The sequence below is a fragment of the Streptosporangium becharense genome, from assembly GCF_014204985.1.
Taxonomy (GTDB): domain Bacteria; phylum Actinomycetota; class Actinomycetes; order Streptosporangiales; family Streptosporangiaceae; genus Streptosporangium; species Streptosporangium becharense.
The window spans coordinates 2,295,286-2,352,956 of the sequence record NZ_JACHMP010000001.1 but is presented as its reverse complement, the minus strand read 5'-3'; the positions used below and the strand labels follow the sequence as shown (position 1 = coordinate 2,352,956).

The 57,671-nt window shown below is 71.6% G+C and carries 46 protein-coding genes (2 of these 46 only partly in view); 23 read left to right on the top strand and 23 right to left on the bottom strand.

The genetic code is table 11. The features are described 5' to 3' along the window. Window positions 1-471: the final stretch of a dual-specificity RNA methyltransferase RlmN gene (gene rlmN / locus F4562_RS10045; RefSeq protein WP_184539321.1), read on the top strand. Its footprint begins 654 nt before the window's first position; only the last 471 of its 1,125 coding nucleotides appear in the window; its start codon lies off the left edge, out of view; its stop codon occupies window positions 469-471. A 116-nt stretch (window positions 472-587) separates the two neighbouring features. Here the strand turns inward: rlmN and aspS are convergent, their stop codons facing one another. From aspS to F4562_RS10030, 3 genes are all read right to left on the bottom strand, one after another. Beyond that, complete coding sequence (gene aspS, locus F4562_RS10040) at window positions 588-1,874, bottom strand: aspartate--tRNA(Asn) ligase (protein WP_184539323.1); 1,287 nt, start codon at window positions 1,872-1,874, stop codon at window positions 588-590. Window positions 1,875-2,210: 336 nt separating this feature from the next. Next, a complete protein-coding gene (locus F4562_RS10035) occupies window positions 2,211-2,882 on the bottom strand; it encodes a hypothetical protein (RefSeq protein WP_184539325.1) in 672 nt (223 codons plus the stop codon). Next, window positions 2,879-3,622: an ABC transporter ATP-binding protein gene (locus F4562_RS10030; protein WP_184539327.1), complete on the bottom strand. Its 744-nt coding sequence runs from the start codon at window positions 3,620-3,622 to the stop codon at window positions 2,879-2,881. The genes F4562_RS10035 and F4562_RS10030 overlap by 4 nt, the downstream gene beginning before the upstream one ends. Window positions 3,623-3,765: 143 nt before the next feature. Here F4562_RS10030 and F4562_RS10025 point away from each other — a divergent pair, with 143 nt between their 5' ends. Further along, the gene (locus tag F4562_RS10025) at window positions 3,766-4,401 is read left to right on the top strand and encodes a DivIVA domain-containing protein (protein ID WP_184539329.1); all 636 of its coding nucleotides are present in this window, start codon (window positions 3,766-3,768) and stop codon (window positions 4,399-4,401) included. A gap of 212 nt (window positions 4,402-4,613) precedes the next feature. Here the strand turns inward: F4562_RS10025 and F4562_RS10020 are convergent, their stop codons facing one another. Further along, on the bottom strand, window positions 4,614-5,108 hold the full coding sequence (locus tag F4562_RS10020) for an Lrp/AsnC family transcriptional regulator (RefSeq protein WP_184539331.1): 495 nt from the start codon (window positions 5,106-5,108) through the stop codon (window positions 4,614-4,616). Window positions 5,109-5,301: 193 nt separating this feature from the next. Between F4562_RS10020 and F4562_RS10015 the strand changes: the two genes are divergently transcribed. From F4562_RS10015 to F4562_RS09970, 10 genes are all read left to right on the top strand, one after another. Continuing rightward, window positions 5,302-6,759 carry a gamma-aminobutyraldehyde dehydrogenase gene (locus F4562_RS10015; RefSeq protein ID WP_184539334.1) on the top strand — a complete coding sequence of 486 codons (1,458 nt, stop codon included), beginning with the start codon at window positions 5,302-5,304 and terminating at the stop codon, window positions 6,757-6,759. A 25-nt stretch (window positions 6,760-6,784) separates the two neighbouring features. Continuing rightward, window positions 6,785-7,930: an ABC transporter ATP-binding protein gene (locus F4562_RS10010; RefSeq protein ID WP_184539336.1), complete on the top strand. Its 1,146-nt coding sequence runs from the start codon at window positions 6,785-6,787 to the stop codon at window positions 7,928-7,930. A gap of 8 nt (window positions 7,931-7,938) precedes the next feature. Beyond that, window positions 7,939-9,180, top strand: coding sequence for an ABC transporter substrate-binding protein (locus F4562_RS10005; RefSeq protein WP_184539338.1), 1,242 nt, complete (start codon window positions 7,939-7,941; stop codon window positions 9,178-9,180). Window positions 9,181-9,220: 40 nt separating this feature from the next. After that, window positions 9,221-10,072 carry an ABC transporter permease gene (locus tag F4562_RS10000; RefSeq protein WP_184539340.1) on the top strand — a complete coding sequence of 284 codons (852 nt, stop codon included), beginning with the start codon at window positions 9,221-9,223 and terminating at the stop codon, window positions 10,070-10,072. Further along, window positions 10,069-10,899: an ABC transporter permease gene (locus tag F4562_RS09995; protein ID WP_184539342.1), complete on the top strand. Its 831-nt coding sequence runs from the start codon at window positions 10,069-10,071 to the stop codon at window positions 10,897-10,899. Before F4562_RS10000 ends, F4562_RS09995 begins: the two co-directional genes overlap by 4 nt. 178 nt (window positions 10,900-11,077) lie before the next feature. Further along, window positions 11,078-12,472, top strand: coding sequence for an NAD(P)/FAD-dependent oxidoreductase (locus tag F4562_RS09990; RefSeq protein WP_184539637.1), 1,395 nt, complete (start codon window positions 11,078-11,080; stop codon window positions 12,470-12,472). Window positions 12,473-12,651: 179 nt separating this feature from the next. Further along, entirely contained in the window at window positions 12,652-13,539 is an 888-nt protein-coding gene (locus F4562_RS09985; protein WP_184539344.1) for an alpha/beta hydrolase, read from the top strand. Window positions 13,540-13,781: 242 nt separating this feature from the next. Further along, window positions 13,782-14,924, top strand: coding sequence for a DUF418 domain-containing protein (locus tag F4562_RS09980; protein WP_311733863.1), 1,143 nt, complete (start codon window positions 13,782-13,784; stop codon window positions 14,922-14,924). Window positions 14,925-14,954: 30 nt separating this feature from the next. Then, on the top strand, window positions 14,955-15,263 hold the full coding sequence (locus tag F4562_RS09975) for a hypothetical protein (RefSeq protein ID WP_184539346.1): 309 nt from the start codon (window positions 14,955-14,957) through the stop codon (window positions 15,261-15,263). A gap of 96 nt (window positions 15,264-15,359) precedes the next feature. Further along, the gene (locus F4562_RS09970; RefSeq protein WP_184539348.1) at window positions 15,360-16,661 is read left to right on the top strand and encodes a cation:proton antiporter; all 1,302 of its coding nucleotides are present in this window, start codon (window positions 15,360-15,362) and stop codon (window positions 16,659-16,661) included. A gap of 19 nt (window positions 16,662-16,680) precedes the next feature. On the opposite strand, the gene F4562_RS09965 is transcribed toward F4562_RS09970, so the two are convergent. Together F4562_RS09965 and F4562_RS09960 are read right to left on the bottom strand one after the other, a co-directional pair. Then, on the bottom strand, window positions 16,681-18,594 hold the full coding sequence (locus F4562_RS09965) for a propionyl-CoA synthetase (RefSeq protein ID WP_184539350.1): 1,914 nt from the start codon (window positions 18,592-18,594) through the stop codon (window positions 16,681-16,683). Between the two features lie 20 nt (window positions 18,595-18,614). Then, window positions 18,615-19,601 carry a carbohydrate kinase family protein gene (locus tag F4562_RS09960; protein WP_184539352.1) on the bottom strand — a complete coding sequence of 329 codons (987 nt, stop codon included), beginning with the start codon at window positions 19,599-19,601 and terminating at the stop codon, window positions 18,615-18,617. Between the two features lie 176 nt (window positions 19,602-19,777). Between F4562_RS09960 and F4562_RS09955 the strand changes: the two genes are divergently transcribed. The 4 genes from F4562_RS09955 (at window position 19,778) to F4562_RS09940 (ending at window position 23,882) form a co-directional block, all read left to right on the top strand. Further along, complete coding sequence (locus tag F4562_RS09955; protein ID WP_184539354.1) at window positions 19,778-20,794, top strand: sugar ABC transporter substrate-binding protein; 1,017 nt, start codon at window positions 19,778-19,780, stop codon at window positions 20,792-20,794. Between the two features lie 5 nt (window positions 20,795-20,799). Then, a complete protein-coding gene (locus F4562_RS09950) occupies window positions 20,800-21,804 on the top strand; it encodes an ABC transporter permease (RefSeq protein WP_184539356.1) in 1,005 nt (334 codons plus the stop codon). After that, complete coding sequence (locus F4562_RS09945) at window positions 21,801-22,724, top strand: ATP-binding cassette domain-containing protein (protein WP_184854771.1); 924 nt, start codon at window positions 21,801-21,803, stop codon at window positions 22,722-22,724. The genes F4562_RS09950 and F4562_RS09945 overlap by 4 nt, the downstream gene beginning before the upstream one ends. Before the next feature lie 111 nt (window positions 22,725-22,835). Continuing rightward, on the top strand, window positions 22,836-23,882 hold the full coding sequence (locus F4562_RS09940) for a LacI family DNA-binding transcriptional regulator (protein WP_184539358.1): 1,047 nt from the start codon (window positions 22,836-22,838) through the stop codon (window positions 23,880-23,882). Between the two features lie 88 nt (window positions 23,883-23,970). On the opposite strand, the gene F4562_RS09935 is transcribed toward F4562_RS09940, so the two are convergent. Continuing rightward, window positions 23,971-26,742 (bottom strand): PEP/pyruvate-binding domain-containing protein, encoded by a 2,772-nt coding sequence (locus tag F4562_RS09935; protein ID WP_184539360.1) that lies wholly within the window; start codon window positions 26,740-26,742, stop codon window positions 23,971-23,973. Window positions 26,743-26,990: 248 nt separating this feature from the next. Here F4562_RS09935 and F4562_RS09930 point away from each other — a divergent pair, with 248 nt between their 5' ends. Further along, window positions 26,991-28,226: an NAD(P)/FAD-dependent oxidoreductase gene (locus F4562_RS09930; RefSeq protein WP_184539362.1), complete on the top strand. Its 1,236-nt coding sequence runs from the start codon at window positions 26,991-26,993 to the stop codon at window positions 28,224-28,226. 70 nt (window positions 28,227-28,296) lie between these two features. Here the strand turns inward: F4562_RS09930 and F4562_RS35765 are convergent, their stop codons facing one another. Both F4562_RS35765 and F4562_RS09920 read right to left on the bottom strand, forming a co-directional pair. After that, entirely contained in the window at window positions 28,297-29,586 is a 1,290-nt protein-coding gene (locus F4562_RS35765; protein WP_311733864.1) for a DUF418 domain-containing protein, read from the bottom strand. Window positions 29,587-30,693: 1,107 nt separating this feature from the next. Then, window positions 30,694-31,896 carry a LacI family DNA-binding transcriptional regulator gene (locus tag F4562_RS09920; protein WP_184539366.1) on the bottom strand — a complete coding sequence of 401 codons (1,203 nt, stop codon included), beginning with the start codon at window positions 31,894-31,896 and terminating at the stop codon, window positions 30,694-30,696. A gap of 144 nt (window positions 31,897-32,040) precedes the next feature. Between F4562_RS09920 and F4562_RS09915 the strand changes: the two genes are divergently transcribed. Then, window positions 32,041-33,180 carry an MFS transporter gene (locus tag F4562_RS09915; RefSeq protein WP_311733865.1) on the top strand — a complete coding sequence of 380 codons (1,140 nt, stop codon included), beginning with the start codon at window positions 32,041-32,043 and terminating at the stop codon, window positions 33,178-33,180. Between the two features lie 144 nt (window positions 33,181-33,324). Here the strand turns inward: F4562_RS09915 and F4562_RS09910 are convergent, their stop codons facing one another. The 6 genes from F4562_RS09910 to F4562_RS09885 form a co-directional block, all read right to left on the bottom strand. Further along, window positions 33,325-34,257 carry an acyl-ACP desaturase gene (locus tag F4562_RS09910; protein ID WP_184539369.1) on the bottom strand — a complete coding sequence of 311 codons (933 nt, stop codon included), beginning with the start codon at window positions 34,255-34,257 and terminating at the stop codon, window positions 33,325-33,327. Window positions 34,258-34,452: 195 nt separating this feature from the next. Further along, complete coding sequence (locus F4562_RS09905; protein ID WP_184539371.1) at window positions 34,453-35,121, bottom strand: DUF998 domain-containing protein; 669 nt, start codon at window positions 35,119-35,121, stop codon at window positions 34,453-34,455. Then, on the bottom strand, window positions 35,118-36,329 hold the full coding sequence (locus tag F4562_RS09900) for a glycosyltransferase (protein WP_184539373.1): 1,212 nt from the start codon (window positions 36,327-36,329) through the stop codon (window positions 35,118-35,120). Before F4562_RS09900 ends, F4562_RS09905 begins: the two co-directional genes overlap by 4 nt. A gap of 11 nt (window positions 36,330-36,340) precedes the next feature. Then, on the bottom strand, window positions 36,341-37,174 hold the full coding sequence (locus F4562_RS09895) for a DMT family transporter (RefSeq protein ID WP_184539375.1): 834 nt from the start codon (window positions 37,172-37,174) through the stop codon (window positions 36,341-36,343). Between the two features lie 588 nt (window positions 37,175-37,762). After that, window positions 37,763-38,398, bottom strand: a complete 636-nt coding sequence (locus F4562_RS09890) for a DedA family protein (protein ID WP_184539377.1) — start codon at window positions 38,396-38,398, stop codon at window positions 37,763-37,765. A gap of 375 nt (window positions 38,399-38,773) precedes the next feature. Continuing rightward, entirely contained in the window at window positions 38,774-39,247 is a 474-nt protein-coding gene (locus F4562_RS09885; RefSeq protein WP_184539379.1) for a TspO/MBR family protein, read from the bottom strand. 130 nt (window positions 39,248-39,377) lie between these two features. On the opposite strand from F4562_RS09885, the gene F4562_RS09880 reads away from it, so the two are divergent. Continuing rightward, a complete protein-coding gene (locus tag F4562_RS09880) occupies window positions 39,378-39,734 on the top strand; it encodes a luciferase domain-containing protein (protein ID WP_184539381.1) in 357 nt (118 codons plus the stop codon). Window positions 39,735-39,870: 136 nt separating this feature from the next. Here the strand turns inward: F4562_RS09880 and leuE are convergent, their stop codons facing one another. Then, window positions 39,871-40,524: a leucine efflux protein LeuE gene (gene leuE / locus F4562_RS09875; protein WP_184539383.1), complete on the bottom strand. Its 654-nt coding sequence runs from the start codon at window positions 40,522-40,524 to the stop codon at window positions 39,871-39,873. Window positions 40,525-40,789: 265 nt separating this feature from the next. Then, complete coding sequence (locus F4562_RS09870; RefSeq protein ID WP_184539385.1) at window positions 40,790-41,005, bottom strand: hypothetical protein; 216 nt, start codon at window positions 41,003-41,005, stop codon at window positions 40,790-40,792. An 868-nt stretch (window positions 41,006-41,873) separates the two neighbouring features. Here F4562_RS09870 and F4562_RS09865 point away from each other — a divergent pair. The 4 genes from F4562_RS09865 to F4562_RS09850 all read left to right on the top strand — a co-directional run bounded on the left by F4562_RS09865 (window position 41,874) and on the right by F4562_RS09850 (window position 47,891). After that, entirely contained in the window at window positions 41,874-43,433 is a 1,560-nt protein-coding gene (locus tag F4562_RS09865) for a cellulose binding domain-containing protein (RefSeq protein WP_184539387.1), read from the top strand. A gap of 105 nt (window positions 43,434-43,538) precedes the next feature. Continuing rightward, a complete protein-coding gene (locus tag F4562_RS09860) occupies window positions 43,539-45,218 on the top strand; it encodes a carbohydrate binding domain-containing protein (RefSeq protein ID WP_184539388.1) in 1,680 nt (559 codons plus the stop codon). A gap of 267 nt (window positions 45,219-45,485) precedes the next feature. Then, complete coding sequence (locus F4562_RS09855) at window positions 45,486-46,868, top strand: putative hexosyltransferase (RefSeq protein WP_246473399.1); 1,383 nt, start codon at window positions 45,486-45,488, stop codon at window positions 46,866-46,868. Between the two features lie 171 nt (window positions 46,869-47,039). Continuing rightward, window positions 47,040-47,891 carry a PhzF family protein gene (locus F4562_RS09850; protein ID WP_184539390.1) on the top strand — a complete coding sequence of 284 codons (852 nt, stop codon included), beginning with the start codon at window positions 47,040-47,042 and terminating at the stop codon, window positions 47,889-47,891. A 203-nt stretch (window positions 47,892-48,094) separates the two neighbouring features. Here the strand turns inward: F4562_RS09850 and narI are convergent, their stop codons facing one another. The 6 genes from narI to F4562_RS35760 form a co-directional block, all read right to left on the bottom strand. After that, complete coding sequence (narI, locus tag F4562_RS09845; RefSeq protein WP_311733866.1) at window positions 48,095-48,829, bottom strand: respiratory nitrate reductase subunit gamma; 735 nt, start codon at window positions 48,827-48,829, stop codon at window positions 48,095-48,097. Beyond that, on the bottom strand, window positions 48,826-49,452 hold the full coding sequence (gene narJ / locus F4562_RS09840) for a nitrate reductase molybdenum cofactor assembly chaperone (protein ID WP_184539392.1): 627 nt from the start codon (window positions 49,450-49,452) through the stop codon (window positions 48,826-48,828). Before narJ ends, narI begins: the two co-directional genes overlap by 4 nt. Continuing rightward, window positions 49,449-51,107 carry a nitrate reductase subunit beta gene (narH, locus tag F4562_RS09835; protein ID WP_184539394.1) on the bottom strand — a complete coding sequence of 553 codons (1,659 nt, stop codon included), beginning with the start codon at window positions 51,105-51,107 and terminating at the stop codon, window positions 49,449-49,451. The genes narJ and narH overlap by 4 nt, the downstream gene beginning before the upstream one ends. Window positions 51,108-51,194: 87 nt before the next feature. Beyond that, on the bottom strand, window positions 51,195-54,881 hold the full coding sequence (locus tag F4562_RS09830) for a nitrate reductase subunit alpha (RefSeq protein ID WP_184539396.1): 3,687 nt from the start codon (window positions 54,879-54,881) through the stop codon (window positions 51,195-51,197). Between the two features lie 370 nt (window positions 54,882-55,251). Beyond that, window positions 55,252-55,689 (bottom strand): hypothetical protein, encoded by a 438-nt coding sequence (locus tag F4562_RS09825; RefSeq protein ID WP_184539398.1) that lies wholly within the window; start codon window positions 55,687-55,689, stop codon window positions 55,252-55,254. Continuing rightward, on the bottom strand, window positions 55,686-57,671 hold the 3' portion of the coding sequence (locus F4562_RS35760) for a multicopper oxidase domain-containing protein (RefSeq protein ID WP_184539400.1). The gene runs 669 nt beyond the window's last position; the window shows 1,986 of its 2,655 coding nt (coding positions 670-2,655); its start codon lies off the right edge, out of view; it ends in the stop codon at window positions 55,686-55,688. The genes F4562_RS09825 and F4562_RS35760 overlap by 4 nt, the downstream gene beginning before the upstream one ends.

Genomic DNA, 57,671 nt, shown 5'->3' with positions numbered 1-57,671 from the left:
GCGCGCGGCATCACCGTCTCCACGGTCGGCCTGGTCCCCGCGATCGGCAAGCTCGCCGACGAGGGGCTGTCGGTGACGCTGGCGCTGTCGTTGCACGCCCCGGACGACGAGCTCCGTGACACCCTGGTGCCGATCAACACCCGGTGGAAGGTCGCCGAGGTCCTCGGCGCGGCCTGGGATTACGCCGCGAAGACCAAGCGCCGGGTCTCCATCGAGTATGCGCTGATCAAGGACATCAACGACCAGGAGTGGCGGGCGGACCTGCTCGGCAAGCTGGTCAGGAACAAGCTCGTGCACGTCAACCTGATCCCGCTCAATCCGACCCCGGGTTCGAAGTGGACCGCCTCCCGGCCGGAGGACGAGCGGGCCTTCGTCCGCCGGCTGGAGTTCCACGGTGTTCCGGTGACGGTCCGGGACACCCGGGGCCGTGAGATCGACGGTGCCTGCGGCCAGCTCGCCGCCGCCGAGTAGCCCGAGCAGCCTCCGCTCCGCCGGCACCCGACCCGCCCGGTGCAGAGCCCTACCCGGCACCCGGCCGCGACCGCCGCGCACCGGTTCTCCCCGGGTGCGCGGCGGTTCTCAGAACGTCATGGGCTGAGCCGGTGCAGGTCACGCGGGAACAGCGTGGTCTGCCGGATGTTGGCGGCGCCGGTCAGGCGGGAGGTCCAGCGTTCCAGCCCGATGGCGAAGCCGCCGTGCGGGGGCATGCCGTGGGCGAAGGCCGCCAGGTAGCCGGCGTACGCCTCCGGGTCGTCGCCCCGCGCGGTGAGCGCCGCCAGGTAGTCGGAGTGCCGGTGCAGACGCTGTCCGCCGGTCACCAGCTCCAGCCCCCGGAAGAGCAGGTCGAAGCTCCGGGAGAACTCCGGCCGCTCGGGGTCGGGGTGGGTGTAGAAGGGACGCTTGACCATCGGGTAGCCGGTGACGAACAAGAACTCCGAGCCGTGCTCACGCAGTGCCCACTCGCCCAGCCACCGCTCGTGGGCGGGAGCGAGGTCGGGTTCTCCGCGCGGGTCCTCCCCGGTCATCCGGGCCAGCAGTTCCTGCGCGTCGGCGAAGTGGATCGCCGGGATCTCCTCGGGTACCCGTGGCGGCTCCACTCCCAGCAGGGCCAGCGCGTCCCCGGCGCGTTCGGTCGCGGCGGCGTGCATGCCGGCCAGCGCGCGGGTGAGCACGGCCATCACGTCGCGGTGGTCGTCGATGAAGCCCAGCTCGGCGTCCAGGCTCGTGTACTGGGCCAGGTGTCGCGCGGTGTCGTGCGGTTCGGCCCGGAAGACCGGTCCGACCTCGTAGACCCGTTCGAAGACCCCGACCAGGGCCTGCTTGAAGAACTGCGGTGACTGGGCGAGGAAGGCGGGGCGGCCGAAATAGTCGATGCCGAAGACGTTCGCGCCGGACTCGGTGGCGGTGCCCACGATCTTCGGGGTCTGCGTCTCGGTGAAGCCCAGTTCGTCGAGCGCCGCCCGGAACCCGGCGACTCCGGCGGCAGCGATCTCGAACGGCGCCCGCAGCCGGGGGTGGCGCAACGCGACCGGGGCGTGGTCGAGGACGGTCGGCAGCGCGGCCGGGACGCCGGGCCGGTACAGGTCGAACGGCGGCGCTTCCACCGCCTCGGAGAGCACGCGCACGGCGGGGGAGGCCAGTTCGGCGCCGCCCGGCGCCTGCGGGTTCGCGACCACCGTGCCGGTGAGCTCGACGACGGTTTCCTCGGGGATCGCGACCGGCTCGTGGAGCACCGCCTGGGCGAGTCCGGAGCGGTCGCGAACGACGAGGAAGGAGACGGACTTCAGCTCGCGGCGGCGGTGCAGCCAGCCGGCGAGGCGGACGTGGTGGCCGATGTGCCGTGGCAGTTCGGCGGCGAGGATTCTGTGGATCATCACATTCCTTCAGGAGCATGAACTGATCCCTTGGGAGTGCGGGCGAGAAGGGAACTCGCGGTGCCACCGCACTTTCGCCGCCGCCGCTGCGGACGGGGTCCGTGGAGGCGGCGGCCTCGTTCTGGCCCGGTGACGGGGGCCGGCCGGCGGGGCATTGGGCCGGTCGGATCCGACGCGGCCGTTCCTCCCCGCGCTCGGGAGGGTCTTCGGCACGGGGGCGTGGGGCCGCCTTCACAGCTACCGGCGGCTCTCTGACCCGCGGGGTCCCCGGCTTACTCGTCTCCGTCGACGCGTTGCCACGATGGTAGCGGGCGTCGGCGACCCCGGTCGACCGGGTTACGGGCGGACGCGGCGCAGGCGTGCGTACAGGGCCGTGCCCGCGGCGGCCCAGAACAGCGCCGCCGCGGCCACGGCGGGCAGGGCCGCGTCGAGCGTGCCCGCGTTGGCGGCGCGCATCCAGGGCATGATCGGCACCGCGAAGGGGCCGGCGGGGGTGAGGCTGACCAGCAGCAGGGTCACGTAACCGCCGAACAGCGCCAGCATGGCGGCGGCGGGAGAGGGCAGGATCGGCCTGCTGGCGAGAGCACCCAGCGCGGTTCCGACGCTCAGGGCGAGCACGTGCAGCGTGGCGCCGCGGGCCAGGTCGCCGCCGGTCGGCATGGCGGCGAAGCCGTGCAGCAGCGGCATGACGACGGCGAACGCCGCCAGGCCGAGGTTGACGGTGAACGCGGCGAGCAGCCCGGCCCCGATCTCCCGGCCGGGCCGTCCGGCGGCCGTCATCGAGATCAGCCGTTGCGTCGGCGGCTCGGTGTCGAGCGTCCCGCGGGCGGCCCAGGCGAAGACGAGGATGAGCAGCCCGGCCGAGTCGGCGTAGGAGGGCAGTTCCTTGCCGGGCGGGACCAGCGTCGAGTAGAAGATCATCAGCATCGCGAGGAGCGCGATCACCGGCTGGAACAGCCGGTGGGATCTGGCGTAGGCGGCCAGCTTGAACCGCAGGAGATGGATCACGATGACCGCCTGGTGAGGTAGCCGTCGGCGCGGAGCTTCTGTTCCACCTCGTCGGCGTCGTCGGCGTCGACGATCACTTCGATGATCGTTTGCCGTGGCGCGCCACCGGGGGAGGCGTCCTCGCGGGGGGAGGGGAGACGCGCGCCGGGAGTGACCGTTCCGTCGTCGACGAGCCAGTGCTCCGCGCCGGGCAGGTCGCGGAGCTGGTTCTGGTGGTCACTGACCACGACCGTGCCGCCGGCCGAGGCGATCTCGTCGATGATGGCGGGGAGTGCGGTGCGGGTCTGCTCGTCGAGTCCGGCGAAGGGCTCGTCGAGGATCAGCAGCCCCGGCGGGACGAGCAGCGCCTGGATGAGCCCGATCTTCTGCGCGCTGCCCTTGGACAGGTCGCCCAGCGGTTTGTCGAGCAGGTGGGTCGCGCCGAGCCGCGCGGCCAGCTCCCCGATGACGGCGGGGGAAGCGCTGCGGATCCTGGACATGTGGGCCAGGTACGCGGTGACGGTGAACGGCTGGTCGACGGGGAAGACGTCGGGGGCGTAGCCCACGGCCGCGGGACGGTCGGCGATCGTGCCCCGGGTCGGGGGGACGATGCCCGCCAGCAGGCGCAGCAGGGTCGACTTGCCTGCCCCGTTGCGACCGGTGACCTCGACGACGGAACCGGGTTCGAGGGTGAGGCCGAGGTCTTGCAGGATCCAGGGGTCTCGGCGGGAGTACCGAAACGACACGGTGCGAAGTCGCATGATCCGGCCACCTTATCGCGGTACTCGCTTTTGATCGTTATGTCCTTTAAGAATGGAGGCGACCGGACGAGAGGTGAAAGGACGCGGGGTTGGACCGCTTTCCACGGGTTCTCGCGGTACGTGTGGGATATGACCCGGATCAGGTGGACAGCCTGATCCGCCGGATCGAGGGGACCCTCGGCCGGGGTTCCCCGGAGGGGGAGCCGGTCACCGCGGACGAGATCCGCGAGGCCCGGTTCCGCACGAGGCTGGGTGGCTACCACGAGATCGCGGTCGACTTCGCGCTGGAGGCGTTCATCGTGGCGATCGAGGCCCGGACCGCCGGGACGATCGTCGTGCCGGAGCCGCCGGAGCCGAAGAAGCCGCCTGAGGTGAGGAAGCCGCCGGGGCCGTCGGAGCCATCAGAGGCGTCTGAACCGCCGGAGTCGGAGAAGCCGCAGGAGTCGCCCGGGACACAGTCGGGGGTGCCGCAATTACCTGAGCCCCCGGAACCGGAGAGACCTGAGCCCTCGGAGCTGGAGGAACACGCCGTCCGCGTCGAGCGGGCGGCCTTCCGGCCGGGCAGGCTGGGCATGGGCTACGACGAGGACGAGGTCGACGCCTTCCTCGACCGGATCGTGGCCACCCTGCGGGGTACCGCCGACGTCCCCCTCACCGCGGCCGACGTGCGTCGGGCGAGGTTCGCCACCGTGCTTCTGAAGCCGGGCTACGCGGTCAACGAGGTCGACGACCTGCTCGCCGGCCTCGCGGGTGTGCTGGAGACCCATCTCGGCCGGTGAGGCCCGGTGGCGCGCCGCCGCGGACGGTGTCTCCTGGTCACCGGTGTCTCCCGGTCACCGGCGTCCTGGACGGTCGCCACGAGGCCCGGTGGCCGTATCCCTCTGGTGTCCCTCCGGTCTCCCTCCGGTGTCCCACCAGGGTTACGGAAGGCCGGCCCCGGAAGGGCCGCGAGGCCCGGAAACCCAGAGAGAAGGCCGGCCCTGAGGGAAGGTCAGCGGGTGCCCCAGGAGTAGGTCTGCTTGTGCAGCTTCAGGTAGACGAACGTCTCGGTGGCACGAACGGTGGGGATGGCGCGGATCTTGCCGAGGATCTCCAGCAGGTGGTGGTCGCTCTCGCAGACGACCTCGACCATGATGTCGAGGGACCCGGCGGTCAGCACCACATAGTCGATCTCCGCGATGGCCGACAGCTCGTCGGCGACCGTCTCCAGGTCGCCCTCGCACTTGATGCCGATCATGGCCTGACGGGGGAAGCCCAGGGTCAGCGGGTCGGTCACCGCGACGATCTGCATCACGCCCGCGTCGATCAGGCGTTGCACTCGCTGCCGGACGGCCGCCTCGGACAGGCCCACCGCCTTGCCGATGGCGGCGTACGGCTTACGCCCGTCCGCCTGCAGTTGCTCGATGATCTGCTTGGAGAGCTCGTCGAGCACGACGGGGCCTGGCCTTCCGTCGTTTTCACGGCGTACCTTGGGCGGCGTCGTCATCCGCGCTCCCTGGCGTCATGTTGCGGGGCTGTTGCCGCCATGTTGCGGCTCCGATGCGACATGCTGTCAGCAATCGGCCTTCTGTCAAGCGATTTCGTAGCAATTTGGTATCTTAACAACGAAATCCCTTGTCGTAGGGCGTTTACTCTGTAAGAGTCGCGAAGACTCAACCCCGATCCATAGGAGGTCGACGGTGACCACCCCGGTTGAGAACCCTGAACTCACCACCCTGCGAAACTACGTCAACGGCGAGCTCGTAGAGGCCAAGAGCGGTAGGTTCTCGGACATCATCGACCCCTGCACCGGAGAGGCCTACATCAAGGCTCCGATCTCCGGCCAGGAGGACGTCGACGCGGCCTACGCCGCCGCCGCCGCGGCTTTCGAGTCGTGGAGCCGGACCACGCCGGGCGAGCGCGCCAACCTGCTGCTGAAGGTCGCCGACGCGATCGAGGCCAGGGCGGAGGAGCTGAACGAGGCCGAGTGCCGCAACACCGGCAAGCCGCGCGCACGCATGGCCGAGGACGAGACCCCGGTCGCCGCCGACCACTTCCGCTTCTTCGCGGGCGCCGCGCGCACGCTGGAGGGGCCCACGTCGGGTGAGTTCCTGGCCGACCACACCTCCGTCATCAGGCACGAGCCGATCGGCGTCGTCGGTCAGGTGACCCCGTGGAACTACCCGATGATGATGGCGGTCTGGAAGATCGCCCCGGCGCTGGCCGCGGGGAACACCGTGGTGCTCAAGCCCTCCGACACCACCCCGGTCTCCACGGTCAAGCTGGCCGAGATCATGGGTGAGGTCCTGCCGAAGGGCGTCTTCAACGTCGTCGTCGGCGACCGCGAGACCGGTGCCCTGGTCGTCGGCCACCCGACCGCGCAGATGGTCGCCATCACCGGTTCAGTCGGCGCGGGCATGGCCGTGGCGAGGAGCGCCGCCGACGACCTCAAGCGGGTCCACCTGGAGCTGGGCGGCAAGGCCCCTGTCATCGTGTTCGACGACGTCAAGGACCTCAAGGCCGCCGCGGAGTCCATCGCCACCGCGGGCCTGTACAACGCCGGCCAGGACTGCACCGCGGCCTGCCGCGTGCTGGTCCACGAGGACGTCCACGACGAGTTCGTGGCCGCGCTCACCGAGGCCGCCGCCGCGACCGTCACCGGTGACCTCGACACCGAGGACGCCCTGTACGGCCCGCTCAACAACGCCGGCCAGCTGGCCCGCGTCTCGGAGTTCTTCGAGCGGGTCCCCGGTCACGCCAAGGTCCTGACCGGCGGCCAGCGGGTCGGTGACAAGGGCTACTTCTTCGCCCCCACCGTCGTCGACGGCCTCCAGCAGGACGACGAGATGGTGCAGAACGAGATCTTCGGCCCGGTCATCACCGTGCAGACCTTCTCCGACGAGGCCGACGCGGTGGCCAAGGCCAACGGTGTCCGGTACGGCCTGTCCGGGTCGGTGTGGACCTCCGACCACGGCCGGGCGATGCGGGTGTCCAACCGGCTCGACTTCGGTGTGGTGTGGGTGAACACCCACATCCCCTTCGTCTCGGAGATGCCGCACGGCGGCTTCAAGCACTCCGGGTACGGCAAGGACCTGTCCGTTTTCGGCTTGCACGACTACCTCCGCGTCAAGCACGTCATGCACTACATCGGCGAATAGCCGCGAACAGAGGGATAAGCCTGGGATGACCGATATTCAGGTGAGCGAGGTGGCGGCGGTCGCCGCCTCCGGCTCGCCCAACGTGCCCGCGATCGAACTTGACGGAGTCGTCAAGGAGTACCTCTCTCACGGTGAGGTCGTCCAGGCGGTCAAGGGAGTGACCCTGACGATCGCCGAGGGGGAGTTCTTCTCCCTCCTCGGCCCCTCCGGGTGCGGCAAGACCACGACCATGCGGATGATCGCCGGGTTCGAGGACCCGTCGCGGGGCAGCGTGCGGCTGCACGGCCAGGACGTCACGAACGTCCCCCCGAACAAGCGCGACGTCAACATGGTGTTCCAGTCGTACGCGCTGTTCCCCCACATGAGCGTCTGGGAGAACGTCGCCTTCGGCCTGCGGCGCAAGCAGGTCCCCGCCGCCGAGATCAAGCGCCGCGTCGGCGAGATGCTGGAGATCGTCGACCTCACCGGGCGGGAGAAGCGCAGACCCCGGGAGATGTCCGGCGGCCAGCAGCAGCGCGTGGCGCTGGCCCGGGCCCTGGTCAACCGGCCCCGGGCCCTGCTGCTCGACGAGCCGCTCGGTGCCCTGGACCTCAAGCTCCGCCAGGCCATGCAGATCGAGCTCAAGCGCATCCAGCGCGAGGTCGGCATCACCTTCGTCTACGTCACCCACGACCAGAGCGAGGCGCTCACCATGAGCGACCGCATCGCCGTCATGAACGACGGCCTGGTCGAGCAGCTCGCCCCGCCCCGGGAGATCTACGAGCGTCCGGCGACCACGTTCGTGGCGGGCTTCATCGGCACCTCCAACCTGCTCAACGGGACGATCGACAGCGTCGCCTCCGGACGCGCGCTGTTCAAGCTGGGGGAGGGCGACCACGTCCTCGTCGCGGGCGACTCCCACCGGGCCGGCGACCCGATCGCGGTCACGGTGCGACCCGAGAAGATCACGATCTCCACGGAGGAACCGGCCGGGGACGTCAGCGTCGTGCGCGGCACCGTCTCGGAGGTCGTCTACCTCGGCCTTTACAACAGCTACGCGGTCCGCCTGGCCGACGGAGCCGAGGTGACCGTGTTCCAGCAGAACGCGCTCGACAGCTCCACCACGGCGGAGCGCGGCGACACCGTGTGGCTGTCGTGGCAGCCGCAGCACTCGTACGCGATCGGAAGTTGAGTCCCGCTATGCACTACCGCACGAACCCCGCCCTCCTGCGTGGCATGACGCAGAGCCGCTCCGTCACCCGTCGTGACGCCCTGCGCCTGGCGGGACTGTCGGCCGCCGGGCTGGCCCTGTCCGCCTGCGGCGTCCAGGGCCAGAAGGTCGCCCCGCCGAAGCAGGACGCCGTCGCCGCGTACTGGGCGTCCAAGAAGAAGAACGGCACGCTCCGTTTCGCCAACTGGCCGCTGTACATCGACAAGGACGGCAAGAGGTACCCGTCGCTGGAGATGTTCACCGCCGACACCGGCATCCAGGTGAGCTACCAGGAGGCCATCCAGGACAACGGCACGTTCTTCGGCAAGGCCCAGCCGCTGCTCGCCGCGAACAACGACATCGGCTACGACCTGATGGTCATGACGAACGGCCTGCACCTCGGCAAGGCCATCGACCTGGGCTACCTCGTCCCGCTCGACCACTCCAAGCTGCCGAACTTCGCCGCCAACGCCGCGCCGAAGGTCAAGAACCCGACCTGGGACCCGAACAACACCTACACGATCCCCTGGACGATCGGCCTGACCGGCATCGCCTACAACCCCAAGTACGTCGATGAGGTCAAGAGCATGCAGGACCTCTGGAACCCGAAGTACAAGGGCAAGGTCGGCATGATGCTCGACGCCCAGGAGATCGGGAACTTCGGCATGTTCGCCCTGGGCATCGACCCCGACAAGTCGACCGAGGCCGACTGGAAGAAGGCCGGGGAGAAGCTCCAGCAGCAGCGCGACGCCGGGCTGGTGCGCAAGTACTACGAGAACGACTACGTCGACGCGCTCGCCCGGGGCGACATCTGGATCACCATGGCCTGGTCGGGTGACATCTTCCAGCAGGTGGCCGAGGGCAAGGACCTGCGGTTCGTGGTGCCTGAGGAAGGCGCCACGATCTGGACCGACAACATGTGCATCCCCAAGACCGCGCAGAACCCGGTGGACGCGCTGACGCTGATGGACTACGTCTACCAGCCGAAGATCGCCACCATGCTGGTGGAGTACATCAACTACATCACCCCGGTGCCCGCCACCAAGGACCTGGTCCTCGCCGACGCCGCCAAGGCGAGCGGCGACGACAAGAAGGCGCTGGAGCAGATCGCCAACAGCCCGATGATCTACCCCTCCGAGTCCGACATGGCCAAGCTGCGGTCGTACAAGGCGCTGAACGCGGCGGAGGAGAAGGTCTTCAAGGGCATCTTCCAGCCGATCACGCAGGGCTAGCCGATGACCGAGCGAATCGACCGGGAGGGGTGAGCCACCCGTGAAACGCCTCACCCCCTACCTGCTCATCCTGCCGGGCGGCCTGTGGCTGGCGATCTTCCTGGTGGTGCCGATGGTCTTCATGGCCTCGGTCTCCACCCAGGAGGGCGACACGGTCAACGGGTTCGTCCAGACGTTCAACTTCTCGATCTTCGGCGACGTCCTGACCCAGTACCAGACGCAGTTCCTGCGTTCGGTCGGGTACGGCCTGGCCGGGACGGCCATCGCCATCGCACTGGCCTATCCGGTGGCCTACTGGATCGCCTTCAAGGGCGGCCGGCGCAAGTCCACCTACCTGCTGCTGGTGCTGCTGCCGTTCTTCGTGTCGTTCGTGCTGCGCACCGTGTCGTGGAAGTTCCTGCTGGCCGACGACGGCATGGTGCTGGGGCCGCTGAAGTCGGCGGGCCTGCTGCCCGCCGACTTCCACGTGCTGCAGACCACGGTGGCGGTGATCGGCGGCCTGGTCTACAACTACCTGCCGTTCATGATCCTGCCGATCTACGTGGCGCTGGAGCGGGTCGACCCCCGCGTGATCGAGGCCGCCCAGGACCTGTACGCGTCCAGGCGCGGGGCGTTCACCAAGGTGGTGCTGCCGCTCTCGCTGCCCGGTGTCTTCGCCGGGGTGCTGATGACCTTCGTCCCGATGACCTCGGACTACGTCAACGCCAGCCTCCTGGGTGGTCCGGCGAACACGATGATCGGCAACATCATCCAGACCGCGTACCTGCAGAACAACGACTACCCGACCGCCGCCGCGCTGTCGTTCATGCTGATGGCCGCGATGCTGATCGGCATCTTCGCCTACGCCCGGGCGCTCGGTACCGAGAACGTGCTGGAGGCGGCGGCCCGATGAGCGCTCCCACCGTCTCCGCGCCGCAGACGACGGCGCGGCCCGCGAGCCGGCGCCGGCTCGGCGACCGGCTGCTCTGGATCTACGTCTGGCTGATCCTCGCCTGGCTGTTCCTGCCGATCGCCGTCATGATCGTGTTCGGCTTCAACGACACTCAGAGCAAGTCGAACGTGACCTGGCAGGGCTTCACCCTCAAGTGGTGGGGCCGGCTGGACGAGCACCCCCAGCTGACCGAGGCCGTGATCAACTCCCTGCAGGTCGCCGTGGTCTCCACACTGATCGTGACGGTGATCGGCACGCTCCTGGGCCTGGCCCTGGGCCGCTACAAGTTCCGCGGGCAGGGAGCCACCAACCTGGTGCTCTTCGCCGCGATCGCCTCGCCCGAGCTGGTCATGGGCGCCTCGCTGCTCTCGCTGTTCATCAGCGTCGCCGTGCAGACGGGTTTCGTGACCGTGGTCATCGCGCACGTGCTGTTCTCGCTGTCGTTCGTGGCGATCACCGTGCGGGCCCGGGTGGTCGGGCTCGACCCGTCGATCGAGGAGGCCGCCCGCGACCTGGGCGCCTCCACCTGGGTGACGTTCTGGCGGGTCACCTTCCCGATGATCCTGCCCGGCGTCGTCTCCGGTGCCCTGCTGGCCTTCGCGCTGTCCATCGACGACTTCGTGATCACCGAGTTCACCAGCGGCGCCGTCCACACGTTCCCGCTGTGGATCATGGGTGCCACCAGGAACGGGGTGCCGCCTCAGGTCAACATCATCGGAACCCTTATATTCGCGGTAGGCGTCGCGATCGCGGTCTTCAACGCGGTCAGCTCGCGCCGCCGCACCTAGCTGCCGTCAAGCCCCGTGCCGCCACCGGGCGGCACGGGGCTTCGGTGTACCCGGATCCCCGGCAGAGAACAGGGAGGCGAGATCGGATCCAGGCGGGGGGAACCCGCGCGTGGTCGTCACGACCACGCGATACACACCAAAAAACAGAACACCTGACTCACGTAGGGAAGTGAGATTTGTGGATCCGCTGAAGGCTCTTGCTGACGCGGAGCGCAAGCCGTACTGGCTCGACAGTCCGGCGAAACCCGAGCCGCTCGCGCGGCTCTTCGGCACCACGACCGCCGACCTCGCGGTGGTCGGCGGTGGCTTCTCGGGGCTGTGGACCGCCCTGATGGCCAAGGAGCGAGACCCCTCGCTCGACGTCGTCCTGGTCGAGGGACGGCAGATCGGCTGGGCCGCGTCCGGCCGCAACGGCGGCTTCGCGATGGCCTCGCTCACCCACGGCATGGCCAACGCGCTGGAGCGCTGGCCGGACGAGGTCGCGACCCTCGAACGCCTCGGCGTCGAGAACCTCGACGAGATCGGCGAGACCGTCGCCAGGTACGACATCGACTGCGGATACGAGCGCACCGGCGAGCTGCGCGTGGCCACCGAGCCGTGGCAGCTCGCGGAGATGAACGAGAGCCTGGAGATCGCCCGCGAGCTGGGCGTCCGCATCGACGTGCTCGACCGCGACCAGGTCCGGGCGGAGGTGAACTCGCCCACCTACGTCGGCGGACACTGGGACCGCGACGGCTGCGCCATGATCGATCCCGCCCGGCTGGCCTGGGGGCTCCGGCAGGCCTGCCTCTCCCTGGGCGTGCGCATCTACGAGCGCACGCCGGTCCGCACCATGAAGGACACCGGGACGACCCTCGACCTGCTCACCCCGCATGGAACCGTGCGGGCCGGGCGGGTCGCCCTCGGCACCGGCGTCTTCCAGCCGCTGCTGCGGCGGCTGAAGCACTTCCTCGTGCCGGTCTACGACTACGCGCTGATGACCGAGCCACTGTCGGCCGAGCAGCTGGCCGCCGTGGGCTGGCGCAACCGGCAGGGCGTCGGCGACTCGGCCAACCAGTTCCACTACTACCGGCTGACCGCCGACAACCGCATCCTCTGGGGCGGCTACGACGCGGTCTACTACAACGGCGGCAAGGTCAAGCCCGAGTACGACCAGCGCGACGAGACCTTCGTCAAGCTGGCCGAGCACTTCACGGCGACGTTCCCCCAGCTCTCCGGGCTGCGTTTCACCCACAGGTGGGGCGGCGTCATCGACACCTGCAGCCGCTTCAGCGCCTTCTTCGGCCACTCCCACGGCGGGCGTGTCGCCTACGCCGCGGGCTACACCGGCCTGGGCGTCGGCGCGACCCGCTTCGGGGCCAACGTCATGCTCGACCTGCTCGGCGGGGAACCGACCGAGCGGACCGAGCTGCGGATGGTCAAGGAGAAGCCGCTGCCCTTCCCGCCCGAGCCGGTCCGTTCGGCCGGGATCCAGATGACCCGCTGGTCGATCGCCCAGGCCGACCTCCACCAGGGCCGCCGCAACCTCTGGCTGCGCACCCTGGACCGGATGGGCCTGGGGTTCGACTCCTAGGCGGTTCCCGCTCTCCCGCCCCGCCGCGTGCGGCCGGGCGGGAGAGCGGGTCCGGCCGCGTGCGGTGTGCCTGCGATCCTCCCCGGCGTGTTCCCGGCCGGCCGCGCGCGCGGTGTGCTCCCGGTCTTCCGCGGCGGGTGCCTTCCGCGGTGCCGCGCGGGCCGTACACACTGGGGATCATGTCTGAGAAGGTGGAGTTCACCGCCGACGGGATCACCCTCGTCGGCGACCTGCGGATCCCGGCCTCGCCGGGGCCGCACCCGGCGCTCGTCCTCACCGGGCCGTTCACCGGCACCCGTGACCAGGTCACCGGTCGGTACGCCGCCCTGCTGACCGGTTCGGGATACGTGACGCTGGCCTTCGACCATCGCAACTGGGGTGAGTCGGGCGGCGAGCCGCGCAACCACGAGGACCCGCAGGGCAAGCTGAACGACCTGCGGGCCGCCGTCTCGCTGCTGCGCTCGCGTCCCGAGGTGGACGGCGATCGGATCGGCGCGGTCGGCATCGGCCTCGGCGGAGGGTACGCGCTCAAGTTCGCCGCGTTCGACCCGAGGGTCAGGGCGTTCGCGGGTGTCGCCGGGTCCTACAACAACCCCTACGACACGCGCGCCGGGATGTCACCCGACGGGTACCGGGACGCGCTCGTCTCCCTCACCGCGGCGCTGGAGCGCCAGGACCGGGGCGGGCCGGTCGAATACCTGCCCGCGGTGGCCGAGGAGGGCGAGGCGGCCATGCCGGGTGATGAGCCGTTCGCCTACTACGGCACCTCCCGGGGGGCCTCGGCGCTGTGGCGCAACGAGGTGACCCGCGCCTCGATCCGTGAGCTGCTCACCGTGGACACCATGACCGGCGCCGACTTCCTGTCGCCCAAGCCCGGTCTGATCGTGCACGGCGTCGTCGACCGCCTCTGCTCGCCCGAGGGTGCGGAGCTGGCCTACCGCCGGATGGACGAGCCGAAGAGGCTCCTCTGGCTGGACACCCGGCGCCACATCGACCTCTACGACACCGAGCCGCACGTCACCCGGGCGGTCGAGGCCGTCGCGGCGTTCCTCGGCGGGCATCTCTGAACCGCCCTCCCGATCCGGGAGCCCGATCCGGGAGCCCGGCGGCCGGCGGGGACGCCGTGCCTTCGGGGTGCCGCCGTGCCCTCCTGACGACGCCACGCTTTCGGGGTGCCGTGGTGTCTTTGGGATGACGCGGGGCGTGCCGCGCCACATGCCGGAGACCGAGCCGGTACATCGATCGGTGTAGGGCGATGATGGGCCCGCGTGAGGATGCCGCCCGCACGGCCGGACGAGATCGTTGATCTGTGACAACTCGCCGCATCAACGTGCTCGACGTGCTCAGGGGGGTCGCCATCATGGGCACCCTGGGCACGAACATCTGGATCTTCACCGATCCCGGCGGTCCGGCCGACGCGATGAGCGCACTCGGGCAGCCGGGGGTGCTGGAGACCTTCGTCCGTTCCCTCACCAACGGCAAGTTCCTGGCGCTGCTCACCCTGCTGTTCGGCGTCGGGCTGGAGCTGCAGTACCGCTCGGCCGCGCGCCGGGGCACGCCGTGGCCGGGCTGGTACCTGTGGCGGGCCGGGCTGCTCTTCGTCGAGGGCCTGATCCACTACCTGCTGATCTTCGAGTTCGACGTGCTCATGGGGTACGCGGTCACCTCGGTCGTCGTGGTGTACCTGATCGGTCGCAGCGACCGGGCGGTCAGGATCTGGATGGTCTCCGTCGGAGCGGCCTTCACCGGGGTGATCGCTCTGTTCACCGCCGCACTGGTCGCCGGCCAGGGCGGCCCGGTCGATCCGCAGGCGCCGTCCACCCTCTTCTCCGACGGCTCCTACCCGGAGCAGGTCGCCGCCCGGATCGAACTGTTCGGCTTCTACCGGCTGGAGGCGGTCCTCATCGTCCCGCTGGGCATCGTGCTGTTCCTGCTGGGCTCGCGGCTGATGCGGGCCGGGGTCTTCGAGGACTCGGAGGCAGGTGCCGCGCTCCGCCGCCGACTCATGGTCGCCGGGTTCGCCGTGGGCCTGCCGCTGAACCTGCTGACCGCCTTCGCCGGCCCCGGATGGTTCCTGGTCGACCGCTACCTGCTGCCGCCGCTGGTGGCGCTGGGCCTGCTCGGCCTCGTCGCGACCGTCACGCAGCGGCTGACCGGTGCTCCGGGGCCGCTCAGGCGGGGTCTGACCAATGTCGGCCGTACCGCGCTGAGCTGCTACGTCTTCCAGAACCTGGTCGCCTCGGTGCTCTGCTACGGGTGGGGGCTGGGGCTGGCCGCCAGGTTCGACGGATTGCGTCCATGGTGGGTTGTCGCGGCGTGGGCGGGTATATGCGTCCTGTTCATGGCGCTGTCCACCCTGTGGCTGCGGCGTTTCGAACGCGGGCCGATCGAGGCCGCCTGGCAGTGGGCGTACCAGGCGCCGCAGCAGACCGCCGAAAAGATGATAAAATAGTGAAAATTTCGCTGACAGTTAGGGACGGGTTTGTCGAGGAGGGCCACCGGGGCGGTCGCCGTCCTGCTACTGGCCCTGTTCACCGTCGTCTACGCCCCGCTGTCGGCGTCCGCGGACCGCACCGTCGCCCCCGATGCCGCGATCATGCTGGCCAGCGGCGTCGGGCTCTCCCCGGTGACCCCGCACCCGGCGACCTGCGACCTGTTCCCGCCGGGCCCCGGCCTCGCGCCGCCGGGCCGTCCGGGGCCGCTCGCACCCCCGCCGTCCCGGCCCTTCCCGGCGGCCCCCGCGCTCCTCGATGACAGCAGCCCCCGAGCACCTCCGTCAAGTGATCTTTAGCCAGACGACATCCGGAACCACTTGACGGAGGTTTTTCCATGTTTCACGAATGTTTCTTCGGCATGCCCGGAACCGGTCCCGGAGGAAGGGGACGGCATGGCACTGGGTGACGCCCTCGTCGCGCTCGGCGGCTCGTTCCTGGCCGCCGGGATCATCGCCAGGCTCGGCACCCGCGTCGGGCTGCCGACCATCCCGCTGTTCATGCTCGCGGGCATCATCTTCGGGCCGCACACGCCGGGTCTCGCCCTCGTGGAGAACCCGGCGGACCTGAAGGTCATCGCCGCGCTCGGCCTGATCTTCCTGCTGTTCTACCTCGGCCTGGAGTTCTCCCTGGACGACCTCGTCGAGGGCGGCAGGCGGATGGTGCTGGCGGGGGTCCTGTACATCCTGCTCAACGTGGGCGGTGGCCTGGCGTTCGGGTTCGCCGTCGGCTGGGGGACCAGGGAGGCGCTGGTACTGGCCGGTGTGATCGGCATCTCCTCCTCGGCGATCGTGACGAAGCTCCTGGTCGACCTGGGGCGCCTCGGCAACCCGGAGAGCCGCCTCATCCTGGGGATCATCGTCGTCGAGGACGTCTTCCTCGCGCTCTACCTGGCGGTGCTCCAGCCGGTCCTCAACGGCGCCGACAGCTTCGGCGAGGCGGCCCTGTCCTTCGGCCGGGCGTTCGCCTTCCTGATCGCGCTGACGGCCCTGGCCCGCTGGGGCACCCGGCTGGTCGGCCTGCTGGTCGACACGCGTGACGAGGAACTGCTGGTGGTGACGTTCACCGGCCTGGCGATCCTCACCGCCGGGGTCGCCGAGGAGCTCGGCGTCTCCGACGCCATCGGGGCCTTCATGATCGGCCTCATTCTGAGCTCCACCCGGGCCGCCCCGCGGATCCGCCAGCTCGTCCACCCGCTCAGGGACGCCTTCGCCGCGTTGTTCTTCTTCGCGTTCGGCCTGTCCATCGAGCCGGGCGACATGCTCTCGGTCGCCTGGCCGGTCGCGATCGCGGTGATGATCACCCTGCTGCTCAACGTCGTGGCCGGTGTGCTGGCCGCGAAACTCAACTCCTTCGGCAGGGCGGAGGCGGTCAACATCTCACTGACCGTGCTCTCACGCGGGGAGTTCGCCCTGGTCCTGGCGACCATGGCGCTGGCCGCCGGGCTCGACGGCAGGCTCGCCCCGTTCATCGCCGGGTACGTGCTGGTGCTCGCCCTGTTCGGCCCGCTGATCGCGAGCCGCTCGGAGCCGATCGCCCGTGCCCTCTCCGGCCGCACCGCCGAGGCGCGAAAGCGGGGGGAGGACACGGACACGGACACCGACGCGGCCGAGGCGGGCCCGGTGAGCCGGGCGACCGGCGGAAGCGGGCACGGACGTCCCGGCGCCGGCCCGGAGGGGACGGGCGGGACGTCCTGACCCCCTTCCGGAGGCGCGGTCACGGACGTCCCGGCCGGTCCGGGCCGTCCGCCGCGGCGGGGCGGCCGATGATGGGGCGTAGGACGTCCAGTACCGCCGCGTCCTCGATGGTCGAGGGGACGGCCTCGTCGAGACCTTCGGCGAGGCCGCGCATCGTCTTGCGCAGGATCTTGCCCGACCGGGTCTTCGGCAACGCCGGCACCACGTCCACCCTCCTGAGCGCCGCCACCGCACCGACCTGGTCGCGTACCGCCTGGACGAGCTCGGCCCGCACGGTCTCGGGGTCGGCGGCCACCCCGCTCTTCAGCACCACGAAACCGCGCGGGACCTGCCCCTTGAGCTCGTCGGCGACCCCGATCACCGCGCACTCGGCCACCGCCGGGTGCGCGGCGAGCACCGCTTCCATGGACCCGGTGGACAACCGGTGCCCGGCCACGTTGATCACGTCGTCGGTGCGGCCCATCACGAAGAGGTAGCCGTCCTCGTCGAGGTAACCGCCGTCGCCGGTCAGGTAGTAGCCGGGGAAGGCCGACAGGTAGGAGCGCACGTACCGCTCGTCGTCCCGCCAGAGGGTCGGGAGCGTGCCGGGCGGCAGCGGCAGTCGCAGGCAGATCGCCCCTTCCTCACCCGGCGAGCACTCCTCACCCGAGGAACGCAGCACGCGCACGTCGTAGCCGGGGACGGGCACGGTGGGGGAGCCCGGTTTGACCGGCATGGGGGCGAGGCCGCGCAGGTTCGCGGCGACGGGCCAGCCGGTCTCGGTCTGCCACCAGTGGTCGATGACCGGGACGCCCAGCTTCTCCGCGGCCCAGTGGTAGGTGTCGGGGTCCAGGCGCTCCCCGGCGAGGAAGAGCGTCCGCAGCGACGAGATGTCGTGCGCGCGGAGCAGGGACGCCTCCGGATCCACCTTCCTGATCGCCCGCAGCGCGGTCGGCGCGGTGAACAGCGCGTTCACCCGGTGCTCGGCGACCACCCGCCAGAACGCACCCGCGTCGGGGGTGCCGACCGGCTTGCCCTCGTACAGCACGGTGGTGGCCCCGCACAGCAGCGGGCCGTACACGATGTAGGAGTGGCCGACCACCCAGCCGACGTCGGAGGCCGCCCAGAACACGTCGCCGGGTCCGACGTCGTAGACGTTCGCCATGCTCCACAGCAGCGCCACCGCGTGCCCGCCGTTGTCCCGTACGACGCCCTTGGGCCGGCCGGTGGTCCCGCTGGTGTAGAGGATGTAGAGCGGGTCGGTCGCCTTCACCGGCACGCATCCGACCGGCTCGGCCCCGGCCCGCGCGTCCGCCCAGTCGACGTCCCTGCCGGGCACGAGTTCGGCGCGGGCCTGCTCCCGCTGGAGGATCACGCAGTGCGCCGGGCGGTGCCCGGCCAGCTCCAGCGCCGCGTCCAGCATGGGCTTGTACGGCACGACGCGGGACGGCTCGATGCCGCAGGAGGCCGACACGACGACCCTGGGTCGCGCGTCGTCGATCCGCGCGGCCAGTTCCCTGGCCGCGAAACCGCCGAACACCACCGAGTGCACCGCCCCCAGCCGCGCGCACGCCAGCATGGCGATCACCGCCTCGGGGATCATCGGCAGGTAGATCACCACCCGGTCGCCCTGCTCCACGCCGAGCGAGCGCAGCACCCCGGCGAAGGCGGCGACCTCCTCGCGCAGCTCGGCGTAGGTGTAGCTCCTGCCGGTGCCCGTCACGGGGCTGTCGTAGACCAGCGCGGGCCGGTCGCCGTGACCCGCCTGCACGTGCCGGTCGAGCGCGTTGTGGCAGGTGTTCAGCTCCCCGTCGGGGAACCAGCGGTAGAAGGGCGGGGCTCCGGCGTCGAGCACCCGGTGGGGTGCCCTGGTCCAGGTGACCGCCTCGGCGGCCGGTTCCCAGAAGCCCTCGGGGTCGGTGATGCTGCGGGCGAAGGCGTCAGCGTACGACATCAGGCCATCATGCTCCTCGGTCAGACGCCCGGTCGAGACGCCTCCCCGGCCGGCTCCCCGGCCGGCTCGCCGGCCAGGTCGCGTGCCCACGGCGGGTTGGCCCCGGCCACCGAGCAGGTGAGCGCGGCGACCCGGGCGGCGAAGGTGGCCGCCTCGGCGGCCTCGGCCAGGCCGAGGGAGTCGAGCCGCCCGCCGAGCAGGCCGCGGGTCCGCAGCCGGTGCAGCAGTCCCGCGGTGAAGGAGTCTCCGGCGCCCACGGTGTCGACGACGTCCACGGGCGGCGCGGGCACCGTCGTCCGCTCCCCGTCGACGGAGACGAGCGCACCCAGCGGGCCGCGGGTCACCACGATCAGGCGGGTCCCGGCCGCGTGCCAGGCGTCGCAGACCTGCCCGACGGGCTCGCCGGGGTGGATCTGCTCCAGGTCGTCGTCGCTCAGCTTGACGATGTCGGCCAGCGCGCACCACCGGGGCATCCGCTCCCGGTAGACGGCCATGGCGACGAGACCGGCCCGCACGTTCGGGTCGATCGAGATCGTGGCGCGGGCCGCGGTCGCCGCCAGCAGTTCCTCGACGTTGTCCGCTCCCGGCGCGCGGACCAGCGCCAGGGAGCCGGTGTGCAGGCAGGAGACGTCGCCGACCCGCTCCGCGGTCAGCTCCGCCGGGCTCCACGCCCAGTCGGCGGCACCCTCGGCGTGGAAGGAGTAGCGGGCCCGGCCGGCGTCGTCCAGGGTGGCCACCGCCAGGGTGCTCGGCTCGGCGGCGGCGACGCAGCCGGTCAGGTCGACCCCGGAGGCGGCGAGGTGGGTGCGGAACAGGGCACCGAAGGAGTCGTCCGACAGGCGTCCCAGGAACCGGGTGGGCGTGCCGAGACGGGCCAGCGCCACCGCGGTGTTGGCGGGGCCGCCGCCGGGCAGGACCCGCAGGGCCAGCTCGCCCGGCGGGGCGTCCGGTGTCACGAAGGCGTCGGCGACGCACTCGCCGAGCACGGCGACCGGGGAAGAGGACATGGGCCCGCCTTTCCGAGAGGCATCACAGCAGGCGATCCGGCGACGTTGCCGACTTATTACAGGTATAGGGCATTGACGTTTCCTCCGGCGGAGTTCATCATCCATGGCAGCGGATGTCAACGTTGACATGTGTCAACGTTGACATCTTTGGCCCCCCCACGGAACAGGGAGTACTCATGTCTCGTAGCCTTCGCAGTGGCGCACTGGCGGCCGGTGTCGCCGTCGCCGTGATCACCCTGGCGGCCTGTGGCGGGGAGGACACCGCGTCGAGCGGCGGCGGAGGTGGTGGCACATCCGCCGTCAAGGTGGGGCTCATCACCAAGACCGAGACCAATCCCTTCTTCGTGAAGATGAAGGAGGGGGCGGCGTCCGCGGCCAAGGCCAACGGCGCGGAGCTGATGACCGCCGCGGGCAAGTTCGACGGCGACAACGCCGGCCAGATCACCGCGATCGAGAACATGGTCGCGGCCGGGGTCAAGGGCATCCTCATCACGCCGAGCGACTCCAAGGCGATCGTCCCGGCCCTGGAGAAGGCACGCTCAGCCGGGGTGATGGTGATCGCCCTGGACAGCCCGACCGAGCCGCAGAGCGCCACCGACGCGCTGTTCGCGACCGACAACTTCAAGGCCGGTGAACTCATCGGCCAGTACGCCAAGGCCGCGATGGCCGGCAAGCCCGCGAAGATCGCGACCCTGGACCTCGCACCCGGTGTCGCGGTCGGCAAGCTCCGGCACGACGGGTTCCTCAAGGGGTTCGGCATCGCCGAGGGCGACCCGGCCGTCGTCTGCTCCCAGGACACCCAGGGCGACCAGTCCAAGGGGCAGACCGCCATGGAGAACTGCCTGCAGAAGGCGCCCGACATCAACGTCGTCTACACGATCAACGAGCCCGCCGCGCTCGGCGCCCACACCGCGCTGAAGGCCAGGGGCCGTGACAAGGACGTGCTCGTCGTCTCCGTGGACGGCGGGTGCACCGGGGTCAAGGCCATGCGGAGCGGGCAGATCGCCGCGACCTCCCAGCAGTACCCGCTGAAGATGGCCGAGGACGGCGTCAAGGCCGTGGTCACCTACGCCAAGGGCGGGTCCAAGGCCTCCGGTTACACCGACACCGGGGTCACGTTGATCACCGACAAGCCGGTCACCGGGGTGGAGTCCAAGGACGTCGCCTTCGGCCTGCAGAACTGCTGGGGCTGAGCGCCATGACCGCGACCATGACCCCCGCGCCGGCCAGGCCGCCCGTCAGTGAGCCGTCGGCCCTGCGCAGGGTACTCACCACACCGACCGTCGGCCCGCTGGTGGCGCTCCTGCTCGCCTGCGCCTTCTTCTCCTTCAACAGCGACCAGTTCCTGACCGGCGGCAACTTCTCACTGATCATCCAGCAGGTGATGGTGGTGGGCACCCTGGCCATCGGCCAGACGCTGATCATCCTCACCGCCGGGATCGACCTGTCGAACGGCGCGATCATGGCCTTCGGCGGCATCCTGATGGCCAAGCTGGCAGCCGACGGCGTCGTACCGCCGCTGGTCGCCGTGCTCCTGGGCCTGCTCGTCTGCGCCGGGTTCGGCGCGCTCAACGGGCTGCTGGTGACGACCATCCCGCTGCCGCCCTTCATCGTCACGCTGGGCATGCTCAACATCGTCTTCGCCCTGACCCACATCTACTCGCAGGACCAGACCGTGACCGGCCTGCCCGACCAGATGACCTTCCTCGGCGAGACCTTCCGGATAGGTGACACCAACGTCACCTACGGCTCCGTGGTGACCATCGGGCTGTTTCTGCTGTTCGCGTACCTGCTCAGCCAGACCGCCTGGGGAAAGCACGTCTACGCGCTGGGCAACAGCCCCGAGGTCGCCCGCCTCACCGGCATCCGCACCAACCGGCTCACCCTCGGCGTCTACGCGGTGGCCGGCCTGGTCTACGGCATCGCGGCGCTGCTGCTGGTCTCCCGGACCGGCGTCGGCGACCCGCAGGCGGGGCAGACCGACAACCTGGACAGCATCACGGCGGTCGTGCTGGGCGGCACCAGCCTGTTCGGCGGCCGGGGCACCGTGATCGGCACCCTCATCGGCGCCCTGATCGTGGGTGTCTTCCGCAACGGCCTGCAGTTGATGGGAGTGGCGTCCATCTACCAGACCCTGATCACCGGCGTGCTGGTCATCCTGGCCGTCACCGTCGACCAGCTCTCCCGTAGGAGGAACCGATGACCGACACCCCACGCGGCGGCCACCCGCTCGGCGGCGACCGGAGGCCGGGCGACCCGGTCGCCGCGGTCCCCGCGGCCCGCCTCCCGGAGGCCGAGACCCTCGTGGCCGGAACACCGGTCCTGCAGGCGCGCGGCCTGGTCAAGCGCTACGGTCACGTGACGGCCCTCGACGGCGTCGACCTCGACCTGATGGCCGGCGAGGTGCTCGCCGTGATCGGCGACAACGGCGCGGGCAAGTCCAGCCTCATCAAGGCGCTGACCGGCGCGCTCCAGCCGGACGAGGGGGAGATCCTGCTCGACGGGAGGCCGGTCCGCTTCCGCAACCCCCTCGACGCGCGCAGGCACGGCATCGAGACCGTCTATCAGGACCTCGCGGTCGCCGCGTCGATGGACATCGCCAGCAACATGTTCCTGGGCCGCGAGGTCCGCCGCCGCGGCCTGCTGGGCACGATCTTCCGGATGCTCGACAAGAAGCGGATGCGCGAGGAGTCGGCCCGGCACATGGCCGATCTGAAGATCGGCCTGCGTTCGCTGACCCAGGCGGTCGAGTCGCTCTCCGGCGGTCAGCGCCAGGGAGTCGCGGTGGCCAGGGCGGTGGCCTGGGCCCGGCACGTGGTGGTGATGGACGAGCCCACCGCCGCGCTGGGCGTCAAGGAGTCGGGGCAGGTGCTGGACATGATCCGCCGGGTCCGGGACAAGGGGCTGCCGGTCATCCTGATCAGCCACAACATGCCCCATGTCTTCGAGATCGCCGACCGGATCCACATCCAGCGGCTCGGCCGCAGGGTCGCCCAGATCAAGCCGGGGGACTTCAACATGGCCGAGGTCGTCGCGATCATGACCGGGGCCATGCGGCTGGACACCCAGGAGGGCACGGTCGTCACGGACCGGGACGCCGCCCGGGCCATCGGTCTCTCCTGACGCTTCACCGGCGTATCTTGGCGGACGGGCGTCATGGGTGAAGGCTTGACCGGGCCTTAGCCTGATGGTGACGCTCCGTCTCCCGGGAGCCGACGAGAAGAACGGTGGTCCATGTCCAAGGTTCGCCGCGCCACCATGACCGACGTGGCCAGAGAGGTCGGGGTCACCGCGAAGACGGTCTCCCGGGTGGTGAACGACGACGGCCCGGTGGCGGCGGAGACCCGGGAGCGTGTTCTGCAGGCCATGCGCAGGCTGGGTTTCCAGCCCAACCTCATGGCCCGGAACATGCGGGTGGGTGCCCGCGACTCCACGGTCGGGCTGGTCATCCCGGACATGGGCAACCCGTTCTTCGGAACGGTCGCCGGCGGGTTCGAGAGTGCGGTGCGCGCCCGCGGGCTCACCCTGATCGTCGGTTCCTCCGAGGAGGCCGCCGACCGCGAGCGCTCCCTCATCTCGACCTTCCTGGCCCGCAGGGTCGCCGCGCTCATCGTGGTTCCCTCGGCCGGCGGTGACCACCGCCACCTGCGCGAGGAGCGCGACGCCGGGCTGCCGCTCGTCTTCCTCGACCGGCCGGCCGCCGGGCTGCGGGCCGACTGCGTCGTCAGCGCCAACCGGGAGGGGGCCCGCGCGGGAGTCGCCCACCTGATCGCCGGCGGCCACCGCCGGGTCGCCTTCGTCGGTGACCGGCCCGCGCTCCACACCCGCAGGGAGCGCCTGCAGGGCTACCGCGACGCCCTGGACGAGGCCGGGATCCCCTTCGACCGGTCCCTGGTGGAGACCGGTCACGACCACGAGGCCGCCGCGGCGGCCGTCACCCGGCTGCTCGGCGCGCGCGATCCGGCGACCGCGGTCTTCGCCGCCAACAACTTCGCCGCCACCGGTGTCGTCCTCGGCCTGGCCCGGCTGGGCCGTCCGGACGTCGCCGTGGTCGGTTTCGACGATCTGCCGCTCGCCGAGGTGCTGCGGCCCGCCCTGACCGTGGTGGCCCAGGATCCGGCCGCCATCGGCCAGGCGGCGGCCAAGCTCGTGCTGGCCCGCCTCGACGGGGAACGCTCCAAAGCCCAGACGGTCGTCGTCCCGACCCGCCTGATCCCTCGCGGCTCCGGGGAACTGCCCCCGGCCGGGCGGCCCGGCGGGCACCGCGTCGCCACGACGTGACCGCGGGCTCCGGCCCCGACGGGCGGATCAGGTGGTTCCGGGGGCGATGGTGGTGCCGGAGGTCAGGTGGCGACGACGGTGCCGGAGGTCAGGTGGTGACGACGGTGCCGGAGGTGCCGTCCACGGTGATCTCCTGGCCGGTGGTGACGTGCTCGGTCGCCCCGGCGACCCCCACCACGGCGGGGATGCCGTACTCCCGGGCCACCACGGCGCCGTGTGAGTTGGCGCCGCCCATCTCCATCACCAGTCCGCCCGCGGTGAGGAACAGCGGAGTCCAGCCGGGGTCGGTGGAGGGGCAGACCAGGATCTCGCCGGGCTCCAGGTGTGCGCCGACCGGGTCGAGGACGACCCTGGCGGCGCCGGTCACGGTGCCCGCCGACGCCGGGGTCCCGGTCAGCGCGCCGTCCGGCGGCGTCTCCGCGGCGACGGCCTCCGGTTCGGTGCCGTCCGACAGCACCACCCGGGGGACACGCCTGCGCAGCAGCTCGCGTTCCAGCTCCGCGCGCCGCCGCGCCACGAGCTCTCGCGGCGCGGCCGGCAGACGTTCCGGGTCCGGGACGGTGAGGGCGGCCCTGACCTCGCGGAAGGTCAGGAGGAAGACGTCGTCGGCCGCGGGCAGCAGACCGCGGGCGGCCAGTTCGGCGCCGACGATCCGCAGCTCGGCCCGTACGGCGCCGAGAGCGGTCACCAGGTAGAACTTCGGCAGTTCGCGCAGCCCGGCCAGCGCACGGGCCCGGTGCAGGGCGAACCGGACGAACCGCCCGCGGAGCCCGCCCGCCCGCGCGCTCAGCGTCTCGATCATCGATGCCGCCTCGGCGGCACCCCTGGCGAACAGGACGTCCGGCGCCAGAGCCGGGTCCTCCAGACGCAGGTAGTTGGCGAGCACGCCGATGAGGTGGGTCGGGTCCTCCGACCAGCGCGGCAGCCCCAGGTCGATCTCGGCCACCGCCCTGACCCCGTAGTCGGCGAGGAACCCCGCCAGGCCCCGCTGGACGACCTCGGGCAGCGACCCGGCGTGGAAGCGCCCGGCCAGTTCGGCGGCCGGGGTGCCCAGCAGCAGCGCGGCGGCCCCGCGGTCTCCGCGGACGCGGGTGGCCAGCCGCCACAGCGCCAGATCCATCTCGGTGGTCACGTTGTGCGGCAACCCGCGCAGGACCGTCGGCAGCTCACCGGGCCTGGCCCGGTCACCCAGCGCCTTCGCGGCCAGGCCCAGCATCGCGAAGCCCGCCGCCGGCCCCGGGGCGACCGCCGGCAGCAGCGGTACGACCCGGCCGCCCAGCACCCGCTCGGCGTGGTCGAGGCGCTCCAGCGCAGTGGCGTCCCGCGGGGCGGCCAGCCGCTCCCGCAGGCCGGCGCCCGTCCGCTCGGCGTCCCGGCGCGCGGACGCGGGGCTGATCAGTGCCCGTACCGCGCGCTGCGGAAGCCGGAAGCGGCCCGCGACGGCGGCGGCCCGGCGCAGCGCCGGACGGACCGAACGCCGGGTGAGGCCGAACCGGGGGTCGCCGGACAGGCTCCGCAGCACCTTCGCCGACCTGGCCTCCATCACGTCGAGCAGGCGGGGGAGGATCGCGCGTCCCACCCGGCTGCGCATGATCCCCGTCACGTCGAGGAACAGCCGCCCGCCGGCCTCGGCGACGATCGGTGCCCCGGCGTGTCGGTCGGCCACCGGGGCTCCCAGCAGTTCGGCCACCGACGCGGACAGCAGCCGGAACGCCGACCGGCCCATGGGGGTGATCGGCCGGTAGAGCCCCTGGGCCACGCTGAAGCAGAAGTAGATCCGGGTGCCGCCGCCGGCCGGCGCCGGAGCCTCGGGCGATTCGGCGCGGTGGGGGATCGGATGGAGCGTGGTGATCGGACGGGCCTGGGTGAGCCAGAGGGTCCCGTCCGCGTCGAGGGCCCATTCGATGTCCTGGGGCTCCCCGTAGTGCCGCTCGACCCGCTCGCCGAGCTCGGCGAGCGCTCTGAGCCGCGCGTCGGTGAGGCAGACGTCCCCAGCGGCGCTTCCCGCGGCGCTTCCCGCGGCGCTTCCCGTCGCGCCTCCCGCCGTGCCCTCGGTGGTGCCCCCCGCGGCTGCTGTGGTGCCTCCCGCGGTCTCCACGTGTTCGACCCCGCCGCCCGGCAGGGAGCGCACCGCCAGGCGCTTGTCGCCCGGACGGCGTTCGGTGATCCGGCCGGTGGCGGTGTCGACCACGAAGTGGTCGGGGTTGACCGCCCCGGAGACCACCCCCTCACCGAGACCCGGGGCGGCGTCGACGACGGCCTCGCGACGCCGGCCGGTGACCGGGTTCGCGGTGAACATCACCCCCGCGATCTCCGCCTGGACCATCTCCTGGACGACCACCGCCAGGCGCACCGCGCGGTGGCCGATGCCGTTCGCCGCCCGGTAGGCGACGGCCCGGTCGGTCCAGAGCGAGGCCCAGCAGCGTCGTACCGCCTCCAGCACGGCGTCGGCGCCGATCACGTTCAGGTAGGTGTCCTGCTGGCCGGCGAAGCTGGCGTGCGGCAGGTCCTCGGCGGTCGCCGAGGAGCGGACTGCGACGGGGCCGCGCGCGATCCGGCGTACGGCCTCGGCGATGTCGTCCGGGACGGGGGCGGTGAGCACGATCTTCCGGGCCGCACCGGCCAGCTCCTTCAGCGTCCGCGTGTCACGGGCCGGTGTCACCTCCAGCGCGTCGAGCACGGCGTGGAGCCCGCCGGCCCGCGCGGTGACCCGGCGGTATGCCTCGGTGGTGACGCACACGCCGGGCGGGACGGGGAATCCGGCCGTGGTGAGCACCCCCAGGTTGGCGGCCTTGCCGCCGGCGAGGGGCAGCGCCTCCGCCCCGATCTCGTCGAGTCTGAGGACGATCGGTGTGGGCATGGCGGGGTCTCCTCGGCGCTTCACCGCTTCACCGCTTCCCGGGAAGCGCGGCGGCCGGACACGCGGGTTCGCCTTCCACGCCCGTCTCCGTGGCTCGCCGGGCGGCCCCCCACGGCCGTGACCGCTTCGTGTCCGCAACGGTAGGACGGGGTGCCCGTGAAGTCAACAAACGATGAAATAAACTCCGGGTCGAAAGGGGTCTCCCTTCCCTTCCTGGAACCGGTGCGGGAATTCGGATAGGAAGAGGTGTGACCACCGAGCAGACGTTCGTCATCGCCGGAGCGGGCCTCGCCGGGGCGAAGGCCGCGCAGACGCTGCGGGAGGAGGGCTTCGCGGGCCGGATCGTGCTCGTCGGCGCGGAAGCCGAACGCCCCTACGAGCGGCCCCCGCTCTCCAAGGGCTACCTGCTCGGCAAGGACGACCGGGCCAAGGTCTACGTCCACGACGAGGGCTGGTACGCCGGGAACTCCGTCGAGTTCCTGGGCGGGCGCCGCGTGACGGGCGCCGACCGGGCCGCGCGCGAGGTGGAGCTCGACGACGGCCGCCGGATCGGATACACCAAGCTGCTCCTGACCCCCGGCGCGTCCCCGCGCCGTCTCGACGTGCCCGGCGCGGACCTGGACGGCGTGTACTACCTGCGCACGCTCGGTGACGCCGAGCGCCTGCGCGAGGCCCTGCGCGGCGGAGGCCGGGTGGTCGTCGTGGGCGCCGGCTGGATCGGGCTGGAGACGGCGGCGGCCGCCCGGGAGTACGGCTGCGCGGTGACCGTCGTCGAGCCGCGGGCGGTTCCGCTGCAGGCCGCGCTCGGTCCGGAGATGGGCGCCTTCTTCGCCGACGTCCACCGGCAGCGGGGCGTCGACATGCGGCTCGGACGCGGGGTGACCGGATTCCTCGGCACCGGGCGTGTCCGGGCGGTGGCCACCGACGACGGCGGCGAGGTGACGGCCGACGTGGTGATCGTCGGCGTCGGTGTGATCCCCGACACCGAACTGGCCGAGCGGGCGGGCCTGGCCGTGGACAACGGGATCCTCGTCGACGCGTCGCTGCGCACCGACGACCCCGACGTCTACGCCGCCGGTGACGCCGCCAACGCCTTCCACCCGCTGTACGGCACCCGCATCCGGGTCGAGCACTGGGCCAACGCGCTGAACGGCGGCCCTGCGGCGGCCAGGTCCATGCTCGGCCGGGAGGTCGTCTACGATCGGCCGCCCTATTTCTTCAGCGACCAGTACGACGTGGGCATGGAGTTCTCCGGATGGTTCGCGCCGGGCGGGTACGACTCCGTCGTCGTGCGCGGGGATCTGCGGGCACGTGACTTCCACGCCTTCTGGCTCTCCGGCGGCCGGGTCGTGGCGGGGATGCACGTCAACCGGTGGGACGAGGGCATCGCGCCGGTCCAGGAGCTGATCCGCGGCGGTGCCCCCGCCGACCCGGGAAGGCTCGCCGATCCCGCGATCCCGCTCGCCGACCTCGCCGGGGGCTGACCGCCGGTGGCGGGTCGTCCGGGTGACCGCCGGTGACGGGAGCACCCCGCGCCAGGTGCCGGCCGGCGGGTCACCTCCGATACGTCAACCGGCGCAGCAGCGTCTCGGCGGGCCCCCGGTGGCGGCGGCGCTCCAGGAGGACGGCCGCGACCACGGTGATCGTCCAGACGCCCGCGGCGTAACCGGCCATGGAGGCGCTGTGCAGGCGGGCACCGAGCCCGAGGCCCCACGCGGCCAGCACCGGAGCGCAGAGCACCGACTGGGCGAGGTACGCCGACAGCGACCGCCTGCCCACCGCGGTCATCGCCGAGGCCATTCCTGAGGCCATTCCTGAGACCGTCGTCGCGGCCACCCGGCCGGGCCGTCGCCGCCGCCCGAGCCGGTGCCCGACCAGTCCGAACACCGCCACGTACCCCAGCCCGGCGGGCAGGCCGGTCACCGTCTGGGACATCCCGAAAACGAACATCGACTCCTCGGGGACGTCGAGCACTCCCATGACGGCCGCCGCGTGCGGCAGTCCGCCCAGCCAGCCGATCGCGACACCGGCGACGGCGACACGGCGCAGCAGCGGAAGATGCTCGCCCGGTCGCTCCATGATCCGATGCCGGGCCGCCCAGAAGCCGAGGACGACGGAGACGGGCAACGCCAGTCCGACCAGTCCCTGACCGACCACGACGACCGGCCAGAAGGTCAGGCGCTCCAGGGCCGCGGTGATCGGATCGCTCTCCGCGACGCTCGCCGTCCCGAGCGGCAGGTAGCCGGCGACCCGCGGAGGAGACTCCGCGGTCGCGGCCAGGCAGGCGCCCGCGACGCCGAGCAGGGCCGTCAGCACCAGGACGCCGGTGCCGATCGCGGCCCAGGTGAGCAGCACGCGGTCACCGCGGCGCAGGAACAGCCGCCCGAGGAGGAGGCCGGTCAGGCCGTAGGCGCCGAGGATGTCTCCCTGCCACAACAGGGCCGCGTGCGCGAACCCGAACAGCAGCAGCCACAGGTTGCGGCGGCGCAACAGCGCGAGCGCGGCCGTCTCCGGATGCCCGCCGGCCCGCTGGCGGGAGATCATCTGCACCATGCCGTAGCCGAACAGGAACGCGAACATCGGGTAGACGCGGAAGTCCACCGCGACGATGCCCACGATCTGGACGATCCGATCCGCCGCCGACCCTCCGGGCGGGTGGATCGTGCTGGCCCGGAGCTCCCGTCCCCACAGGTACCAGGGGGTGTTCGCCAGGGCGATGAGCAGAAGCATGAAACCACGGGCGAGGTCGGGTGCGAGTGCCCGCTCGCCGTCCTCGACCGGACCGCGGAACGCGGGGACGGCGCTCTCCGTGCCGTATCCGCCGAAGATGACGATCCTTTTCACGGCTCCCCGGCTCCATGTGCTCGTAGTCGCGCCTCCGGAACGTCCCGGTGGCGACGTCATGATTCAGACGGTGCGCGGGGCACCACGGCCCTCTTGACCCAAGGAACGCCAACCCGCCGGAAAGAATTTGGAGAACGCTGGAGACCGAGCCGGAAAACGTCACGCACCGGTCGACATGGTCGATGGCCACGCAGGTCGGCCTGTCACAGTCGACGCCCTCACGGATAAGGAGGTCCGGCGGATCAGTGGGCGTGCACAGGCCGGTCCAGGCGTCGGAGAAGGACATCCGCGCCTGGATCGACACCTGGGACAGGCCGACGTAGGCCGACCAACAATCAACCCGCGCATCCTAAAGGTTTCCACAGCTCCCCCATCCGGTACGTCCCGCCGGGTATCGTCGGCCCTGGCCGGTCGCCGGCCACCAGGCGACCCCCACGATGACCCTCGACGAGAGGGGGACGTCCGTGCACGGCAGGCGAATCGTCGCGTTCCTCGGCCCCGCGCTCCTCGCCGTCCTGGCCTTCGGATCGGCACAGGCGCCGGAGGCCGCGGCCGACCGGAGCCCCATACGGGCGCCGGGGGCCGTCGCCCCGCAGGAGGTGACGCCGACGGAGACGCTCCAGGCCAAGCCGCCCGGGAGGAAATGCTGGAGGGTGTCCGACAAGATCTGTTGCAAAGTGCGCGGCACCCGCCTCTGCAGGACTGTCGGGTTCCGCATCGAGGTCGACAGGAAACGCCTCCGCCGTCACGACAAGGACGACAGGGACCACTTCGGCAGGTCACACCTGCCGTGGCGTCCGTGCGGCGCTGGGGGCTCATGCAGAGCCCGGCAGAGAGACGACCGGTCATCGCGTTCCTGGAACGAACCTTCGCGGCATTCCGCAAGCGACCGGTCATCGCGTTCCTGGAACGACCGTTCTTCACGCTCCTGGGGCTTCTCGAACGACCGGCCGTGGCGTTCGTCGCCATAGGGCACCGGTTCACCTGGCGAGCGCCGTCTACGTGATCAACAGTGGGGGCTGCCCGATGCGCCGAGAGAGTTGCTGAGGGTGTGGAAGCGGACAGACCTCATCCGCGACCAGATGTGTCGACCCGCAGCGTTGTCGCCTAACGGCGCCGGCGGGTGGAGTCGCGCCTGACCAGGTGCCAGGCGACCTCGGTGTCCCGGTCTCCGGGAGCGGGGTGGCCCAGGGCGGCGCGGGCACAGCGGGCGCCCTGGTCGCGCAGTGACTGGGCGATCGTGGTGAGCCCCGCGGGGGCGGCCGCGTCGGTGTCGTCCCACCCGCTGAGGGTGAAGTCGGCCGGCGCGGCCAGGCCCAGGCGGGCGGCGGCGCGCAGCGTGCCCAGGGCCAGTTCGTCGCTCATCGCGGCGACGGCGTCGCAGGCGTGCGGGCCGGTGAGCAGTTCGGCCGCGAGTTCCTCGGCCTCGCGGGCGCTGTTGGTCGAGCAGACGGCCACCCGGACCTCCGGCCAGTCACCGCCGATCTCCGACCAGGCGTCGCGGAAGCCCCGCAGCCGCTGCCGGGTGACCCGGAACGTCGCGGTCTCCGGGTCGATCCCGGACACCGGTCCCCGCACCCCGGCCCCGAGAACCGAGAGGCGGGCGCTTTTCGGGATCGCCCCTCCGGACCCGGTCGCGTTCTCGTCCCGCGCCGCTCCTGCGGAATCGGAGGCTCCGGGACGGGGGGCAGGAGCGCCGAAGGTCACGGTGGAGACCCGCGCGCGGTCGAGGGGGAAGCTCAGTACCGCCGGGCGCCGGGCGCCGGCGAAGACCTCGCCCCCCGCGGCGCGGGCCGCGGCCCGGTCGTCGGCGGCCACGAAGGCGAGGCCGTCGCGGCGTGGGCCGCCGTGCACGGTCGCGGGGAGACCGGTGGCGGCGATGGCGTCGATGACGGGGTCGTCGTCCGCGGTCGTCCAGACGACGAAGGCGTCGACGGCGGCCTCGGTGACCCGGTCGACGTCGGCGGGGCCGCCGGTGACGGGAACGAGCGTCAGCGCCATGCCGTGGTCGGCACAGACCTGGGCCACGCCGGCCAGGAAGCGGCTGGCCTGCGGGTCGTCGAACGCGTACGTCAGGTGCTCCCCGAGGACGACGCCCAGGTTGCCGGTGCGGCCCCGGCGCAGTGACCGCGCGCCGGGGTGCGGTCCCGGGTAGCCCAGGCGTTCGGCGGCCTCGCGGACCTTGGCCCGCGTCTCGTCGGAGACACGGTCCGGCCTGCCGTAGGCGTACGAGACGGTCATCACGGATACTCCGGCCGCGCGGGCGACCTCGGTCATGGTCACCCGGCGCCGGGCCGTCCGTCCACTCATGGTCCGAGGATAGCTGTGTATCGATACACAGCTATCTTGTGTATCGTTACACACATGCTCATCGAGACCCGAGCCGTCCGCCCGCGTACGGCTTATGCGAGTTTTGCCGCTTTTGGCGCTTTCTGGGGTGTGTGGGGGGCCTCGGTGCCCGCGGTCCGAGCCCAGGCGGGGCTCACCGACGGAGAACTCGGCACGGCACTGCTGTTCGTGGGGGCCGGAGCGCTGCCCGCGATGCTCGCCACCGGCAGGGCGGTGGACCGCTGGGGGCTGCGGGTGACCGCGCTGCTGCTCGGAGCGCTGGGCGTCGTGGGAACCCTGGTCGCCGCCTTCGGACGCGACATCTGGAGCCTGTCTGCGGGTCTGGCGCTGCTCGGCGCCTCCTCCGGTGCGGCGGACGTGGCGATCAACGCGGCGGCGGGCTCGGCGGAACGGAACTCGGGCAGGCCGGTGATCACCCGGGCGCACGGCGTCTTCTCCGCCATGGTCGTGGCCGGCAGCCTCGCCACCGGACTGCTCTCCGGTCTCGGGCTGCCGCTCCTCGTGCCGTTCCTCCTGGTCGCGGTGGCCGCGGCCGGTGCCGCGCTCTCCGTCCTCGCCGACGGGCGGGCCGCAGCGGGTGTGACGGAGGACGGCGGGGGCGGAACGGGCACCGGGCGGGCCGTGCGGCTCCTGCCGCTGCTGGTGGTCGGCGGCCTCGGCGCGCTGGCCTTCGCGACGGAGAACGCCCACCAGAGCTGGGGGGCCGTCTACCTGGCCGACGTGGCCGACGCCGGTCCGGCGCTCGCCGCGGTCGGCCCGGCGGTCTTCGCCGGCGTCGTCGCCCTGACCCGCTTCGCGGCCGGTTCGATCGGCTCCCGGCACGCCGCGACGGTGCTCGTCGCGGGTTCCGTCACGGCCGCCGCCGGCACCGCGCTGGTCTCGGTCGCGACGGCCGTCCCGGCGGTGCTGACCGGACTGGCCCTGGCCGCGGCCGGCACCGCGGTGCTCTTCCCCACACTGGCCGGCGTCGTCGCCGCGCACGTCGACGACACCGCCCGCGGGAGGGCCACCTCGGTCGTGACCACCGTGGCCTACCTGGGGTTCCTCGCCGGTCCCGTCTACGTCGGACGCTGGGCCGACGCCACCGGCCTGCCCGGCGCGATGGTCGCGGTGGCGGCCCTGGCCGCGGTACTGGCCGCTCTGGCCTGGCCGGCGCTGCGGGCCGTCCACACCGGCCCGTCGTGGCACCTGGAAGCAGCCGGCGACGCCGGGCGTCCCGGGCAGGTCTCCGGCCGCCTCTCCTGAGGCCGGGACACGGCCCGCTCGCTCACGTGGGAAGGGGAGCCGGGCGGGTGCGCCGTCTCCCGCACCGTCCCCGGAACCGGCCGGGCCGATCGGCCGCCTCTGGAACCGGCCGGGCCGGTCGGCCGGCGACCGGGGAGGACCCGGTCAGGCCCGGCCCGCCTCGCGGGCACGGCGGGCCTCGCGGCGCTCGACGAAGCGCGAGGCGGTGACCTCCAGGCGGTCCATGAACTCGGCCAGCTCCTCACGGGACTTCTCGCCCTCGGGACCGAGCCCCTGGAGGTTGAACACGTCCCACTGGCGCAGCACCGGCTGCAGGACGTCGTCGATGTGCAGGCGCAGGTCGTAGATCCCGGCATGGGCGATGATCATCGCCTTGCGGGTGAAGCCCTCGATGCCGGTCCCGGGCATCTGGAAGGTGGTGACCACGTCGGTCACCGCGCGCATGGCCTGGTCGGGGGCGAGTTCGAAGGCCGCGCTCAGCAGGTTGCGGTAGAAGAGCATGTGCAGGTTCTCGTCGGCGGCGATCCTGGCGAGCAGGCGCTCGCAGTTGGGGTCCTGCGACGCCTTGCCGGTGTTGCGGTGCGAGATGCGGGTGGCCAACTCCTGGAAGGAGACGTAGGCCACCGAGTGCAGCACGCCTTCGTAGGAGTTGCTGAAGCCCTCGCCCATGTGGTTCATGCGGGCCCGCTCCAGCGCGACCGGATCGACCGCGCGGGTCACCGTGAGGTAGTCGCGCAGGGCGGTGCCGTGCCGGGCCTCCTCGGCGGTCCAGCGGTGCACCCAGGTGCCCCATGCAGCGTCCCGGCCGAAGGCGGTGGCGATCTCGTAGTGGTAGCTGGGGAGGTTGTCCTCGGTCAGCAGGTTCACGATGAGGGAGATCCGTGCCTCCTCCGGGATCTCCGAGTCGGTCTCGGACCACGCGTCGCCCTCGAAGATGCCGTCGTAGTTGCGGCCCTCCGACCACGGGACGTACTCGTGAGGGAACCACTCCTTGGCCATTTTCTCGTGCCTGTCCAGCTCACCGGCCACGACGGGCTCAAGCTCATGCAGCAGCTCGGTCTGACTGAACTCTCGCATACGGTCTCTCCCTCGAAGATACGGAACCGTAACCTACGTTAGCGTAGGTGTGGAGTGCGGTCGGTACGCAGGGTCCGCCGGATCCGCTGTTCACGGGCTCTACCCGGGGAAGCCTGCGGCACTCGTGCCTGCTCCCCGGGGCGTGGCCCGTACTGGGAAGATCACCGTCCGCGCCGTCCCCCCGGCCGGGGACCGTCACACCCGGGCCGAGGCACCCGAGCCGGACGGCCGGGGAACGAGGGCTCCGGTCACCGGGTGGCCGCCCTTCTCGCCCACCCGGCGGGCCGCGAGGAGGACCAGGGTGATGTCCGCGAGCACCAGCAACCGCTGGAACAGGCCGTGGTAGCCGGGATCTCCGACCAGGTCCGAGGCCGGCGACCCCGGGTGCGCCGCCAGGAAAGCGGCCAGGAGCATCACCGACGCGACGGCGACACCCGCCAGCGTCCGGTTCCCCGACCGGCGCGCGACCATCCACCCCGCGCACGGCAGGGCGGTGAAGACCACCGCGGCCGACCAGCGGTGGATCTCACCGCCGACGGAGGTGACCGCCGCTTCCGTGTCGGTGGGGAACGCAGCGGCCAGCAGCAGCCCCAGCGCGGCGGCGAGGAACAGCACCCTCGCCGCCGCGCCACGCGCCGGGTCCAGCCTGGACAGCAGGTAGGCGACCCAGACAGACCCCATGGCCAGCGCGATCATGCCGCAGGTCATCGCCCACGCGCTGCCGTCCAGCAGGGCGTACTCGCTGATCAGCCCGTTGACCGGGTCCACCGAGCCCGCGGCGGTCACGTGGACGCAGGCCAGCGCGGCCAGCGCGAGCACCGGCCCGGCCGCGCCAGGCCAGCGGGGGACCGGGCCGGCGCTCATCGCGCCACCTCCCGGTAGATCGCCTCGAACCGGGCGAGGGACGCCTGGTGGTCGTGGGTCAGCGCGATGCGGCGGCTCGCGGCGCCCATGGTGGTACGCAGCGCGGGCGAGGCGAGCAACCCGGACAGCCGGCGGGCCAGCTCCGGCACGTCACCCGGCCGGAACAGGTGCCCGTTCTCACCGGGCCGCACCAGGTGGGGAAGCGCCATCGCGTCGGCCGCGACGACCGGAAGCCCGCTGGCCATCGCCTCCAGCGTGGCGATGCTCTGCAGCTCCGCGACACCCGGCATGGCGAAGACGTCGGCGGCGGCGTAGACCCCGGGGAGGGCCTCGTCCGGCACGAACCCGAGGAAGACCACCCGGTCGCCGACGCCGATCCGGTGCGCCAGCCGCTCCAGCGCGCCTCGCTGCCCACCGGTGCCGACCAGGGCGAGCTGCGCGTCGGTGTCGTTGAGGACGTACGGCAACGCGCGGATGAGTTCGCCCAGCCGCTTCTCCTCGTCCAGCCGCCCGACGAACAGGATCGTGTCCCGATCGGGCAGGCCGGCGGCCTCGCGTGCCCACGCCCTGGGCCCGGTGCCCGGCCGGAACCTCGCAAGGTCGATGCCGCAGGAGACGGCCTCCACCGGCGGGCCGAAACCCTTGTCGGAGAGCAGCCCGGCCGCGATCCGGGTGGGAGTGGTCACCCGGTCCGCCCTGGAGAAGACGCGGTTGAAGTCCTTCCAGGCCAGCGCGCCTGCGCGGTCGCGGAGCCGGCCGGGGACGCGCGCGAACTGGAAGAGGTTGTCCGGCATGAAGTGGTTGGTCGCGACCACCGGGATGCCCGCGCGCCGGGAGGCGGCCACGGCCGCGCGGCCGACGACGAAGTGCCCCTGCACGTGGACGACGTCCGGGGCGATCGCCTCGATCAGCCGGTCCAGCCGGACCGGCAGCGACACCCGCATCGTCGGGTGGACCAGCACCGGAGCCGACCGCATCCGGTGCACCGTCACACCCTCCACGTGCTCGGTCCTGGCCGGCCCCTCGTCCGAGGCGCACACCACGTGGACCTCGTTGCCCCGGGAGGCCAGGCCGCAGGCCAGCCGGTGGGTGAAGTAGGCGGCGCCGTTGACGTCCGGAGGGTAGGTGTCGGTCCCGATCAGCACCCGGCGGGGCCGGGTCGCGGGGAGGGCGGGTGCGAGCTGGGGGGTGGACACGGACATGACCATCGGTGCTCCGTTCATCGGGTGATCGCGTCATGAGCGTTGGCGGACATCGGGCTGGTACGGGCCAGAGCGACGGTGCCGGCGGCGGTGAGCGCCGACGCGAGCAGAGCGGTGAGCATGCTCGCCGTGCCGGTCGGCAGGGGTTCACCGAGGAGGAGGGCGCCGAAGGCGACGGCGGTGAGGGGGTCGGCCACCTGGAGCGCGGCGAAGGCCACGCCGAAGTGGCCGACCGCATAGGCGCGCTGGAGCAGCGCCAGGGCGATCAGCGCGGGCATCGGGGCGGCGGGCAGCAACCAGGGTTCCCAGTCGCCCTCCACCAGGACACGGGTGAGCGTGGCGGTCGCGCCGTACAGCACACCCGCCCCCATCGCGAGCAGCCCGGCCCGGACGGCGGGCGAGGCGCCCCGGGCCGCTCCCCACAGCAGCAGGGCGACGGTGGCCGCCCCCGCGAGCAGGGTCACCGCCTCCGCGCCGCTCAGATGCGGATCGCCGGAATGCCCGGGCACCACCAGCACCAGGCCGATCAGCCCGATGGCGATCACCGCCGCGGCGGCGAGCTCTCCCGGCCGGGGCCTGCGGCGTTGCAGCATGGCGGCGCAGGGCAGGGCGAACAGGAGGCTGGCCACACCCATCGGCTGGACCACGGTGAGGGGGCCGTACCTCAACGCGACGATGTGCAGGACCGTGCCGGCCCCGATGGCGAGACCGCCGAGCAGCCAGCGCGGGCGGCGGGCGAGGTGCCTGAAGGTCACACGGGCCGTGCTCGCGGCCTCGAACTGCTGCAGCGCCGCGCCGACCGCGAAGAACAGGGATCCCAGCAACGCCAGGCCGGCTGCCAAGACAGTCATGCGCACTCCTCCCAAGCAGATGAAGACACGGCGAGATGGCCGAAACGCCTCGTGGAGGCGTCCGGTGAAGGTCTTCCGGTGAACCAGTGGCAGCGTCCCGCGCGGTGCGGCGACCGATCCATAGGGGTTCACCCTGACTTCGGGGTGATTTCCCCGAGGCCCGGATCGGGGCCCTCAGGCGCGGAGCCGCGCATCCCACCGGTGCGTACGGGGCGGGGAGGGCCGGGCGGCGCTGGCGTCGCGCGGGGTGGGATGCCGCAGTGCTCGGTGTCGGCATACGACGGTGCCGGCATACGACGGGGGCGGGATCCGGCGGGACGGGACGCCGGGAAGGCCGGCGGCGCACGGAGGCCGGTCGGCTGGGAAGGCCGAGTCGGATGCGCCGGCCGAGTCGGATGCGTCGGCCGGGTGGGAAGGCGGCCGGGTGGATGCGCCGGCCGGGTGGGAAGGCCGGTGCGTGGAGACCGGTCATGTGACGGGTGGTGCGCCGGTGTGCGGTGACCGGCGCGTCATGGTAGGGGCCGATGCGTCGCGGCGGGGACCGGGTGAGCGGTGCCCGCCGTGCGGTGCCGCCGGAGGCGGTGGAGGTCAGTCGCGCGTGGCGACCAACTCCGGCTCCGGCCGCCGCGCGACACGCCGGTGCCGCAGGTAGCGGACGACCTCGACCACCACGGTGATCGTCACGGCGATACCGAGACCCAGCAGCAGGCCCTTGATCGGGTCGTTCTCGAAGGCGGCGCCGCCCACATAACCGATCAGGCCCGAGTAGACCGCCCAGGACACGGCGGCGACCGCGTCGAACAGGGCGAACGAACGCCGGGGATGGGCGACCGCGCCCATGGTGAGGGTGCAGGCGGTCCGGCCGCCGGGAATGTAGCGGGCGACGACGAGGACCAGCCCGCCCCGCTCGGCCAGCGCCTGCTGGGCCCAGGCGAACGCCTTTCCGCTGCGCTTTCCGTTACGCAGCCGCTGGTTGGTGGTGCGGCCGATGGCGTAGGAGATGTGGTCGCCCACGAACGCGCCCAGCGCCGCCACGACGATGACCAGCGCCAGATCAGGTGCGCCGGTGGAGGCGGCGAACACCCCAGCGGTGATCACGGAGGTCTCGGCGGGCACCACCGGGAAGAACCCGTCCAGCATCGCCAGGGCGAAAAGCGCCAGGTAGACCCATGGGGATGCCATTACGTCGTGCAGGGCGTCAAGGATGGCCTGCGTCACAGCCATGCTCCAATCGAGGGGGTGGGAGACCTTTCGCACAGCACGCTGACGACTCGGTGATCTCCGGACATCAGGGAAGATCCCCGGTGTTTCCCGGCCATGTCCCTGAGACCCCTAGGGGAAGGCGGGGCCGTCGGGAGCGTGCACCGCCAATGGTAGGAACCGGGCATACCTTTCACATCGCACAAACGGTTCTTCGTGCCCCCGACTTTCGGTCGGGCGGTCTACTTCCTCCGGTGGAGCCGAATTCCCGGCACGCCGGTCGACCTCACGGCGCCGACGGTCCGTACGGCGACGGTGATCCGTACGGAGACGACGATCCCGGTCCGGGGGTCCTGGTCCGGAGGGCCCGGTCCGGGGGAGGAGACGGGACCGCCGGGCTCAGTTGAGTTGCCAGATGGCGAAGTTCAGCGACGCCGCGTAGGTGACCCAGAGCAGATAGGGCACCAGAAGCCAGGCGGCCGGGCGGCTGATCCGCCGGAACATCACGATCGTGGCGACGATCGAGAGCCAGAGCACGATGATCTCCGCGAACGCGAGGCCGTACTGGCCCGCCCCGAAGAACAGCGGCGTCCAGGCCGCGTTGAGAACGAGCTGGAGCGCGTAGACCCCCATCCCCGGGGTCCAGCCCCGCGCCGACCAGGCCAGCCAGCCGGACAGGGCGATCATGACGTAGAGGACCGTCCAGGCGGGCCCGAACAGCCACTGGGGCGGCGCCCAGGAGGGGCGCTCCAACGACAGGTACTCGCCGCCGGCGTCGAGGGCACTCAGCGAGCCCACCACCGCGACCACTACCAGCGCGGCGGCGAAGAAGGGCAGGGCCGCCCAGCGTTTCGGTTGTTGTGCGATGACCATGTGAACCTCCCTGCCCTTTTCTTCGGCCCACTACCGCCGGGCGGTTTCCCCGTGGGACGCGGCTGTCCGCGGGGTAACGGTTCGAGAACGGGAGCTTTCCCGATCCCGTCGGGTCCGGGACGATCGAGGTATGGCAGCGCGCGCGCACACGCCCAGCCGGCCGACCGAAGGTGTCGCGAACGTGGCGGCCCGCCTCATCGGCTGGCCTGATCTCGCGATGCGGCGGACCCGTCGCGGACTGGGCTTCCGGGCCGGCGGCCGGGAGATCGTCCGGATGTCCGGGGACGACACGGCGGAACTGCTGCTCACCGAACCGGTGATCGACCGCTGGGCCCGGCTGCTCACCGACTGCCACCGGGTCACCCCCGGCAGCGACGCCGGATGGGTGACCATGACCATCGACGGCAGGGCCGACGCCGAGTTGTTCCTGTCGCTGGTCAGCGTGGCGATCAAGGCCAACAAGCCGTCGCGGTGGCCGGTCTGGTGATCGACGCCGGCCGGTCGTCACGGCCGGCTCGGGCGGTGGCCCCGGTGCTCGGGCGGCTGCTTCGCCGCTCGGGCGGTGGCCCCGGTGATCGCCTCGGATCGGGCGGCTGCTCCGGTGATCGGTCCGGCGAGCGGGGTCAGCCGAGCGTGGCGGTGGCCAGCTTGGCGCCGAAGCCGATGAACAGCACGCCCACCCCGGTCCGCAGCGTGGCCGCCGTCCTGCGGCGGTCCCGGAACCGGGCGGCCAGGAACGTCCCACCGAAGATCAGCGTCGACAGGTAGAGCACGCTGAAGAGCTGGCAGATCGCCCCCAGGATCAGGAACGACAGGGCGGGCGCGCCGTAGGAGGGATCCACGAACTGGATGAAGAAGGAGATGAAGAACAGGATCGCCTTCGGGTTCATGAGGCTGATCACCAGGGCCTTGCGGAAAGGGCTCCCCGCATCCCGTTCCGGTGCGGGCTCCGCCTCCGCCCTCGTCTCCGGGGAACGCCACGACCGCCAGGCGCCCCGGAGCATCTGGAATCCGATCCACGCCAGGTAGGCCGCTCCGGCGTACTTGACGACGCCGAACAGCAGCGGCATCGACTGCAACAGGGACGCCGCGCCGGCCGCGGCGAGCACCATCAAGACGGTGTCGCCGAGGAAGACCCCCAGCGCCGCGCGGTATCCCTGCCCCACTCCGCGTTGCGCGGCGGTGCTCAGCACGTACAGCGAGTTCGGGCCGGGTAGCAGGATGATGAAGAAGGCGCCGACGACGTAGGTCCATATGTCGGTGATGCCGAAGAACATGGCGGTGCTCCTGGGGCGTTACGGGGGCATAACTACCGTACCGCCCAAAAGGTGCTTACCATCCGGACCTGTAGTGGCTTGCCCCTCCGAGTGGCGTCCGGCTGATCGCGCGTGACGCGACCCCCGGTGACCCGCGCTGTTCACGTGTGCCGTGGCCACGTCGAGATCGGTCTCTCGCGCGTCCGCGGCCGTCCGGAGACCCGCGCCCGAGCGGCCTCCGCGATCGGACTTGACCTCCGCGATCGGACCGCCCGGGGGAGGCGTCTCACCGCTGTCCCGGCCCCGGCTGGTCGGCGCGGTCTTCCGGGTGAACGTGCATGCACTCCCCGGTGCCCAGGCACATCCGGCACTCCTCGGTCACCCGGATGAAGACGATCTCTCCCGACTCCTGGATGTGCGGTTTCTCGGGCCTCCAGGTCCCGCTGCCGGAACACCAGCGGCAGGGCAGCTCGCAGTGATGCGCGCCGTCGGCTACCTGCATTTCCCGCTCCCGCCGCACACGTGGCAGTTCTCCGTGGATTTCACCCAGATCACCGACCCGTCTTCCTGCCTCCTCGGCCGGTCGTAAGTGATCTTTCCTGATCCGGCGCAGTGCCCGCAGTTCGGGACGGGTTTGCTCATGGGTCCTCCTCGCACCTGATGGACCGGCTGTCTGTGGACGCCCCTCGTCCGGGGCGTCGGTTCGGCGGGCACGGCCCCCGGCGGGCGCCTGCCGGGGGCCGCCGGGCCCTTCCCGAGGCCCGCCGGGCTCTTCCCGGAAGCCGCCGGGCCAGGCTCGGGCCGGCTGTCCGAAACCTCCGCGCCTCGGTTGTCGAAGCCATTTTTTGGGCCTTGTGAGAGTGGGCTGTCAAGGCTACGATCACGGCAACTCTTAGGAAAGTTTCCTAAAAGAAGGATCGCACGGAGGGCAAATGACCCATCCGCCTCCCCCTCTGACCTGACCGGACATCACGGAAAGCCGACGGCGCGGGTCGTCGCCGCTCGAAGTCTCGCGGTCCGGACGACTCGCCACCCGAGTTCCCCGCCTGTGAGAACGACCATGCGGAGTGCCATCCCGTAACTCTTCCTGACTCCGGATGAAAACCTTCCCCACGCCCGTCGCCCATCGCGGCGGCGGTCGTCGGAAAGGGCAGGATCTTCCGCCGGAGCCGGACGGTTCACGGCCCCCGCCCCACGGCTGAAGGCGCCCGCGCCGACACCTCACGCCCCGGACAGCCGGGTGACGACGGATCCGCCGTCACCGACCGGGTCACCTTATCCGACCCCGCAGGAGCCCGGAGGGCGGAACGCGGGATCACCACGTGCCCCTCCCGTACCACCTCACCACCCCCCCCACCCGAGGAAGAGCCATGAGATTTCGTCGAACGGCGATCGCGGTTCTGACCGCGCTCGGCATGTCAGTCGGCCTGTCACTGGTCGCCGCGCCCGCCCACGCGGCGACGCCCACCGCGGCCTTCACCAAGGTCTCCGACTGGGGAACCGGCTTCGAGGGCAAGTACACGATCACCAACGGCGGCACCACCACCATCAACGGCTGGTCGGTCGCCTTCGACCTGCCCTCCGGGGCCAACATCGGCTCGTTCTGGGACGCGACGATGAGCCGCAACGGGCAGCGCTTCACCTTCACCAACGCCGGCTGGAACGGCACACTGGCGCCCGGCGCGAGCGCCAGCTTCGGTTTCAACGGCAGCCCCGGCGGCGCCACCCCGTCCAACTGCACCCTCAACGGCGCGTCCTGCTCCGGCGGCAGCGGCCCCGGCACCCCGGGCGTCCCCGGTGCCCCGAACGTCACCGGCACCACCAACTCCTCGATCTCGCTGTCGTGGGGCGCCTCCAGCGGCACCGTCACCGGCTACCGCGTCTACGAGGGCGGCACGCAGCGCGCGCAGGTCGCGGGCACCAGCGCCACGATCGGCTCGCTCGGCACCTGCACCACGCACACCTACACCGTCAAGGCGTACAACGCCCAGGGCGAGTCGGCCGCCAGCGCTCCGGTCACCGCAACCACGACCGGCTGCACCAACCCCGACCCGGTCGGCAAGATGCCCGGCGCACCCTACCTCTACATGGGCTGGGGCAACCCGCCCAACCCGGCGACCGTCATGAGCGCCACCGGCGTGAAGTCCTTCACCATGGCCTTCATCCTCTCCAGCGGCGGCTGCACCCCGGCCTGGGACGGCAACCGGCCGCTGACCGGCGGCGCCGACCAGACCGCGATCAACCAGATCAAGGCGGCGGGCGGCAGCGTGCAGATTTCCTTCGGCGGCTGGCAGGGCAACAAGCTCGGCCCGAACTGCTCCACCCCGCAGGCGTTCGCCGGCGCCGTGCAGCAGGTCATCAACGCCGTCGGCCCCGCGGTCGTCGACTTCGACATCGAGAACACCGACGAGTTCGAGAACTACACCGTCCAGGACCGCATCCTGAACGGCCTGAAGATCGTCAAGCAGAGCAACCCGAACGTCAAGGTCGTCGTCACCTTCGGCACCACCACCACCGGCCCGAACGCCCACGGCGTCCGCCTGATCAACCGGGCCAAGGAACTGAACGTGCCGATCGACAACTACACGATCATGCCGTTCGACTTCGGCAGCTCCAACATCTACAACGACACCGTCAATGCCGCCGAGGGCCTGAAGAACGCGCTCAAGGCCGCCAACGGCTGGACCGACGCGCAGGCCTACGCCCGCATGGGCATCTCCGGCATGAACGGGCTGTCCGACCAGCAGGAGCTGACCACGGTCGCGACCTGGACCCAGATCCGCGACTGGGCCAAGTCCAAGGGACTGACCCGCCTCGCCTACTGGTCGGTCAACCGTGACCGTCCCTGCCCGGGAGGCGGCGTGGTCTCCCACTGCAGCGGCATAGCGCAGGCCGACTGGGACTTCACCAGGGTCACCGCCGGCTTCTGACCGCGACGGCCCGCACCCCGCTCCCGGGGTGCGGGCACACCCCCTCGCGCTCGCGGTTCCCGCGAGCCGCACGGCCTCCACCACCTCTGCGGGGTACCACGGCACATGAGACTCAGGAAGCTCGCGGCGGCGGCCGCCCTGGCGCTGGGCGGCACGACGCTCACCGTCTCCCCGGCCCACGCCGCGAACATCGTCACCAACCCCGGCTTCGAGAACGGGCTGAGCGGCTGGACCTGCTCGGCCTCCTCCGGCGCCACCACCGTCCCCACTCCGGCGCACGGCGGCGCCAAAGCCCTGCAGGCCACCCCGCAGGGCTCCGACCAGGCCCGCTGCCAGCAGACCGTCCGCGTCAGACCGTCCTCCTCCTACACCCTGTCGGCCTGGGTCCGCGGCTCCTACGTCTTCCTCGGCGCGACGGGCACCGGCGGGACCGACCCCAGCACGTGGGCCTCGTCCCCGGCGGCGTACACCCAGCTGACGCGCACCTTCACCACCGGTCCCGCCACCACCTCGGTGACGGTGTACGTCAGCGGCTGGTACGGCCAGGGCACCTACCAGGCCGACGACGTCGTCCTCGACGGACCGCCCGGCGGCGGTCCCGTGGACACGACCCCACCGACCGTCCCCGGCCACCCGGCCGTCGGCTCCCCGACGGCGACCTCGCTGACCCTGTCGTGGTCGGCCTCCACCGACGACTCCGGCACCGTGGCCCGCTACGAGATCTCCCGCGACGGCGGTGCCGCGACCGACGCGGGCACCGGGACCGGCCACACCGTGACCGGGCTCACGCCGGACACCTCCTACGCCTTCCGCGTCCGGGCCTGCGACGCCGCGGGCAACTGCTCCGCCTACACCTCCCCGGTGAGCGGCCGGACGAGCGGCACCGGCCCGCCGCCCGAAGGTGAGATCCACTACGCCCCCTACATCGACATCACCATGCCCACGCCGTCCCTGATCGGCGCCGAGGCGGCGACCGGGGTGAAGAACTACACCCTCGCCTTCGCCCTGGGCGACAGCAGCGGCTGCAACCCCACGTGGGGCGGCACCATCCCGATCGGCGACTCCCGGATCATCGGCGACGTCAGAGCGCTCCAGGCCCGGGGCGGTCAGGTGATCGTGGCGACCGGCGGCGCGATGGGACCGTACCTGGAGCACGTCTGCGGCACCTCCGCCGCGCTGCTGGCCGCTTATGAGAAGGTGCTCGACACGGTCGGCACCAACCACCTCGACGTCGACGTCGAGGCCACGATCGACGCGGCCAAGGTCAACACGGCGCTCAAGCGGCTCCAGGACGAGCGCGGCACCGCGATCAGCTACACGCTGCGCGTCCAGGGGCAGGACTATGGCGTCGACCCGTTCTCGCTGTCGATCCTCCAGGACGCCGCGTCCCGCGGCCTCGACGTGACGGTCAACCCGATGCTGATGAACTTCGGCTACACCGGCGACTGGGGCGAGGCGATGATCGCCGCCGCGCGGGCGACCCTCGCGCAGATGAAGACCGTCTGGCCCGCCAGGACCGACGCCCAGCTCAGGAAGCGGCTCGGCCTCACCCCGATGATCGGCAGGAACGACACCGGGATGACCACCACCCAGGCCGACGCCCGCAAGCTGCGCGACTGGGCCGGCGCCAACGGGATCGGCTTCATCGGGTTCTGGTCCGCCGGCCGTGACAACGGCGGGTGCCCCACCGGGCAGGTCTCGCCGACCTGCAGCGGGATTTTCCAGTCGGCCTGGGAGTTCACGAACATCTTCAAGGGCTTCACCGCCGCCCGGACCCGGCAGTGACCCGCGGGACCCGCGGGGCCCTCGGGTCCCGCGGGCCCCGGAGACGTCCTCGCGCCGGGCCTCCCCGGACGGCCTGAGCCGATGAGCCCCTCGCCGCCGGGGGAGACGGACCCCCGGCGGCGAGGCCCCTAGCGGCGAGGCCCCCAGCGGGGAATATGGCAAACCGTAATCAAGTAGACGCGATGCGTGCCGAAAGCTGAGAGACTGGTCTCGTTTTCGCGACCGAGTGGCTGGTTGGCCGCCGACTCCGGCAGGCTATTGACCGTCATGGACTACGCAATTCTCACGGGGTTCGTCCTCGTCACAGGTGTCGTGCTCGCGGTGGTGGCACAGTGGAAGGGCTGGCGGCCGTCGCTCCTCACCGTCCTCGCGGTCGGAGTCGCCTTCCGGGTGCTCATCATGACCACCTCGGCGATGGACACCTGGCAGCCGGTCGACTTCGTGGAGAGCTTCAAACCGGCCGGCGAGGCGATCCTGAACCGTGAGGATCCGGTCCTCGGCAGCGAGGGCGGCTGGCACTTCCTGCCCACCATCCCCTACGTCTACGGCCTGCTGCTCTGGCTGGGCATCCCGTGGGAGATCGGCGGGCGCCTGGTCACCGTGGTCGCCGACATCGCGCTGATCCCGCTGGTCGGCAAACTCGCCGGCGGCTCCACCGCCTCGCTGCGCGCCTTCCAGTACGCCTGCAACCCGCTGGCCATCCTCGTCGCCTCCGTCCACGGCCAGGTCGAGCCGGTCGCGCTGGTCTTCGGCGTCGCCGCGTTCGTCGTCGCCCGCGGCCCCGGCGACCCCGACCGGCCGGGCCTGACCACCGACGTGGAGAGGGTGGTGCGGCGGAGCCTCGCGCACCGCGGCCTCGCCGGCGCCGTCCGGCACGCCGTCGGTCCCGGCGGGGTGGTCCGCCGGACCCTCGCCCCGCGCGACGACCGGGAGGTCCTGCGCCGCGCTCTGTTCGCCGGTCTGCTGATGGGCCTGGCGCTGTGCGCCAAGAGTTGGCCGATCTGGTTGATCCCCGGCATGCTCCTGCTGCTGCCCACCGTCCGGGCCCGCGTCGTCGCGTTCGCGGCCACCGGCATCGCCCCGGTGTTCTTCCTGGTCACCCTGCCGGTCTTCGCCGGCACCTCGCTGGACCAGATCCCCGAGGTCATCAGGGTCATCCAGGACATCCGCCCGATCGTCGGCGAGTGGGGCTACAGCGCCATCTGGGTCGGGGGCGACTGGACCCTCCACCAGGGGCTCACCACGTTCGGCACCCGGTTGATCTACCTCACCCTGCTGGCGACCGCCTTCGTCTGGCGCAGGGCCGACCCGGTCGACCTGACCACGGCCATGCTGCTCGCCTTCATGGTCGTCACCCCGCGCCTCGGTGCCCAATACCTGATGTGGTTCATGCCGTTCCTGGTCGCCCGCCCCACCCGCTTCGCCTGGCCGGCCATCATCGGCGTCTCCCTGTGGGCCGGGTACGGCTACCTGTACATGACCCAGTTCGACACCAACACCTGGTGGTACCTGCACTCGATCTGGGCCCAGGTGTCCGTCGTGCTGCTGCCGGTCCTCGCACTCGCCATGCCCTGGTGGCGTCGCATCTCCCCGGCCTCCGCCGAGGGCGACCGGGCGCCCCGGCCCACCCCGGCACCCGCGTCCGTCTGAACCGGCCACGCGTCCCGCCCCGGTCCTCGTCCCACCCCGGCCTCGCGTCCCGTCCCGGCTCTGCGCCGGGCGGGCCGGGGCCGCTTCCGTGTCCCACGCCCCCGGATCGCCGGAGCGGGCGGAGGGTCGACCCTGGAGGCGGTGGGAAGCGACTGGTAGGTTCCAGGAAATATGACCGACAACGTGGAAATCCTGCGCTACACCGCCTTCACCCACGACCCCGAGGGGGGAAACCCCGCCGGGATCGTGCTGGACGCCGGGACGCTCTCCGACGACGAGATGCTCGCCCTCGCCGCGAAGGTCGGCTACTCCGAGACGGCCTTCCTGACCGCCCGCGACGACGAGCGGCGCGCCTTCCAGGTCCGTTACTTCGCGCCGTCGGCGGAGGTCGCGTTCTGCGGGCACGCCACGATCGCCACCGCGGTCGCCCTCGCCGAGCGTCTCGGCACCGGGCCGCTGCTCTTCGACACCCGGGCAGGGGAGATCGCCGTCGAGACCGAGATCGTCGACGACGTGCTCCGGGCCACGCTCACCAGCGTGCCCACCCGCTCCCGCCCGGCCGAGGAGAAGGCACTGGACGAGACGCTCGCCGCGCTCGGCTGGTCCCGCGACGACCTCGACCCGGCCTTCCCGCCGCACGTCGCCTTCGGCGGGAACGACCACCTGACGCTGGCCGCCGCCACGCGGGAGCGCCTGGCGGACCTGGACTACGACTTCGACCGGTTGAAGGCGCTGATGGAGCGCGAGGGCTGGACGACCGTCAACCTGTTCTGGCGGGAGAGCGACGAGCGGTTCCACGCGCGCAACCCGTTCCCGGTCGGGGGTGTCGTCGAGGATCCCGCCACCGGCGCCGCGGCCGCCGCCTTCGGCGGCTACCTGCGCACCCTGGGCCTGGGTTCCGCCGAGTTCACGGTCATCCAGGGGGTCGACATGGGACGGCCCAGCACGCTCACGGTGTCGATCGCCGCCCCGGACGGCCGCAGCCGGGTGAGCGGCGGAGCCGTGGTGATCCAGGACGCCTGACCGTGCGGTCACGGGCGTTCCGGGTGGGCCCGGGTGGGCCCGCCCTCCGGGCCCCGGCGTCCCGGCCCGGGAAACCGGTCCGGGACGCCGGTCCGGTGGCTCCCGGACCGGAAGCCCCGGAAAAACGGCCGACCGGCCGGTGTCCTGGCTTCACCGTGCCGGTCGGAGTGTTTCGGCTCATCGCGACGAGCCGGGCCCTCGGGTCACCGCGACGACGGCTCCCAGCCGCGCCGGGGAGCCCGGGAACCGGCCCGCTGCTCGTCCCTGCTCCGGTAGACGACGTAGGGCCGGGTCAGGTAGCCGACGGGCGCCGTGAGCATGTGCACCAGCCGGGTGAACGGCCAGATCGCGAAGAGCAGCAGCGCGCTGAGCGCGTGCAACTGGAACAGCAGCGGCGCCCCGGCCATCAGCGCCGGATCCGGCTGGAAGTAGAAGATCGACCGGAACCACGGCGAGATGGTGGTGCGGTAGTCGTAGCCGCCGCCGACGATGTTGGCGGCGACCGTCGCGGCCAGGCCGAGCACGATGGTCAGGGCCAGCACCGCGTACATGAGCTTGTCGTTGCGGGTGGTGGCGGTGAACACCGGGCCGACCGTGCGGCGCCGGTAGATCAGGATCGCGAGGCCGCCCAGGGTGGCGACACCGGCGATGGTGCCGAGCACGACCGCCGTGACGTGGTAGACCTCCTCGCTGACCCCCACCGCCTCGGTCCAGCTCTTGGGGATGACCAGCCCGCCGATGTGGCCGAGCAGGACGACCAGGATGCCGAAGTGGAACAGCGGGCTGCCGATGCGCAGCAGCCGCGACTCGTACATCTGCGACGAGCGGGTGGTCCAGCCGAACTTGTCGTAGCGGTAGCGCCACACGTGCCCGAGCACGAACACGGTGAGCGCCACGTACGGCGCCACCACCCACAGCACCACGTCCAGTGCGTTCACCGGGTCGCCTCCATGACCGCGTAGGGTTCCAGCCCGACCTCCTCAGCCGGCGGCCCCTGCGCCGCCAGCCGCAGCGCGGCCTCCTGGTCGCGCAGATCCGCCGGCGGGAGCGTGGCCAGCACCGCGGCCACGACGTCGGCGTACGGGGACCGCTCGGCCTGAAGCGCCTTGCGCAGCAGCTCCAGGCCGGGCCGGTTCTCCAGCAGCAGGCGCCTGGCCTCCCGTACGGCGCCGCGGGCCGACAGCTCGCACACCACCGCCAGGTGGTCGGGCAGCTCACCGTCGGTGAGCTCGAAGCCCGAGGAGCGGAAGGCGTGCTTGAACCGGAGCAGCGCCGCGCCGCGCTTACGCGTGTCGCCGTAGGCGTAGTAGGTCAGATACAGGCAGCAGCGCCGCTTGAAGTCGAACGTCGCCACGTAGTGCGCGGCCAGGTCGGCCCGCGCGGTGGCGGTCATGTGGCCGAGGAAGGCGGTCAGCCGCCTGCGGACCTCCCCGCCGGGAAGCGCGGCCACCGACTCGGCCAGGACCTGCCGGGCGTCGTACAGGGTGTCGTCGGGGTAACCGAGCAGCACCGAGGCCACCATGTGGGCGGTGCGCACCTCCCCGTCGCCGAGGTTCGTCATGACTCCTTCTTCCCGTTGTTCTTCGGGAACAGTCCGTCCGGGGTGCCCTTGCCGTCCCAGTTGAGGAGGTTGACCCGGCCGCGCAGCTCGTTGGCGTTGTCCACGTCGTCGCCGGCCTGCCGTTCCCGCAGCGCGTGGAAGTTCTCCACCGCGATCGGGGCGGGCTTGCCGGACGCCTCGCCGAACGGGCCGCCCATGCCGGGGCCGCCCTCGTAGTCGAGGCTGCACCCGGTCGCCAGCTCCTCCAGCTGCGCACCCTGCTCGGCGTGGGCCTTGGGGATGACGTAGCGCTCGGCGTAGGGGGCGATGGCCAGCAGCCGGTGCATCCCCTCGATCTGCTCGCCGGTCATGCCGACCGCCGTCGCGATCGACTCGTCGCGTTCCTGGCCGAGGTTGACGCGGCGCATGTAGGAGCGCATCGCGGCCAGGCGGCGCAGCACGGCGCGGACCGGCTCCGGGTCTCCGGCGGTGAACAGCTCGGCCAGGTAGCCGATCGGGATGCGCAGCGCGTCGATCGCGCCGAACAGGTTGCCGGCGTCCTCACCGTCGTGGCCGGTGCCGCTCAGCACGTCGACGACGGGCGACAGCGGCGGGATGTACCAGACCATCGGCATGGTGCGGTACTCGGGATGCAGCGGCAGCGCCACCCCGTAGTCGAAGATCAGCTGGTGGATGGGGGAGCGCCGCGCGGCCTCCAGCCAGTCCTCCGGGATGCCCGCCGCGCGGGCCTCGGCGATCACGGCCGGGTCGTGCGGGTCGAGCATCACGCTCTTCTGCGCCTCGTACAGCGCCTTCTCGTCGGCGACGGACGCGGCCTCGGCCACCCGGTCGGCGTCGTAGAGGATGATGCCGATGTAGCGCAGCCGGCCCACGCAGGTCTCCGAGCAGACGGTGGGGATGCCCACCTCGACCCGGGGGAAGCAGAAGGTGCACTTCTCGGCCTTGCCGGTGCGGTGGTTGAAGTACACCTTCTTGTACGGGCAGCCGGTCACGCACATCCGCCAGCCGCGGCAGCGGTCCTGGTCGACCAGGACGATGCCGTCCTCGGAGCGCTTGTACATCGCCCCCGACGGGCACGACGACACGCACGAGGGGTTGAGGCAGTGCTCGCAGATGCGCGGCAGGTAGAACATGAACGCCTGCTCGAACTCCAGCTTCACCTGGTCGGAGACCTTGCGCAGCACGGGGTCGGCGGTCGCCAGCTCGGGGGCGCCGGCCAGGTTGTCGTCCCAGTTCGCACTCCAGCTGATCTTCGTCGGCTCACCGGTGATGAGCGAGCGGGGCCGCGCGACGGGGGTGTCCTCCTGCATGGGTGCGGAGAACAGCCGGTCGTAGTCGTAGGTCCAGGGCTCGTAGTAGTCCTGGATCGACGGCATCAGCGGGTTGGCAAAGATCGAGAAGAGCTTCTTCAGCCGCCCGCCGGCCTTCAGCTGCAACCGGCCGCGGGCGTTGAGCTCCCAGCCGCCCTTCCACTTCTCCTGGTCCTGGTAGGTGCGCGGGTAACCCTGCCCGGGACGGGTCTCGACGTTGTTGAACCAGACGTACTCGGTGCCGGCCCGGTTGGTCCACGCCTGCTTGCACGTGACCGAACAGGTGTGGCAGCCGATGCACTTGTCCAGGTTCATGACCATGGCGAGCTGCGCCATCACTCTCATCGCTCGCTCACCGCTCCTCGTTCGCCATGCGGGCGGCCCCGGAACCGGGCCGGCCGCTCCGTCCGTCGCGTCGGGTCCGTTCGTGCATCAGTAGTCGACCTCCTGGTTACGGCGGCGGATCACGGTGACCTCGTCGCGCTGGTTGCCGGTCGGCCCCAGGTAGTTGAACGCGAACGACAGTTGGGCGTAGCCGCCGATCAGATGGGTGGGTTTGATCAGCAGGCGGGTGAGGGAGTTGTGGATGCCGCCGCGCCTGCCGGAGGTCTCGCTCTTGGGCACGTCCACGACCCGTTCCTGGGCGTGGTACATGTACACCGTCCCGGTCGGCATGCGGTGCGAGACGATCGCCCGCGCCACCACGACGCCGTTGCGGTTGACCGCCTCGACCCAGTCGTTGTCGGAGATGCCCGCGCGGGCGGCGTCGTCCGGGCTCATCCAGATGGTCGGCCCGCCCCGCGACAGGGTCAGCATCAGCAGGTTGTCCTGATACTCCGAGTGGATCGACCACTTGGAGTGCGGGGTGAGGTACCGCACGGTGATGCCCTGCTCCCCGCCGTCGCCGATGTTCGGTTCGCCGAACATCGCGGTCATGTTCAGCGGCGGCCGGTAGACGGGCAGCGCCTCGCCGGCCTCGTGCATCCAGTCGTGGTCGAGGAAGAAGTGCTGGCGGCCGGTGAGGGTGTGCCAGGGCTTGCGGTGTTCGACGTTGATGGTGAACGCCGAGTAGCGGCGACCGCCGGTCTCGCTGCCCGACCATTCCGGCGAGGTGGTGACCGGCACGGGCCGGGCCTGGGTGTCGGCGAAAGTGATCTTCTTGTGCTCGTCGGCGAGGCCGTCGAAGCCGGTGCCGGTACGGCGGGACAGGGTCGTGAACCCCTGGGCGGCCAGGTGGCCGTTGGTGGTGCCCGACAGCGCCAGGATGGTCTCGCACATGTCGGTGTCGCGCGCCAGCGACGGCCGGCCGTCGGCGACGCCGCCGCGGACGGTGCCGTTCATCCGGCCGAGCCGCGCGACCTCGGCGGTGACGTCGAACGTCAGGCCCTTGGTCGTGGCGCCCAGCCGGTCCAGCAGCGGCCCGAGCGAGGCCATCTTGTCGGCGATCGCGCCGTAGTCCCGCTCCACCACGACGACCTTCGGGAAGTTCCGGCCGGGCACGGGCGTCTCGCCGGTGCGCCGCCAGTCGCTCACCAGACCGTGCGGGGTGGCGAACTCGTCGGGGGTGTCGTGCAGCAGCGGCACCGCGACCAGGTCCTTGCGCACGCCCAGATGGGTCTTCGCCAGCGCGCTGAAGGACTTGGCGATCGCCTGGAACGCGGCGAAGTCGGTGCGGGTCTGCCAGGGCGGGTCGATGGCCGGGGTGAAGGCGTGCACGAACGGGTGCATGTCGGTCGACGACAGGTCGTGCTTCTCGTACCAGGTGGCGGCCGGCAGCACGATGTCGGAGAACAGCGTCGTGGACGTCATCCGGAAGTCCAGCGACAGCAGCAGGTCGAGCTTGCCCTGCGGCGCCTGCTCGTGCCACGTCACGTCGTCGGGACGCTGCCCGGGGGCGGCCTCCTCGGCCCGCACCGAGGAGTCGGTGCCCAGCAGGTGCCGCAGGAAGTACTCGTTGCCCTTGGCCGAGGAACCCAGCAGGTTGGCCCGCCACACGGTCAGCACCCGCGGCCAGTTGGCGGGCGCGTCGGGATCCTCGCAGGCGAAGCCGAGCTCGCCGGAGGCGACCTGGGAGGCGACGTACGGCCCCGCCTCCTGACCGGAGGCGGCCGCCTCGTCGGCCAGGTCCAGCGCGTTGCGGTCGAACGTCGGATACGACGGCATCCAGCCCAGGCGCGCCGACTGCGACAGCAGGTCCGCGGTGGCCTTCCCGGCGAACGCGCCGCCGCCCAGCGGTGAGGAGACCACGTCGGCGCTGTAGGTGTCGTAACGCCACTGGTCGGTGTGCAGGTACCAGTAGGCGGTGCCGATCATCTGGCGGGGCGGACGCGACCAGTCGAGCCCGAACGCCATCTGTGCCCAGCCGGTGATGGGGCGGCACTTCTCCTGGCCGACGTAGTGGGCCCAGCCGCCGCCGTTGACGCCCTGGCAGCCGGTGAGCGTGGTCAGTGCCAGGAAGGAACGGTAGATGGTGTCGGAGTGGAACCAGTGGTTGGTCCCCGCCCCCATGATGATCATCGATCGGCCGCGGGACTCCTCCGCGTTGCGGGCGAACTCACGAGCGATCTTCACGGCGGTCGCCGCGGGCACACCCGTGATCGTCTCCTGCCAGGCCGGCGTGTACGGCGCCGCGGCGTCGTCGTAGGAGGCGGGCCAGCTCCTGCTCTCCCCGGCCACGTCACCGGCGGCCGAGGAACCGGAGGGCCGGGCGACACCGTACTGGGCGAGCATGAGGTCGTAGACCGTCGTCACCAGCTTGCCGGCGACCTCGCGGACCGGCACGCCGCGCCGCAGCACACCCCCGTCGCCCGTCTGGTCGAAGCGGGGCAGCAGGACCGTCACGGTAGGCCCGCCGTCCATGCTCAGCAGCGGGTCGACGTCGCCCAGGTCGAGGTTCCAGCGGCCCTCGCCCTGCTCGGAGTAGCGGAAGCCGAGCGAGCCGTTGGGCACGACCGGTTCACCGGTGACCGCGTCGACCAGCACGGTCTTGAACGCCTCCTCCTTCCCGGTCTCCCCGAGGTCGGCGGCGGTCAGGAACTTGCCCGGCACGTAACCGCCGTCGCGCTCCTGCAGCGCCACCAGGAACGGCAGGTCGCTGTGGCGTTTGACGTAGTCGGTGAAGTACGGCACCTGCCGGTCGACGAAGAACTCCTTGAGGATGACGTGCCCCATCGCCATGGCCAGAGCGCCGTCGGTGCCCGGGTGCGGCGCCAGCCACTCGTCGGCGAACTTGGTCGCGTCGCTGAAGTCGGGGCTGACCACCACGACCTTCTGGCCGCGGTAACGGGCCTCGGTCATGTAGTGCGCGTCCGGCGTGCGGGTCACCGGCACGTTGGAGCCCCACAGCATCAGGTAGGCCGCGTCCCACCAGTCGGCCGACTCCGGCACGTCGGTCTGGTCGCCGAACACCTGCGGTGAGGCCACCGGCAGGTCGGCGTACCAGTCGTAGAACGACAGCATGGTGCCGCCGAGCAGCGAGACGAACCGGGCGCCGGAGGCGTGGGAGACCATCGACATCGCCGGGATCGGGGAGAACCCGGCGACCCTGTCCGGACCGTAGGTCTTGATGGTGTGCACGTGCGCGGCGGCGATGATCTCGGTCACCTCGTCCCAGGTGACGCGGACCAGGCCGCCCTTGCCGCGGGCCGACTGGTAGCGGCGGCGCTTGGCGGGGTCGGAGGTGATCTCGGCCCAGGCCGCGACCGGGTCGCCCAGGCGTGCCTTCGCCTCCCGGTACATCTCGATCATCACGCCGCGGGCGTACGGGAAACGCACCCGGGTGGGCGAGTAGGTGTACCAGGAGAACGCCGCTCCACGCGGGCAGCCGCGCGGCTCGTACTCCGGACGGTCCGGTCCGACGCTCGGGTAGTCGGTCTGCTGCGACTCCCAGGTGATGATGCCGTCCTTGACGTAGACCTTCCACGAACAGGACCCGGTGCAGTTCACCCCGTGCGTGGAGCGCACCACCTTGTCGTGGCTCCACCGGTCGCGGTAGAAGGCGTCCGCCTGGCGTCCGCCGATCTGGTGCAGCGTCCGCAGGTCGTCGGAGACCTTTCCGGAGCGCAGGTGCCGGCCCAGCTTCAGCAGCGCGTCGCTGACCGGTCCGTCCATGCCCGCCATAGATGTAACTCCTGTTTCTCGCGTCACGAACCAGGCATCCCCGTCATTCGGCCTTAATAGCCGCACAGCCATCAGGGAAACCTGGCGCCGGTGTACCGGCGCGCCACCTGCGTCGATCCGATTCGGCACCGGCGCGACACTTTTCATCCTTGTGGCAGTCCGTATTGGGCCCGCAGGGTCTTTGGTCCCACCGATCGGGCCCAAAGGCCCGAAGACTCCGGCGGCGCCCCGGCTCCGAACCGGGACGCCGCCGGCGGGATGACGCCCGGCCCCGGCCGGGTGGTGCGGGGGCATGCGGCGGGCATGCGGTGGACACGGACCGGGTGCGGCGCGGGCGGGACCGGGCGGGACGAGGGCCCCGGTTCCGGGGTCAGGTGGCGGGCAGCGCGGTGGCCAGCAGGACGACGCCCACCGAACCGACCAGCGCGGTCACCGCCATGGCCCGGGCGAAACCGGGGCGCCCGGCGCCGGTGGCCCACCCGTGCAGGCCGGCCGCGGCCATGACCGCGCAGAACAACGCCAGCTTGGCCGCCAGGATCCGGCCGTAGCCGGGCTGGGCCAGCGACGCCCAGGTGACGCCCTTGTGCCAGGCGATGGCCACGCCCGTGCCGAGCTGCACCGGCAGGAACACCGCCCCGGTGAACATCCCGAAGCGGCGGCCGACCGCGTGCAGCATCCGGCCGCGCCGCTGCTCGTCCAGCAGGCTCCTGGCCAGCGGCAGCACCACCAGCGACACCGTCAGCTGCCCGCCGACCCACAGCGCCGCCGACAACACGTGCAGGAACCGGACCACCGCCCACCAGGTCACCGGGCACCCACCCGGAACAGGCCGTGCGCGCCGGCCTCGGCGTGCCGCATCGCGTGGTCGACCACGGGGTAGGTGCCCGGCTCCGGGAAGACCAGCTCGGCGAAGCCGCCCTGGGCGGGTGCCAGATCCAGCACCTGAGATCCGCCCGGATCGTCGGCGCGCAGCAGGTAGGCGCCTTCCTTGTAGACGGTGTCGAACGGCGCGCCGACCACGTGCAGCGCGGTGCCCGAGCTCGGTCCGGCCGACACCGCCCAGATCCGCACCCGCTCCCCGGCCTTCGCCTCCAGCGGGGCGTGGTCGTAACCCGCGGCGGTGCCGTTGAACATCCACCCGTCGGGGCGACCTTCGCGGATCTTCGCGACCGGGGCGTCGCCACCCGGCTCACCGAGGTACAACTCACCGGAGACCAGCAGATACTCGCGGTCCACCTTCGCCAGGTCCGGCGGGTCGATGACCACCGCCCCGTACATGCCGGCGGCGATGTGCTGCGTCATCGGCATCGTCGAGCAGTGGTAGAGCCACGCTCCGGCGTAGTCGGCGCGGAAGCGGTAGGTCAGCCGCTCTCCCGGCTGGATCGTGCGCATCGGCCCGTCGGGTGCGGTCGCGCCGGCGTGGAAGTCGATGCCGTGCCCCATGGTGCCGCTGTTGACGAACGTCACGACGAACACGTCGCCGACTTTCCCACGCAGCGTCGGCCCGGGCAGGGTCCCGTTGAACGTCCACATCCGCTGCCGCACACCGGGCGCGACCTGGTGCTCGGAGGTGTCGTCCACGCGGATCTCCACGGCGTGTTCCTTCCCGCCGGGCGCGGGTTCGAGCGTCGCGTCGTACGGTTTCCACCCCGGCGGCATCGGCGCGGTCAGGTCGAGCCGGACCGGCCCCTCCGTCCCCCGCGTCGTCGCGCCGCCCGCGTCGCCCTGGGTTCCCTGCCCGCCGTGCCCACTGTGCCCGCTGGGCACACCGGACCCGCTGGGCCCGCTCTGGTCCGCCGGCTGGGCGGACGCCCCGACGGGCACGATGCGCATCGTCATGCCCGCCGCGCGGTGCCCCACCACGGTGCACCAGCCGTCGACGGCCTCAGCCAGCGGCGCCAGCGTCAGCGTGGCACTCTGCCCGGCTCCCAGCAACGGGGTGCGCTCACCGGTGGCAAGCCGCAGGTCGTGCCGCTGGGCGTCGGCATTGGTGACGCGCAGGGTGAGCACGGTCCCGGCGGGGGCCTCGATCACGGCGGGCCGGATGCTCATCCCGGACAGCGTCACCTCGACCGTACGCGCACCGGTGGCGACGACCGCCGTCTCCGGCCCGGAACCGCCGGTCGTCGCCACGACGACCGCGACGGCCGTCAGCAGGCATCCCGCCGCCACCCCGCCCAACGCGGGCGAGGCCGTCCGCGCCTGACCGCCGGGCTGCCTCGCCCGGACCAGAGCCGCCACCGCCAGCACGACGAACACCGTGGCCGAGCCCAGCACCAACGCCCATCCCAGCAGGGCCAGCGGCCGGGGCACCGGCAGCACCAGCAGCAGCACCCCGGCGTTGAGCGCCACCATCCGCACCACCCAACCGCGTTCCAGCAGCGCGGCGTTCTCCTTGAACCGGGCCGGGCCCCCGCCCAGCACCGCCGGCAGCAGGTGCAGCAGCGAACCGAGCAGCACCTGGGCGACGAACCCCACCAGCACGGCCGGCAGCAACGGCTCCAGCGCGTGGCCGACCCGGTCGGCCGGGCGGGTCGCCACGATCACCAGGTCGATCACCAGCGCCACCTCGAACCAGACCACCCCGGCGCCGAGCATCCAGGCCGCCCCGGTGTGCGGACGCCGCCGCACCACCTCGGCCAGCGGCAGCAGCGCCGCCAGCGCTCCGGCCGCGTACACTCCGAGACCGGCCACCGCGACCTGGCGCTGGTCGGCCAGCAGGCCGCCGACCAGCAACGTCAGCCCCGGCACGACCAGCCGCAACCCGATCAGGGACGCCCTGCGGGTCCG

What these genes read in the sequence shown, in the direction of transcription:
- aspS (WP_184539323.1), bottom strand. Translation starts at nt 1,874, where the DNA reads ATGATCCACAGAATCCTCGCCGCCGAACTGCCACGGCACATCGGCCAC.
- F4562_RS10030 (WP_184539327.1), bottom strand. Translation starts at nt 3,622, where the DNA reads ATGCGACTTCGCACCGTGTCGTTTCGGTACTCCCGCCGAGACCCCTGG.
- F4562_RS10020 (WP_184539331.1), bottom strand. Translation starts at nt 5,108, where the DNA reads ATGACGACGCCGCCCAAGGTACGCCGTGAAAACGACGGAAGGCCAGGC.
- F4562_RS10010 (WP_184539336.1), top strand. Translation starts at nt 6,785, where the DNA reads ATGACCGATATTCAGGTGAGCGAGGTGGCGGCGGTCGCCGCCTCCGGC.
- F4562_RS10005 (WP_184539338.1), top strand. Translation starts at nt 7,939, where the DNA reads ATGCACTACCGCACGAACCCCGCCCTCCTGCGTGGCATGACGCAGAGC.
- F4562_RS09995 (WP_184539342.1), top strand. Translation starts at nt 10,069, where the DNA reads ATGAGCGCTCCCACCGTCTCCGCGCCGCAGACGACGGCGCGGCCCGCG.
- F4562_RS09985 (WP_184539344.1), top strand. Translation starts at nt 12,652, where the DNA reads ATGTCTGAGAAGGTGGAGTTCACCGCCGACGGGATCACCCTCGTCGGC.
- F4562_RS09970 (WP_184539348.1), top strand. Translation starts at nt 15,360, where the DNA reads ATGGCACTGGGTGACGCCCTCGTCGCGCTCGGCGGCTCGTTCCTGGCC.
- F4562_RS09965 (WP_184539350.1), bottom strand. Translation starts at nt 18,594, where the DNA reads ATGTCGTACGCTGACGCCTTCGCCCGCAGCATCACCGACCCCGAGGGC.
- F4562_RS09960 (WP_184539352.1), bottom strand. Translation starts at nt 19,601, where the DNA reads ATGTCCTCTTCCCCGGTCGCCGTGCTCGGCGAGTGCGTCGCCGACGCC.
- F4562_RS09955 (WP_184539354.1), top strand. Translation starts at nt 19,778, where the DNA reads ATGTCTCGTAGCCTTCGCAGTGGCGCACTGGCGGCCGGTGTCGCCGTC.
- F4562_RS09950 (WP_184539356.1), top strand. Translation starts at nt 20,800, where the DNA reads ATGACCGCGACCATGACCCCCGCGCCGGCCAGGCCGCCCGTCAGTGAG.
- F4562_RS09945 (WP_184854771.1), top strand. Translation starts at nt 21,801, where the DNA reads ATGACCGACACCCCACGCGGCGGCCACCCGCTCGGCGGCGACCGGAGG.
- F4562_RS09940 (WP_184539358.1), top strand. Translation starts at nt 22,836, where the DNA reads ATGTCCAAGGTTCGCCGCGCCACCATGACCGACGTGGCCAGAGAGGTC.
- F4562_RS09935 (WP_184539360.1), bottom strand. Translation starts at nt 26,742, where the DNA reads ATGCCCACACCGATCGTCCTCAGACTCGACGAGATCGGGGCGGAGGCG.
- F4562_RS09920 (WP_184539366.1), bottom strand. Translation starts at nt 31,896, where the DNA reads ATGAGTGGACGGACGGCCCGGCGCCGGGTGACCATGACCGAGGTCGCC.
- F4562_RS09910 (WP_184539369.1), bottom strand. Translation starts at nt 34,257, where the DNA reads ATGCGAGAGTTCAGTCAGACCGAGCTGCTGCATGAGCTTGAGCCCGTC.
- F4562_RS09905 (WP_184539371.1), bottom strand. Translation starts at nt 35,121, where the DNA reads ATGAGCGCCGGCCCGGTCCCCCGCTGGCCTGGCGCGGCCGGGCCGGTG.
- F4562_RS09900 (WP_184539373.1), bottom strand. Translation starts at nt 36,329, where the DNA reads ATGGTCATGTCCGTGTCCACCCCCCAGCTCGCACCCGCCCTCCCCGCG.
- F4562_RS09895 (WP_184539375.1), bottom strand. Translation starts at nt 37,174, where the DNA reads ATGACTGTCTTGGCAGCCGGCCTGGCGTTGCTGGGATCCCTGTTCTTC.
- F4562_RS09890 (WP_184539377.1), bottom strand. Translation starts at nt 38,398, where the DNA reads ATGGCTGTGACGCAGGCCATCCTTGACGCCCTGCACGACGTAATGGCA.
- F4562_RS09885 (WP_184539379.1), bottom strand. Translation starts at nt 39,247, where the DNA reads ATGGTCATCGCACAACAACCGAAACGCTGGGCGGCCCTGCCCTTCTTC.
- F4562_RS09880 (WP_184539381.1), top strand. Translation starts at nt 39,378, where the DNA reads ATGGCAGCGCGCGCGCACACGCCCAGCCGGCCGACCGAAGGTGTCGCG.
- leuE (WP_184539383.1), bottom strand. Translation starts at nt 40,524, where the DNA reads ATGTTCTTCGGCATCACCGACATATGGACCTACGTCGTCGGCGCCTTC.
- F4562_RS09870 (WP_184539385.1), bottom strand. Translation starts at nt 41,005, where the DNA reads ATGCAGGTAGCCGACGGCGCGCATCACTGCGAGCTGCCCTGCCGCTGG.
- F4562_RS09865 (WP_184539387.1), top strand. Translation starts at nt 41,874, where the DNA reads ATGAGATTTCGTCGAACGGCGATCGCGGTTCTGACCGCGCTCGGCATG.
- F4562_RS09860 (WP_184539388.1), top strand. Translation starts at nt 43,539, where the DNA reads ATGAGACTCAGGAAGCTCGCGGCGGCGGCCGCCCTGGCGCTGGGCGGC.
- F4562_RS09855 (WP_246473399.1), top strand. Translation starts at nt 45,486, where the DNA reads ATGGACTACGCAATTCTCACGGGGTTCGTCCTCGTCACAGGTGTCGTG.
- F4562_RS09850 (WP_184539390.1), top strand. Translation starts at nt 47,040, where the DNA reads ATGACCGACAACGTGGAAATCCTGCGCTACACCGCCTTCACCCACGAC.
- narJ (WP_184539392.1), bottom strand. Translation starts at nt 49,452, where the DNA reads ATGACGAACCTCGGCGACGGGGAGGTGCGCACCGCCCACATGGTGGCC.
- narH (WP_184539394.1), bottom strand. Translation starts at nt 51,107, where the DNA reads ATGAGAGTGATGGCGCAGCTCGCCATGGTCATGAACCTGGACAAGTGC.
- F4562_RS09830 (WP_184539396.1), bottom strand. Translation starts at nt 54,881, where the DNA reads ATGGCGGGCATGGACGGACCGGTCAGCGACGCGCTGCTGAAGCTGGGC.